The organism is Herbiconiux dendrobii, from assembly GCF_052048175.1.
Lineage (GTDB): Bacteria > Actinomycetota > Actinomycetes > Actinomycetales > Microbacteriaceae > Herbiconiux.
Map to the genome: position 1 here is coordinate 1 of NZ_JBLZQV010000003.1, position 55,586 is coordinate 55,586.

A 55,586-nucleotide genomic window follows, 5' to 3' on the forward strand; every position below is an offset into this window, starting at 1 on the left:
GCTTTGTTGTTTAAATGTATTCCAAAGGAATCCGTGATCAGCCGAAGCTAACCAACGGGTATTTGGCATTTGACATTGTGCACGCTGTTGAGTTCTCAAGGATCGGACGCACCGGCCCCACCCAGCACATGCTAGGCGGCCCTCCGGGCAACTTCTCAACCCTACCATTTTCCGGCCCGCTGTCAAATCGACGTTCGAACCGGATTCCCTCTCCCGAAGGAGATATCTCACTCTGACGAGGAGATGAAGTAGGGGGTTTGGTCTCCGCTTGAGGCCGGTAAGCTCTTCCGCTTTTCCGCACCTGTGGGGTGACGAGTTAGAAGATTACGCGGACGTTACAGGCCTCGCAAATCACGGTGCAGCCCGGGCGTGTCGCCCTGTGTTCCCGCGGAGTTCACGCTTTCGGGTGGCGCTTGTAGGGCGAGACCGTCGGGTCGCCTTCGAGAGCGAACCGCCAGGTGAACGGGGGACGCCCGCCATCGCCGCTCACCCCGGTGCGCAGGGTGGCGACCGGATCGGGAGCGGGACGCATCGGCGGCTCGAGACGGAACGGCGGCCGCGACAGGTCGGCGCCGTCCTGCGCCAGTGCGATGCCCAGGGCCAGGACGAGTCGCGCCGGTCCCCGCGCGAGGTCTCGGTCCACCCGCGCGGTCGGGCGTCGGCGGCGTGCGAGGTCGACCCCGTCGACGATCTCGCCGGCGCGCAACAGCACGGCTGACGCCTCCCCCTCCGGAGAACAGACAACATTCGCGCAGACGTGCATGCCGTACGTGAAGTACGCGTACAGGTGGCCCGGCTCTCCGAACATCGAGGCCGTGCGCGGGGTGCGTCCGCGGAACGCGTGCGATCCGGGGTCCTGCCCCTCCCCCAGGTAGGCCTCGACCTCGGTCAGCCGAACCGAGACCCGGCCCTCGGCCGAGTCGTGCGACAGGATCGCGCCGAGCAGCTGCGGTGCCACCTCGAGCGCGGAGGCCGAGAAGTCGATCAGAAGAGTTTCACTCCGAGGGAGAGCGACACGACGAGGGCGGCGATCACGACGACCGCGGCGAGCCCGATCAGACCCCAGACCGCCCAGGACGGAAGCGGGCGCCGCCAGAATCCGGGATCGGCGGGGTCGCGGTCCGCTTTGCCGGCCTTCGCCGGATCCGGCGTCTTGTCGGGTCCGGTCATGCGGCACCTCCGGGCAGAGCGGCGGTCGAGGAGACGAGGGCGCGCACCCGCTCGGTGAGAGCGGTCAGCTGTTCGCGCACGCGCACACCCGCCGTTCCGCCCGAGCCGTCACGGCTGGCGACCGATCCCTGGATGGTGAGCACACTGCGCACCTCGGGCGTGAGGTGTTCGGAGATCGAGGCGAACTGCTCGTCGGTGAGACCGTCGAGCTCGAGCTGGTGGTCTTCGGCGAACTTCACCAGGGTGCCGGTGATCTCGTGCGCGTCACGGAAGGTGACGTGCTGTTTGACCAGCCACTCGGCGACATCCGTGGCCAAGGAGAAGCCCTGCGGCGCGAGCTCGGCCATCCGTTCGGTGTGGAAGGTGAGCGTGGCGACCATGCCGGTGAAGGCGGGCAGCAGCACCTCGAGCGTCTTGATCGAGTCGAAGACGGGCTCCTTGTCTTCCTGCAGGTCGCGGTTGTACGCGAGCGGAAGCCCCTTGAGCGTCGCGAGCAGGCCGGTGAGATTGCCGATCAGGCGGCCGGACTTGCCGCGCGCGAGCTCGGCGATGTCGGGGTTCTTCTTCTGCGGCATGATCGATGAGCCGGTCGAATACGAGTCCGACAGGGTGACGAAGCCGAACTCCTTGGTGTTCCAGATGATGATCTCCTCCGCGAAACGCGAGAGGTCGATGCCGATCTGGGCGGTGACGTAGGCGAACTCGGCCACCACGTCGCGGGAGGCCGTTCCGTCGATGGAGTTCTCCACCCCGTGGGCGAAGCCGAGATCGTGCGCCACGAGTTCGGCGTCGAGGCCCAAGGTGTTGCCGGCCAGGGCACCGGATCCGTAGGGCGAGGCGTTCGCGCGCGCATCCCAGTCACGAAGGCGCTCGATGTCGCGCACCAGAGGCCAGGTGTGCGCCAGCAGCTGGTGCGCCAGCAGCACGGGTTGCGCGTGCTGCAGGTGCGTACGGCCGGGGAGGATCGCGTCGAAGTGGGCCTCGGCCTGCGAGGCCGTAGCGTCGATCAGGTCGACGAGCATCCGGGTGATGGTGGCCGCGTGGTCGCGGAGGAGCATCCGCACCAGAGTCGCGATCTGGTCGTTGCGGCTGCGTCCCGCGCGGAGCTTGCCGCCGAGTTCGACGCCGGAGAATTCGATCAGACCCCGCTCGAGCGCCGAGTGCACGTCTTCGTCGTCGGGCGTGGGGCGGAAGGTGCCGTCCTCCACCGCCGCCGACAGCTGGTCGAGCGCCGCGAGCATGCCCTCGAGCTCGGTGGCCGTGAGGTAGCCGGCGCGAGCCAGGGCCGCGGCATGGGCGCGCGACCCCGCGATGTCGTACTGCGCGAGCTGCCAGTCGAAGTGCGTCGAGCGGCTCAGCTCGGTGAGCTCGGGGGCGGGGCCGCCGGAGAAGCGGCCGCCCCACAGGGATCCGGCCTCGCCGGCCCGGGTCGAGAGGTCGTCGGTCATGCGGTCGCCCCTTCGACGTTCTGCTGGAACAGCCACACGAGCAGGGCCTTCTGGGCGTGCAGACGATTCTCCGCCTCGTCCCAGATGACGCTCTGCGGGCCGTCGATCACGTCGGCGGCGACCTCGTAGCCGCGGTCGGCCGGCAGGCAGTGCAGGAAGAGCGCGTCGGGCTTCGCCTTGGCCATCAGCGCCGTGTCGACCCGGAAGCCGGTGAAGGTCTCGACCCGGGCGGCCTTCTCGGCCTCCTTGCCCATCGAGACCCAGGTGTCGGTGACGATGACGTCGGCACCGTGGGCCGCGGCATCCGGATCGGTGAGCACGGTGACCGAGCCGCCGGTCTCTTCGGCGCGCTTCTTCGCATCGGCGACCACGGCATCCGTCGGCGCGTACTCCGCCGGGCTGGCGACGCGCACGTGCATGCCCGCGGTCGCGCCGGCGAGCAGGTACGACTGCGCCATGTTGCTCGCTCCGTCGCCGAGGAAGGAGACGGTGAGGCCCTTCAGCTCACCGCGGTGCTCGCGGATGGTGAGGAAGTCGGCCAGCAGCTGGCAGGGGTGGAAGTCGTCGGAGAGCGCGTTGACGACCGGCACCCGGGTGCCCGCCGCCATCTCTTCGAGCCCCGACTGCGCGTAGGTGCGCCAGACGATCGCCGCCACCTGCCGTTCCAGCACCCGCGCGGTGTCGGATGCGGTCTCCTTGCCGCCGAGCTGGCTCGAGGCGGTGGAGATGATCAACGGGATGCCGCCGAGGTCGGCGATGCCGACCGCGAAGGAGACGCGGGTGCGGGTGGAGGACTTGTCGAAGATCACCGCGACGGTCTGCGGGCCTTCGAGCGGTCGCGCCTGAAAACGGTCTTTCTTCAGCTGCTCGGCGAGATCGAGGATCTGCGCCTGCTCGGCGGAGGTGACGTCGTCGTCGCGAAGGAAGTGCCTGGTCATGGTGCGCCTCGGTCTCGGGTGTCGAAAGGATCAGGATAGCGGTGGGGCGACGTGGGCCGCTGCGGCCCGCCGGGTCGGGCGGCTCAGCGGGCGGCGACCGCGTCGAACGCGGCCCGCATCCGCAGGCCGAACTCGCGCACTTCGTCGTCGCCGATGATCAGCGGTGGCGCGATGCGCAGCGTGGAGTCGTTCGCCGCGTTCACGATCAGGCCGTTGGCCAGGGCCGCGTCGACGACGGCGCCGGCGACGGGCTCGCTGAGGCCGACGCCGAGCAGCAGGCCCTGACCGCGGAGCTCGTGCACGAGCGGTGATTCGAACGAGCGGATGACCTCGCGCAACTGCTCGCCGCGCACGGCTGCGTTCTGCACCAGGCCGGCCCGCTCGATCTCGCCGAGCACGGCGTTCGCGGTGGCCGTGGCGAGCGGATTGCCGCCGAAAGTGCTGCCGTGCTGGCCGCGGGAGAACAGATCCGAGGCCCAGCCGAAGGTGACGAGCGAGCCGATGGGGAAACCGCCGCCCATGCCCTTGGCCACGGTGACGGCATCCGGTCGCACCCCGTCGTGCATGTAGGAGAACCACTCGCCCGTGCGCCCGACGCCCGTCTGGATCTCGTCGACGATGAGCAGAACGCCGTGCTGCTCGGTGAGCTCGCGGGCCCGCACGAGGAAGCCCTCCGGCAGGCCGATGACTCCCGCCTCACCCTTGATCGGCTCGAGGATGAGCGCCGCGACCGAGTCGTCGATCGTGGCCTCGAGCGCCGCGATCGTGGTGTCGATGTGCTCGACGCCGCCCGGCATCGGCTCGAAGGGCTCGCGCATGGCGGGCTTGCCGGTGAGCGCGAGCGCACCCATCGTGCGGCCGTGGAAGCCGTTGGTCAGCGCCACGATCCGGCGGCGCGACGGCGAGGAATTGAGGCGCGCGAGTTTGAACGCGGCCTCGTTGGCCTCGGCGCCCGAGTTGCAGAAGTAGGCCCGACCGCCCTCGCCCGCGCCGGTGAGACGGATCAACCGTTCCGCCAGCTCGAGCTGGGGCGGGGTGGAGAAGTAGTTCGAGACGTGCGCGAGCGTGGAGGCCTGCTTCGTGACCGCCTCCACAAACACCGGATGCGCGTGGCCGAGTGAGTTGACGGCGATGCCGGCGAGGAAGTCGAGGTACTGCGTGCCCTGCTCGTCCCAGACGTAGGCGCCCTCCCCGCGCACGAGGAAGCGCAACGGCAGCCCCATGGTGCGCATCAGGGACGACTCGAAGCGAGTGGTCCACGGGGTTTCGGTCTCAGTGCCTGACACGAGGTCCTCCGGTAGTCCGATCTGGGTGATGAATGGGTGGTGGGGTGGGGCGGGCTGCGGAACGGATCGGGCTCAGCGCACCGGCGCCGGAACCACCTCGGTGCCGAACCCGCCCTGCGTGAACACCTCGAGCAGGACGGAGTGCGGCTCGCGGCCGTCGATGATCGCCGCCTTGGCCACTCCCCCGTCGACCGCCTCGAGGCAGGCCGCCATCTTCGGGATCATGCCCGACTCCAGCGACGGCACGAGGGATCGCAGCTCTTCACTCTCGATCACCGAGACGAGCGAGTCGCGGTTCGGCCAGTCGGCGTAGAGCCCGGCGACATCCGTGAGGATGACCAGTTTCGCGGCGCCGATGGCCACTGCCAGCGCCGCCGCCGCGGCATCCGCGTTGACGTTGAGCACCTGGCCGGGCTCGTCGATGTCGGGGGCGATCGAGGAGACGACGGGGATGCGCCCGGCCTCCAGCTGCGCGAGCACACCCTCGGGGTTGACCCCGATGACGTCTCCGACGAGACCGAGATCGACGACTTCGCCGTCGATCTCGACACCGCGCTTACGGCCTTCGAACAGACCGGCGTCTTCGCCCGAGAGCGCAGCGGCGAGCGGACCGTGCTCGTTGATGTGGCTGACGATGTCGCGGCTGATCTGGCCGGTGAGCACCATCCGCACCACGTCCATCGCCTCGGGACTGGTGACCCGGTAGCCTCCTCGGAACTCGCTCTGGATGCCGAGCCGGTCGAGCATGGCCGAGATCTGCGGGCCGCCGCCGTGCACCACGACCGGCTTGATGCCGGCGTAGCGCAGGTAGACGATGTCTTCGGCGAAGGTGCGCTGCAGCTCGGGGTCGACCATGGCGTTGCCGCCGAACTTCACCACGATGATCTGGCCGTGGAAGCGCTTGAGCCACGGCAGCGACTCGATCAGCGTGCGCGCCTTGACGTGCACCAGCTCGGAGTCGGCGGAGGAGGATGCGGCGTACTCGACCATCAGCTGGCGTACGCGCTGTTCTCGTGCACGTAGTCGTGCGTGAGGTCGTTGGTGTAGATCGTGGCGGTCTCGGAACCCGACTTCAGGTCGATCAGGATGTGGCAGGCGCGCGGTGCGAGGTCGACGAGGTCTCGGCTCTCACCGGGCTCGCCCTCGCGGCACACCATGACGCCGTTCATCGAGACGTCGATCTTGTACGGGTCGAAGACGGCATCCGTCGTTCCGAGGGCGGCGAGCACCCGGCCCCAGTTGGGGTCGTTGCCGAAGATCGCGGCCTTCAGCAGATTGCTGCGTGAGACGGCGCGGCCGACCACCACGGCGTCGTCTTCGGAGGCGGCGTTCACCACTTCGATGGCGATGTCGTGGCTGGCACCTTCGGCGTCGGCCTGCAACTGCAGCGCGAGGTCGTGGCAGAGCCCGGTGAGCGCCGCGGTGAACTCGGCCTCGTCGGCCTGCACCCCGGATGCCCCGGAGGCCATCAGGGCGACGGTGTCGTTGGTCGACATGCAGCCGTCGGAGTCGACGCGGTCGAAGGTGACGCGGGTGGCGGCCCGGAGCGCGCGGTCCAGCGCGGCGGGACCGAGCTCGGCATCGGTGGTGATGACCACCAGCATCGTCGCGAGGCCGGGTGCGAGCATCCCGGCGCCCTTCGCCATGCCACCGATCGACCAGCCGGCCGGGGAGACGGTCACGGCCTCCTTCGGCCTGGAGTCGGTGGTCATGATGGCGAGCGCCGCATCCGCCCCGCCCTCGTCGGAGAGCGTCTGCGCCGCGTGCGGCACGTTGTCGAGGATGGAGTCGCGGAAGCTCTGGTCGCCCACCCCGATCAGGCCGGTGGAGCAGACGAGCACATCGGATGCCGAGACGTCGAGCGCCGACGCGACCGCTTCGGCCGTGGCGTGGGTGGTCTGGAAACCGAAGGAGCCCGTGAAGCAATTGGCGCCGCCGGAGTTGAGCACGATCGCGGCGACCCGGCCGTCGCGGACGACCTGCTCCGACCAGATGACCGGATTCGCCTTGGCCCGGTTCGAGGTGAACACGGCGGCGGCGTGCAGGCTCGGGCCGCTGTTCACCACGAGCGCGAGGTCGCGCGCGCCGGTGGACTTGAGGCCGGCGACGACGCCGGAAGCGAGGAAGCCGGCAGGGGTGGTGACGCTCACGGCGCGACTCCGTTCACGGGGAGACCGGTGCGCTCGGGCAGACCGAGCGCGATGTTGGTGGACTGGATGGCGGCGCCCGCCGTGCCCTTGACCAGGTTGTCGAGGGCGGTGACGGTGACCACCCGCTCGGCCTCCTCGTCGACCGCGAGGCCGATCAGCGCCGTGTTCGCGCCGATCGTGTCGCTGACCCTGGGGAACGCGCCCTCCGGGAGCAGGTGCACGAACGGCTCGTCGGCGTAGGCGAGCTCCCAGGCCGAGCGCACGTCGGCGGCGCTGACTCCGGGCTGCAGCCGGGCCGTCGAGGTGGCGAGGATGCCCCGCGCCATCGGCACGAGCATCGGCGTGAACGACACGGTGACCTTCTCGCCGGAGGCGGCGCTGAGGTTCTGGATGATCTCGGGCACGTGGCGGTGCACACCGCCGACGCCGTACGCGTGCGCCGATCCGAGGATCTCGCTCGCCAGCAGGTCGGTGCGCAGGGCCTTGCCGGCGCCCGAGGGACCGACGGCCAGCACGGCGGAGACGTCGGCCGCCTGGATGACGCCCGCCCGCAGCCCGGGCGCGAGGGCGAGGCTGACCGCGGTCACATTGCATCCGGGCACCGCGATGCGGTTGACACCCGTGAGGTTGACGCGCTGCTTCTCGCCGTTCTCGAGCACCAGTTCGGGCAGGCCGTAGGGCCACGAGCCGTGGTATTCGGACTTGTAGAACTGCAGCCAGGCATCCGCACTGGTGAGCCGGTGATCGGCTCCGCAGTCGACCACGAGGCTGGAGTCGCCGAGCTCTTCGGCGAGCGCACCGGAGTGGCCGTGCGGCAGGGCGAGGAAGACCACGTCGTGCCCCGTGAGCGATTCGGGGCTGGTGTCTTTCAGCACGAGCCCCTCGTAGGAGCGCAGGTGGGGGTGCACGTCGATGAGTCGCTGGCCCGCGTTGGAGTGCGCGGTGACGGTTCGCACCTCGAACTCCGGATGCGCGCTCAGCAGCCTGAGCACCTCGCCTCCGGCGTATCCGCTCGCTCCCGCGACCGCGACTGTATAGACCATGACTCCAACTTACTAGCTCGGAGAGGGCACCCTACTCGCGGACGGCGGCCTCGAAGAGCTCGGTGGCGCGGGCGGCGCCGGCCAGCTTCGCCTCGCTCGCCTCGGCGGCGGTGAGGGTGCGGTCGGGCGCACGGAAGCGCAGGGCGAAGGTGAGGCTCTTCGACGACTCCGGGAGACCGGTGCCGCGGTAGTCGTCGACCAGACGGATGCTCTCCAGCAGCTCGCCCGCGCCGTCGGCGACCGCACGCTCGACGTCGCCGGCCGGCACCGAGGCGGCCACCACCAGCGAGAGGTCTTGCGTGGCCGCCGGGTAACCACTGATCGGCGCGACGTCGATCGTGCTGCCGGCCGCGGCCATCAGCGCGTCGAGGTCGAGTTCGGCCACCGCCACCACCCGCGGGAGGTCGAGCTCGTGGGTGAGCGACGGGAGCAGCTCGCCGGCGAAGCCGATGCCGACCTCGCCGTCGGCCGTGCCGACGAACAGTTCGGCCGTGCGGCCGGGGTGCATCGCCTTGTGCGTGCCGGTGGCGACCCGGATGCGGATCGCGAGCGCCGACTCGAGCAGGCGCACCACATCGAGCACGTCGGCGAGCCCCGCGGCCACGGCCAACTGGCCGGGCTGCTTGTCGACGGCGTTGCCCAGGGTGAGCACGCCCACGTGCCGGGGCTGCGGCGGGATGCCCGCGTGCAGTTCGCTCAGCTGCTCGGTGCTCGGGAGGGCCGCACCGAGCGGCAGCGCATCCTGACCGTAGGCCGTGCCCGCCTCGGGCGTGAAGACGAGCCCGATCTCGAACAGCGCCAGGTCGGTGAGACCGCGCGAGAGGTTGCGGCGCGCGATGTCGACCAGGCCCGGGATGAGGGACGTGCGCAGCAGCGCCGCCTCGGAGTCGAGCGGGTTGGCCACCCGGATCGCCGGCACCTCGACGTCGTCGGGGCTGCCGAAGAGCGCGTTCTGCGCCACGGAGAGGAAGGGGTAGGCGAGCACCTCGGTGAGACCGCCGGCCGCGAGCACGTCGGCGGTGCGGCGGCGGGTGACCTGCGACACCGTGAGCCCGCGCCCGGGAGGCGCGACGGGCAGGATCGACGGGATGCGGTCGTACCCGATGATGCGCGCCACCTCCTCGGCCAGGGAGGCCTTGTCGGTGATGTCGGGGCGCCACGACGGGGGCCGCACGACGAAGCCGGCCGCGGTCTCCTCGACCTCGGCACCGATCTCGACCAGCGAACGGGCCGTCTCGTCGCCGGTGAAGTCGACGCCGATCAGGCGCTGCACGTAGCCGAAGGGCAGCACGATGGAGCCGGCGTCGGGATGCTCGTGGTGCACCGATCCCAGATCGTCGGCGGTCCCGCCGGCCAGCTCGACCAGCAGCTCCACCACCCGGGCGGCCGCGGGCTGCGCCACCTTCGGGTCGACGCCGCGCTCGAAGCGGCGCGAGGCCTCGCTCGGCAGCTTGTGCCGGCGGGCGGTGCGCGCCACCGACACCGGGTCGAAGTTCGCGGCCTCGATCAGCACGTTCACGGTCGAGTCGCCGAACTCGGTCGAGGCGCCGCCCATCACTCCGGCGAGGCCGATGGCCCCGCTGTCGTCGGCGATCACCAGGTCTTCGGGGTGCAGCTTCCGGGTCTGCCCGTCGAGGGTCTCGAGGGTCTCCCCCTCCGCGGCCCGGCGCACCACGATGCCGCCCTGCAGCGCATCCAGGTCGTAGACGTGGGTGGGCTGGCCGAACTCGAGCATCACGTAGTTCGTGATGTCGACCGGCAGCGAGATCGAACGGATGCCCGCGAGCTTGAGGCGCGCGATCAGCCAGGCGGGGCTCGGCCGGCCGGGGTCGATGCCGCGCACCACGCGGGTGACGAACACCGTCGCGCCGACGCGGCCGCGGATGGGCGCCTCATCGTGGATCGACACCGGGAAGCCGGTTCCGGCGACCGGCGTGACGCGGTGCACGGGGTCGTGGAAGGAGGCGCCGGTGGAGTGCGAGTACTCTCGGGCGATGCCGCGGATCGAGAACGCGTAGCCGCGGTCGGGGGTGACGTTCACCTCGACGGCCGCGTCGTCCAGACTCAGGAGGGCCAGGGCATCCGTGCCCACCTCGGGGTCGAGGCCGAGCGTGCTCAATCGCAGGATGCCGTCGTGGTCTTCCCCGAGACCGAGCTCGCGCGCCGAGGCAATCATGCCGTCGGAGACGTGGCCGTAGGTCTTGCGGGCCGCGATGGCGAAGCCGCCGGGCAGCACCGCGCCGGGCAGCGTGACGACGACCTTGTCGCCGGGGAAGAAGTTGCCGGCGCCGCAGACGATGCCGCGCACATCCGCTCCTCCGTCGGCCGCCGGGACACCCTCGGGCGCGACGCGCACCTGGCACCAGCGGATGGTCTTGCCGTTGGACTGCGGCTCCTCGACGAATTCGAGCACCTGCCCGACCACGATCGGGCCGGTGAGGTCGAAGTCGTGCGAGCCCTCTTCTTCCAGCCCCACCTTCACCAAGGCGGCGTGGATGTCGGCGATCGACGCCCCCGCGGGCAGATCGACGTATTCGGCGAGCCAACTGATCGGCACCCGCATGACTAGACCACCATTCCGAATTGCTGCGAGAACCGCACGTCACCCTCGACCATGTCGCGCATGTCGTTGAGGTCGTTGCGGAACTGGAGAGTGCGCTCGATGCCCATGCCGAAGGCGAAGCCCGAGAACTCGTCGGGATCGATGCCCGCCGAGCGCAGAACGTTGGGGTTGACCATGCCGCAGCCGCCCCACTCCACCCAGCGCGCGCCGCCCTTGGCGTTCGGCTGCCAGACGTCCATCTCGGCGCTCGGCTCGGTGAACGGGAAGTAGTTCGGGCGCAGACGGATCTTCGCCCCCTCGCCGAACATCTGCCGGGCGAAGTGCTCGAGCGTGCCGCGCAGGTGCGCCATGGTGAGGCCCTTGTCGATGGCGATGCCCTCGACCTGGCTGAACACGGGGGTGTGCGTGGCGTCGAGCTCGTCGGTGCGGTAGACCCGGCCGGGCGCGATGACGTAGACCGGCAGGTCGCGCTCGAGCAGGCTCCGCACCTGCACCGGGCTGGTGTGCGTGCGCAGCACCAGGTGCGACTCGGGCGGGTCGATGAAGAAGGTGTCCTGCATCGCACGCGCCGGGTGGTCGGCGTCGAAGTTGAGGGCGTCGAAGTTGAACCACTCGCTCTCGACCTCGGGGCCTTCGGCCACCTCCCAGCCCATGCCCACGAAGATGTCGGCGATCCGGTCTTGCAGGAGGGAGAGCGGATGGCGCGCACCGATACGGCGGCGGCTGGCGAGGGCCGTCACGTCGACCGCCTCGGCGGCCAGGCGCTGCTGCTCCTCGAGCGCGACGACCTCGGTCTCGCGCGCGGCGATCGCCTGGTTGACCCGGGCGCGGGCCTGGCCGACGAGCTTGCCGGCGGCGGCCTTCTGGTCGCCCGGCAGACCCTTGATGGCGGCGTTGAAGGCGGCGAGGGCCGAGTTCTCGCCGGCGTGCTCGGCGCGCACGGCACGCAGGCTCACGGAGTCGGTGGCGGACTCGAGCGCGGCGAGCGCGGCGTCGACCGCGTCGGTCACCGCCTGCTCGGTGATGGCGATGGGTTCAGACACGAGGCACAAGTTTACGCGGTGCGCGGCCGGCCGGAAGCGCCTGAGCGCGCGCTCACTCGGTGGCGGCGTCGTTCGGGTCGGCCGGGCCGGCGATCTTCTTGGCGGCGCGGCCGCTCATGGTGCGGCGCGCCAGGTAACGGGCGAACCAGGAGAGGGTGAGGTTGACCGCCAGGTAGATCACGAGGGTGATGACGAAGAGGCTGAACAGGTATCGGTTGCCGTAGAAGCTCGACAGGTTGTTCATCGTGGTGCGGATCAGCTCGTTGTAGCCGACGATGTAGCCCAGGCTGGTGTCTTTCAGGAGCACCACGAGCTGGGCCACGATGATCGGCAGCATCTGCCGGAAGGCCTGCGGGAACTCGATCAGCATCTTGGTCTGCAGACGCGTCATCCCGAGGCTGAGACCGGCCTCGGCCTGGCCACGCGGCAGGGAGGCGATTCCGGCGCGGAGGGCCTCGCCGATCAGGGCGCCGTTGTAGATGCCCAGCGCGAGAACCACGGCCCAGAACGCGCCGGTGGCGAAGGCGAGCAGGATGAACAGCATCATCAGCAGCACGGGCATGCCGCGGAAGAACTCGAGCACGATCGTGGTGGGGACGCGCACGACCTTGTGCGGCGAGGTGCGCAACAGCGCGAACAACACGCCGACGACGAGCGCCATCACGGCCGCCAGCGCCGCCGCCTGCAGCGTGTTCACCAGGCCGCGGCCGACCGCACCCCAGAACTCGGGGTCGACGACCAGCTTCTCCCACCGGCTCCAGTCGAAGAAGCCGGGAAGCGTGATGCCGCCCGACTCACGCGGTTGGGCGAGGGTGTAGACGCCCCAGGCCAGCACGGCGAGCACCGCGACGACCACCACCACGGAGGCGATACGCGAACGCCGGCGGGCGCGGGGCCCGGGGGCGTCGAACAGCACAGAGGCACTCATCGTTGCACCGCGAATCTCTTCTCCAGCGCCCCGGCCAGGATGCCGAGGGGAATGGTGATGATCAGGTAGAAGGTTGCGACGGCCAGCAGCACCGCGACGACCGCGTTGCCGTTCTCGTTGGCCAGGGTGCGCCCCACGCCGAACAACTCCGCCACGAAGAGGCCGCCGGCCACCGAGGTGTTCTTGGTGAGCGCGATCAGCACGTTGATCAAGGGCGGGATGACCATGCGGACGGCCTGTGGCAGCACGACGAGCGAGACGGTCTGGCCGAAGCCGAACCCGAGGCTCCTGGCGGCTTCGGCCTGCCCGATCGGCACGCCGTTGATGCCCGAGCGCAGCGCCTCGGCGACGAACGGCGAGGTGTAGGCCGTGAGGCCCACGATCGCCGCCCAGAAGTACGGGAGCTCGGAGCCCAGGTACGGCAGGATGATGGCGCAGAAGATCAGCACCAGGGTGAGCGGAGTATTGCGCAACAGCTCGGTGTACACGGCGGCGACCCGGCTGAGGGCCGGGACCGGCGAGATGCGCATCGCCGCCACGATCGTGCCGAGCACGAGCGCCGCGAGGCCCGAGATCACCAGCAACGACAGGGTCTGCCCGAAGCCCTCGACATAGGCAGGCAGGTTGTCGATGACGACGTTCACTCAGGCCTCGCTTCACTCATCGGATACCGCAGGGATCGCAGATCGCAGGGATCGACCGCACGATCAGTAGCGGTCGACCGCCGGCGGCTCCACGAAGGGCAGCACCGCTCCGGCCGTCTTCTCCCAGGCGGCCTCGTAGCTGCCGTCGGAGTACGACTCCTCGAGCACGTCGTTGACGAAGTCGCGGAACTCGGTGTCGTCCAGCGCCAGGCCGATGCCGTAGGGCTCCTGCGTGAACGGCTCCCCCACGACCTTGAACTCGCCCTCGTTCTGGGCGGCGAGACCGGCGAGGATCACGTTGTCGGTCGAGACCGCGACGACCTGGCCCGTGCGCAGCGGCTCGAGGCAGTTCGTGTAGGTGTCGGTCAGCACCGTCTGGGCGCCGAGCGCCTCGAGGTTCGCGGCCGGCGTGGACCCGGTGACCGAGCAGACGGGCTTGCCCACCAGGTCGTCTTCGCTCGTGATGGTGTCGTCGTCGGCGAGGGTGAGGATGCTCTGACCGGCCTCGTAGTAGGGCCCGGCGAACGAGATGACCTCTTTGCGCTTGTCGTTGATCGTGTAGGTGGCGACGACCAGGTCGACCTCACCCTGCTGGATGAACGGCTCGCGGTTGGCCGAGACGGTCTCGACCCAGTTGATCTTGTCTTCGGCGATGCCGAGCTTGGCGGCGATGATCTTGCCGATCTCCACGTCGAAGCCCTCCGGCGTTCCGCTCGGGCCCATCAGGCCGAACAGCGGCTGGTCGAACTTGGTGCCGATCGTGATCTCACCGGCGGCGGCGAGGGTCTCCATCGTCGATCCGGCCGCGAAGGTGGGCGCCTCCTCCACGGGGACGGCGGCGTCGTCGCTCCCCGCGCATCCGCTCAGGACGATGGCCGTCGCCGCCGCGAGTGCGATGATCGATAGCTTCTTCTGGTGCCTCATCGGTCTACCTCTCGTGTTGTGCACTGGTGTTGTGTGTGCAATGGCCCGCCCCAAGGCTGTGCGGCGGGCTGGTACCCGCCTAGTGGGCGAGGATCTTGGAGAGGAAGTCCTTCGCTCTCGGTGACTGGGGGTCGTCGAAGAACGCCTCGGGGGCGGCCTCCTCTTCGATGCGGCCGTCGGCCATGAAGATCACCCGATCGGCGGCACGGCGGGCGAAGCCCATCTCGTGCGTGACCACGATCATGGTCATGCCGTCTTTCGCGAGGCCGACCATCACGTCGAGCACCTCGTTGATCATCTCGGGGTCGAGCGCGCTGGTGGGCTCGTCGAGCAGGATGAGCTTGGGATCCATCGCCAGCGAGCGGGCGATGGCCACGCGCTGCTGCTGACCGCCGGAGAGCTGGGCCGGCATCTTCTGCGCCTGGTTCGCCACCCCCACCCGCTCGAGCAGCTCCATGCCGCGCTTCTCGGCGTCTTTGCGCGAGAGGCCGCGCACCGTGATCGGCGCGAGGGTGACGTTCTCGAGCACCGTCTTGTGCGCGAACAGGTTGAACGACTGGAACACCATGCCTACGTCGGAGCGCAGCTTCGCGAGCTCACGCCCCTCGCTGGGCAGCGCCACGCCGTCGATCGAGATGGTGCCGGAGTCGACGGTCTCGAGGCGGTTGATGGCCCGGCAGAGGGTGGACTTGCCCGAGCCGCTGGGCCCGATGACCACCACGACCTCGCCGCGGGCGACGGTGGTGGTGATGTCTTTCAGGACGTGCAGGTCGCCGTAATGCTTGTCGATGTGATCGATGACGACGAGCGGACCGGCATCACCTGACCCTCGAACGGGGGTGCTGTCGGATGCCATGGGCTTTACCCAACCACACCCTTACGGGGGGTCGCAATGAGTAATGACTGCTCGTAACCGAAGCGAAACACCGCCCATAGGCGTTTCACACGAACGTCACACGGTCAGGAGCGCTGGGCGAACGCGCTCTCGTAGAGGCACACCGACGCGGCGGTGGCGAGGTTCAGCGACTCGGCCTGGCCGTAGATCGGCAGCGAGACGGCGCGATCCACGAGCGTCAGGTGTTCATCGGGCAGACCGCGGGCTTCGTTGCCGAACACCCAGGCCGTGCGGGCGCCGAGCAGGCCCGCGGTGCGCACGTCGAGCAGGTCGTCGCCCTTGATGTCGGCGGCGAGCGTCTGCAGCCCTTCGGCACGTGAGCGCGAGACCACGTCGTCGAGCGTGGCCTCGACCGCGACCGGGAGGTGGAACAGCGAGCCCGTGGTGGAGCGCACGACCTTGGGGTTGTAGAGGTCGACCGAGCGGCCGGTGAGGATGACCGCATCCGCCCCCGCCGCATCCGCTGCCCGGATGATGGTGCCGGCGTTGCCCGGATCGCGCACCTCTTCGAGCACGGCGATCAGGCGCGGCGCGGCGGCAAAGATGTCTTTCACCGCCGTGGGGAACTGGCGGCAGACCGCCACGAAGCCTTGCGGGGTGACCGTGTCGGCCATCGTGTCGAGCACCTGCTCGGTGACGAACTCGACCTCGAGGTCGGCCGCCTCGGCCCGCTCGGCGATGTCGGAGTACCGCTCGAGGGCCGTCGGGGTGGCGAAGAGGTCGACCACGAGCTCGGGGCGGAAGGTCAGGGCTTCGGTGACGGCCTGCGGCCCTTCCAAGAGAAAGAGCCCGGTCTCGGACCGGGCTCCTTTCTTGGCGAGTTTGGCCACGGCCCGGACGCGAGGTGATCGCGGATTGTCCAGCATGTGGCCCACTCTATCTATTCGATTGTCGCTGGCGATTATGGCCGGCGGTTGTCGCTGCCTGCTGCTTACGCGGCGGTCTTCGGCGCCGAGGTGTCGGCGGGAAGGGCGGCCTTGGCGCTCGCGACGATGGCCGCGAAGGTGGCGGGCTCGTTCACGGCCAGCTCGGCCAGGATGCGGCGGTCGACCTGGATGCCGGCCAGCGCGAGGCCCTGGATGAAGCGGTTGTAGGTGAGACCGTTGGCACGCGAGGCGGCGTTGATGCGCTGGATCCACAGACGGCGGAAGTCGCCCTTGCGCGCACGGCGGTCACGGTAGGAGTAGACGAGGGAGTGAGTGACCTGCTCCTTGGCCTTGCGGTAGAGGCGCGACCGCTGACCGCGGTAGCCCTCGGCGCGTTCGAGGATGACGCGACGCTTCTTGTGAGCGTTGACCGCCCTTTTGACTCTTGCCATTGTTCTGTTCCTTCTGGTGTCGGTCGGCTGCTGTAGTGGTGACTACAGGCCGAGAAGCTTCTTGGCGACCTTGGTGTCTGCCTTGGACAGCACCTGGTCCTTGTTCAGGCGAGCCTTGCGCCCCGGGGCCTTGACCTCCAGGTTGTGGCGCATACCGGCCTGCTGCTTCACGAGCTTGCCGGTTCCGGTGACCTTGAAACGCTTCTTGGCACCGGAGTGCGTCTTCATCTTGGGCATGGGGTTCTCCTATGTCTTGTTCGGGTGGATGACCCGGCCGACGAGGGCCGGGTGGCTGGTGGGGCTACGAGGCCGAAGGGGCTTCGGTAGCGGATGCGGGCGCGGCGGCCGCAGCGGGTGCGGCAGCCTCCGCCGCCTCGTCGCCGGCCGGGGCCGACTCGTGGTTGCGGGCCTTGGAGGCGTCGCGCTTGGCGTTCTGCTCGGCCTTGGCCTCGGACTTGTTCTTCAGCGGGCCGATGACCATGACCATGTTGCGGCCGTCGATCGTGGGGGTGGACTCCACGGTGCCGAACTCGGACACGTCTTCGGCGAAGCGCTGAAGGAGGCGGACACCCTGGTCGGGACGCGACTGCTCGCGGCCACGGAAGAGGATCATCGCCTTCACCTTGTCGCCGGCCTTCAGGAAGCCTTCGGCGCGCTTGCGCTTGGTCTCGTAGTCGTGCACGTCGATCTTCAGACGGAAACGCACCTCTTTGAGGATGGTGTTCGCCTGGTTGCGGCGGGCCTCCTTGGCCTTCTGCGCGGCTTCGTACTTGAACTTTCCGTAGTCCATGATCTTCGCGACCGGGGGCTTGGAGTTGGGTGCGACCTCGACGAGGTCGAGGTCTGCCTCCTGGGCAAGCCGAAGGGCGACGTCGATGCTGACGACGCCTACCTGCTCGCCGCCCGGACCCACGAGGCGGACCTCGGGGACTCGAATACGGTCGTTGGTACGGGGATCGCTGATGCGTTACTCCTTAGTTTCGTTCGTTGTCACGAACGCAGAGGAATCCCGACACATACGACCTACTGCTTGGCCCGAAGGGCCAGCCATAAATACTGCAGTGCAATGACCCGGTAACCTTGTGAAGCGGTATGCGCGGGTGGGAGTTTCTCCACTTTCGTGCTGAGACCAATGGCCTCAGAGCCGCACAGAGTCTATCAGAGACTTTGCCGAAACAGTAAGGATCTGTCGCGATGAGCGAATTCAGTGGGCCCGTCGACCGTGACGAGTACGAAGCCGGCGTCATCCGGGACATCGCCGAGGTATCGGCGGTCGAGGTGATCACCACCACCGCGGTGCACCTGATGAGCGCCGCGGCGGTGAAGTGCGGGCTGTCGGAGGACCCCGAGAACGAGACCGACCTCGACGAGGCGCGCAAGCTGATCATCGCCCTCGCGGGCCTGGTGACGGCATCCGCCTCGGAGATCGGCGACCAGCACGCCCGGAGCCTGCGCGACGGTCTGCGATCGCTCCAGCTGGCGTTCCGCGAAGCCTCGACCTACCCCGACCCGATCGGGCAGGGCCCGGGCGAGAAGTACACCGGGCCGGTCAGCTGAGGCAGCACCGACCCGGGTCGATCAGGCGATCGCGGTCAACCGCACGCTGAGCGAGTCGACGCGGTCGGCGATCACCGGATGCTCCGCCCAGCGACTCTGCAGGCGGCCCAACAGCGCCTGCAGGGCGGCCTGGTCCAGGCCTGGTGTCAGCGCGAGCACGACGACGAGTTCGGGAGCGTGCAGGCGGGCATCCGGATCGCCCTCCACCAGACGCAGGCCGCCGATGACCGTCTCGGTCGCGATCGAGAGCTCGAAGGCGTCCGTGACCTCCGGGTCGTGAACCGGAGGGTTCCACGGGAGGTCTTGCGCCACCGCCCACACCGCGGGGCGGCGCAGGGCGAACTCCGTGGGGGACCCCGGGTCGAGCACGATCAGCTCGGTGCCCTCGGAGGCCGCCGCCAAGGCGGCGCGACGGGAGGCCACCGGGATGGGGCGCGCCTTCGGGTTCCAGGCGGTGAGCGCATCCACCGAGGTGAACGCGGGCAGTACCGTGCGGCCGTCCGGGCCGGCGACGGTGACGAGGGAGAGTTCCTGCGTCTTGTCGACGCGGAGCCCCGCATCCGTCAGCCCCTCGTCGCCGGCGTGCGCGACCAGCGGCACCAGGAGGCGCACCGTGCGCAGCGCGTCGACGACTTCGGATGCGGCCGCCTCGCCCGCCCGGAACCGGCCGATCGCGTCGATCAGCTCGGGTGGGGCGGTTCCGTCGTCGGTCTCGCTGCCGTGCGACTCGAAGTGACGGCCCTTCCAGGGCTGGCCGGCCGAGTCGGCGAGCGAGGGATCGTGGGGAGCGCCTCCGTGCTCGTGGCCGTGGCCGTGGCCGTGATCAGTCAGAAGCCACGTCCAGCGCTTCGGCGAGCGTGAACGCGCCCGAGTAGAGGGCGCGGCCGACGATGGCGCCTTCCAGCCCCAGCGGCACGAGGGCGCGCAGCTCGGCGAGGTCGTCGAGGCTCGAGATGCCGCCGGAGGCGATCACGGGGCGGGAGGTGCGCTCCATCACCTGACGCAGCAGCTCGACGTTCGGGCCCTTGAGGGTGCCGTCCTTCGTGACGTCGGTGACCACGTAGCGCGCGCAGCCGGCCGCTTCGAGGCGCTCCATCACGTTCCAGATGTCCCCGCCGTCCTGCGTCCAGCCGCGGGCCGCCAGCGTCGTGCCGCGCACGTCGAGGCCGACGGCGATCGCCTCGCCGTACTGGGCGATGACGTGGGCGGCCCACTCGGGGTTCTCCAGGGCCGCGGTGCCGAGGTTGATGCGCTTGGCGCCGGATTCCAGCGCGGTCTCCAGGCTCGCATCGTCGCGGATGCCGCCCGATACCTCTACGTTCACGCCCTTGGCCTGACGGATGACCTTCTTGATCACGCTCAGATTGCTGCCCCGGCCGAAGGCGGCGTCGAGGTCGACGAGGTGGATCCACTCGGCGCCCTGCGAGATCCAATCCAGCGCCGCATCCACCGGGTCGCCGTGGAAGGTCTCGGTGCCGGCCTGACCCTGGGTCAGACGGACGGCCTTGCCGCCGGCCACGTCGACGGCGGGCAGCAGCACGAGGGCCGGTGCCTTGTTGAACTCACTCATTGCCTGTCCTTGCTGTGCGTGCTGCGGCGCGCGCCGCCATGGGCGCTTCGCGATCGTGGGGCCCGGGTGCCGGATGGCGAAGACCCTCCGCGATCGTAGCGACTCGCGCGGCCCACGTCGAAACGACCGGGCGTCCGCTCCGCAGCGGCCGATCAGCAGCACGCACGTGGCGGCATCCGATCAGCGCAGGGTGCCGATCCAGTTCTCGAGCAGACGGATGCCGGCCTCCCCCGACTTCTCGGGGTGGAACTGCGTCGCCGAGAGCGGGCCGTTCTCGACCGCGGCGACGAAGCGGGAGCCGTGCTCGGCCCAGGTCACCTTCGGCGGGCGGTGCGTGACCTCTTCGGTGAGCTCCCAGTTCTGTGCCGCGTAGGAGTGCACGAAGTAGAAGCGCTCGTCTTGGATGCCGTCGAACAGCACCGTGCCGGCGGGAGCCTCGACGGTGTTCCAGCCCATGTGCGGCACCACCTCCGCCTTCAGCAGCTCGACCGTGCCGGGCCATTCGCCGAGGCCCTCGGTGTCGACTCCGCGCTCGATGCCCTCGTCGAAGAGCACCTGCATGCCCACGCAGACGCCCAGCACGGGTCGGCCGCCGGCCAGGCGCCGGCCGATGAGCTCACCGCCGCGCACCGCGTTCAACTGGTTCATGACGGCGTCGAAGGCACCCACGCCGGGAACGAAGAGGCCATCCGCGTCGAGCACGGCCTGGCGCTTCGCGGTGATCTCGACGTCGGCGCCGGCACGCTCCAGGGCCTTCGCGGCCGAGTGGATGTTGCCGCTGCCGTAGTCGAGGACGACGACGCGAGGGCGGTCGGAGGCGCCGGTGCTCACAGCGCGCCCTTGGTGGAGGGGACGCCGCTCACCAGCGGGTCGAGCGCCTTGGCCTGGCGGAACGCACGGGCGAAGGCCTTGAACTCGGCCTCGGCGATGTGGTGCGGATCGCGGCCGCCGAGCACCGTGACGTGCACCGTGAGGCCGGCGTTGAAGGTGATGGCTTCGAAGACGTGACGCACCATCGAGCCGGTGAAGTGCCCGCCGATGAGGTGGAACTCGTAGCCCGCGGGCTCACCGGAGTGCACCAGGTAAGGGCGGCCGGAGATGTCGACCACGGCCTGCACCAGCGCCTCGTCGAGCGGCACGAGGGCGTCGCCGAAGCGCGAGATGCCCGACTTGTCGCCGAGCGCCTGCTTGATGGCCTGGCCGAGCACGATCCCGATGTCTTCGACCGTGTGGTGCACGTCGATCTCGATGTCGCCCTTGGCGCGCACCGTGAGGTCGGTCAGCGAGTGCTTCGCGAAGGCGGTGAGCAGGTGGTCGTAGAACGGCACGCTCGTCTGGATGTCGGAGACGCCGGTGCCGTCGAGGTCGAGGCTCAGCTCAATGGTCGACTCGCTGGTCGAGCGCTCGAGGCGAGCGGTGCGGGGTGCGGTCATGAGGGCAATCCTATCGAGCGGGGGTGAGACGCGGCCGGCGCCCGGGAGCACCGACGGGCGTCTCTCAGGAGCGGACGGGCGTGAGTTCGCGCATCGCGTCGAGGAACGCGGTGGTCTCGGCGCGGGTGCCGGCGCTCACCCGGAGGTGGTTCGGGATGCTGAGGTTGCGGATGATGATGCCGCGATCGATCAGCTGCTGCCACAGCTGCTCGGGGTTCTCGACCCCGCCGAAGAGCACGAAGTTCGCGGCGCTCGGCCACGGCGTGTAGCCGAGCTCGGTGAGACCGGAGACGATGCGGTCGCGCTGCTCCTTGATGTCGTCGACCATGGCCAGCATCTCGGGCGCGTGGGCCAGCGCGGCGACCGCCGCGGCCTGGGTGAGCGCGGAGAGGTGGTACGGAAGACGCACGAGTCGCAGCGCATCCGTGACCGCCGGATCGGCAGCGAGGTAGCCCAGTCGCGCCCCGGCGAAGGCGAAGGCCTTGCTCATCGTGCGCGAGACGATCAGACGCGGCCGGCCCTCGAGCAGGGTGAGCGCGCTGGGCTCGCCGCCGGGCATGAACTCGGCGTAGGCCTCGTCGACCAACACGATCCCGTCGAAGGCGTCGTAGGCCGCACGGACCGTGTCGAGGCCAAGCGCCGTTCCGGTGGGGTTGTTCGGGGCGCAGAAGAACACGATGTCGGGATCGGTGCGCTCGATCCAGGCGACGGCCGTCTCGGGCGAGATGAGGTAATCGGCGTCACGCTCCCCCGCGATCCACTCGGTTCCGGTGGAGGCCGCGATGATGGAGTGCATCGAGTAGGTGGGAGGGAAACCGAGCACCGAACGCCCCGGACCGCCGAAGGCCTGCAGGATGTGCTGCAGCACCTCGTTGGACCCGTTCGCCGCCCAGATGTTGTCGCGGGTGAACCCTTCGCCGAGGTAGGCGGCCAGGGAATCGCGCAGGGCCGTGAACTCGCGGTCGGGGTAGCGGTTGATCGAGAGCAGCTCGCGGGCGACCGACTCGATGATGTCGCGCGCCACGTCTTCGGGAATCGGATGCGTGTTCTCGTTGACGTTCAGTTCCACCGGCAGGTGCAGGTGCGGCGCGCCGTAGGGCTCGAGACCGCGGAGGTCGTCCCGGATGGGCAGATCGTCGAGAGAAGTCACCGCAGAATTCTACCGGGCCGCGTGAGGGCACCGGCCCGGCGCAGACGAAAGCGCCGCCCACCCCGCAGGGTGGACGGCGCTAACGATGGATGCCCGAGCAACGGAGGCGAGGTGCCCTACTCCGCGATGTCGGCCGGGATCGCGATGCGCTGGCCCGGCTGCACCGAGGAGGTGCTGAGCTGGTTGAGGCTGCGGATCTCGGCGATCACATCGCGCGGGTCGGCCTGCGGAGCGAGCGACTCGGCGATGCTCCACAGGCTCTGGCCGGCCTGCACCGTCAGGTAATCGAAATCGGCGGAGCCGGTGGCGCCCGTGGCCACGGCCGAGCCACCCCCGAACAGCGCGATCGACGCGAGCACGGCGACCACCGGCAGCGCCACGACCCCCGCGAGCACCTTGCGACCGCGCGCCGTGATACGAAGGCGGGTCGAGGCCACCGGAGCAGCGAGGCGCTCTGCGGGGGCGGTGCGGGCACGGACGGTGTAGCCGGGGGCGGTGAGGTGCTGTGCTGCGATGCTCATGATTCCTCCTGAGGTATTCGCACCGACGGTCGGCCGGGACCGCCGGTGCGAAGCTATGTTCCGAAGATATATTCGAATTAAAGGTTCGTCAAGTCGAAATCGAACGGGAAATGCGCGACACACTCGAAGACATGTGCGTATTCGAGCAGTTCTCGGATACAGTTTCGATCAACAGGTGAACTCAATCACCAACCACCGACATCGGGTCCCGAGCGGCATCCGGCCGCAGTAATCCGGGGCTCCGGATGTGAGCAGAAAGCAGGTCTCCGTGGCGAACGACTCCGGCCGCACCAGGCGCCGCAAGAGCCTGAGCGACAAGCAGCTCGCGATCCTCGACGTGATCCAGCGCTCGGTCACCTCCCGCGGCTACCCGCCGAGCATGCGCGAGATCGGCGACGCCGTCGGCCTCGCCTCGCTCTCCAGCGTGACCCACCAGCTCAACCAGCTCGAGCTGAGCGGCTACCTGCGCCGCGACCCCAACCGCCCCCGGGCGATGGAAGTGCTGATCGACATCCCGAGCATCGAGGAGGGGGCGGCCTCACCCGACGCCGATTCCGCACCCCCCGTGGGAGACGCCACCCTGGTGCCGCTGGTGGGCCGCATCGCCGCGGGCATCCCGATCACCGCCGAGCAGCAGGTCGACGAGGTGTTCCCACTCCCCCGTCAGCTGGTGGGCAACGGAGACCTCTTCATGCTGAAGGTGGTGGGCGAGTCGATGATCGACGCCGCCATCTGCGACGGCGACTGGGTGGTCATCCGGCAGCAGAACACGGCCGAGAACGGCGACATCGTGGCCGCCATGCTCGACGAGGAGGCCACCGTGAAGGTGTTCCGCCAGCGAGACGGCCACACCTGGCTGCTCCCCCGCAACAGCAACTTCGAGCCCATCCTCGGCGACTACGCCACCGTGCTCGGCAAGGTGGTCGCAGTCCTCCGAGCGGTGTGATCAGCTGCGGACGACGGCGAACGGACTCAGCCGCTCCTCGAACTCCGGGTTGATCAGGGCACGCACCCAGGTGCCGCCCTCCTCGTACTCGGTGGTGAGCACCGTGTTCTTCTCGTGCAGCAGGGTCACCAGGTCGCCGCGGTCGTAGGGCAGCAGCACCTCCACCTCCACGCTCGGCGTGGGGAGGATGGCGTCGATCGCCGCGAGCAGCTCGGGAATTCCCTCGCCCGACCGTGCCGAGACGAAGATCGCCGTCGGCTCGAGTCCGCGCAGCACCAGCCGGTCGTCGTCCGACACCAGGTCGCTCTTGTTGAAGACCACGATCTCGGGGATGCCCCGCGCGCCGGCCTCGCCCATCACGTCGCGCACCGTGGTGATCTGTCCGGCGGGATCCGGATGCGAGGCGTCGACGACGTGCACCACGACATCCGAGTCGGCCACCTCTTCGAGGGTCGAGCGGAAGGCCTCCACCAGCTGGTGCGGCAGGGCCCGCACGAAACCGACGGTGTCGGCGATCGTGTAGGGACGGCCGTCGGCCGTCACGTTCTTGCGCACCGTGGCGTCGAGGGTGGCGAACAGCGAGTTCTCCACCAGCACACCCGCGCTCGTGATGCGGTTCAGCAGCGACGACTTGCCCGCGTTGGTGTACCCGGCGATGGCGACGCTCGGCACGGCGTTGCGCTTGCGGTTGGCCCGCTTCGCATCCCGCGCCGGCTTCATCTCCTTGATCTGCTTGCGCAGCTTCGCCATCCGGGTGTGGATGCGGCGGCGGTCGAGCTCGATCTTCGTCTCACCCGGACCGCGCGACCCCATACCGGCACCCGCGCCACCCACCTGGCCACCGGCCTGGCGGGACATCGAGTCACCCCAGCCGCGGAGCCTCGGCAGCAGGTACTCGAGCTGAGCGAGCTCGACCTGCGCCTTGCCCTCGCGGCTCTTGGCGTGCTGGCTGAAGATGTCGAGGATGACGGCCGTGCGGTCGATCACCTTGACCTTCACCACGTCTTCGAGTGCACGCCGCTGGCTCGGGGCCAGCTCGGTGTCGGCGATCACGGTGTCGGCGCCGAGGCTCTGCACGATCGCGCGCAGCTCCTCCGCCTTGCCCTTGCCGAAGTAGGTGCTGGGGTCGGGAGTCGGCCGCCTCTGCAGCAGCCCGTCGAGCACCACGGCACCGGCCGTCTCGGCGAGGGCCGCGAGCTCCCGCAGGGAGTTCTCGGCGTCGGACAACGAGCCCTGCGAGTAGACGCCGATGATGACGACGTTCTCCAGCCGCAGCTGGCGGTATTCCACCTCGGTGACGTCTTCGAGCTCGGTCGAGAGCCCGGCCACCCGCCGGAGCGACTTGCGGTCTTCACGATCGAACTGATCGCCGTCGTAGCCGGATCCGTCGCGCACCTGGCCCGTGGTCTCGGGTCGCTGCAGCGCTTGCGCCGCACCCTGCTCGAAGAGCGAGTAGCCGCTCGAGCGCTTCTCGGCGCTGGCGAGCACCCGGGCGACGACGTCGTCGCTCGTTCCGCCGCTCCCGGCTCGGGCCTCGGTGCCGCTCGTTCTCTCGGTTACGTTCTCGGCCTCAGGGGTCGTGTGGTCTGACATTGCAGTCAAGACTAGCCTCCTTGTTTGCTAGATTCCCTCTATGGATGGCGAGCATTACTTCTCCGCACAGCCGGCCGGAGAGCTCTCGCTCCGCGAGCTGACGGTCACCCTGGCCGGTCAGCCGCACCACGTGGTGACGGCCTCGGGCATCTTCAGCCCCGAGCGGATCGACACCGGCACGCAGGTGCTGCTCGCGAATGTCCCGACTCCCCCGCCCGGCGGAAATCTGCTCGATCTCGGCTGCGGATGGGGACCGATCTCGCTGACGCTGGCCCTGGAATCACCGCGCGCGACGGTGTGGGCCGTCGATGTCAACGAACGGGCTCTGGATCTGGTTCGGCGGAATGCTCACATGATGGGTCTCGAAAACATCAACGCCTGCCGGCCCGAAGATGTTCCCGAGGGGCTCGAATTCACCACCATCTGGTCGAATCCGCCCATCCGGGTGGGCAAGGGCGTGCTGCATTCGATGCTGCAGCAGTGGCTGCCCCGCCTGGAACCCGGATCGGACGCGTGGCTCGTCGTGCAGAAGAACCTCGGCTCCGACTCGCTGCAGCGGTGGATGGAGGGCGGGTTCCCGGCCCTGTCGGTGACGCGGGCCAGCACGAACAAGGGCTACCGCATCCTCAGGGTGCGGAACCGCGCCTAGCCGGGCGCGCTTCGCCGACCGGCACTAGCCGAGCGCCAGGTCGCCCTCGTAGACGAGCTCGGCAGGGCCCGAGAGCGAGACGTGCTCGCCGTCTTCGGTGGGGAACATCCGCACACCCACCGTGCCGCCGGGCACCGCGACGCTCCAGCTGTTCGGCGCGCCCGCACCCGCCCAGTAGCGGGTGGCGAGGGCGGCCGCGACGGCGCCCGTGCCGCAGGACAGCGTCTCGCCGCTGCCGCGCTCGTGCACGCGCATCCGGATGTGGCCGACGCCGTCGCGCACCAGCGGCTCGGCCGGCACCACGAACTCGACGTTCGCACCGGCTTCGGGCTGCGGCTCGATGTGCGGGATGAAGCTCAGGTCGGCCTCGTCGAGCTCCTCGTCGTCGGCGAGGGCGACCACGACGTGCGGGTTGCCCACGTTGATGCCGAGGCCGGGACGGGCCACCTGCAGGTTCTTGGCCCGCACGAGGGGCTCGCCGCCGTCGAGTCGCCAGCGGCCGAGGTCGACCTGGAAGCCGAGCTTGTTCAGCTGCACGTCACGCACACCCGCGCGGGTGCCGATGACCAGGGTCTCACCGGGCTCGAGCGTGACGAGGCCGTTCTCGATCAGGTAGCGGGCGTAGACCCGGATGCCGTTTCCGCACATCTCGGAGACCGAGCCGTCGGCGTTGTGGTAGTCCATGAACCACTCGGCGGCAGGGTCTTCGGCCAGAGCCGCCGCGCCCGCGTCGAGGTTCGCCGAGCGGACCGCGCGGATGACGCCGTCGGCGCCGACCCCGAAGTGACGGTCGCAGATCGCGGCGATCTGGGTGGGGCTGAGCGCGATCTCGCCCTCCGGATCGGTGAAGAGCACGAAGTCGTTGCCCGTGCCGTGACCCTTGGTGAAGTGCAGATCCGCCGCCATGCCCCAAGTCTAGGGGCGCTCACCGAGGCCTGCGGCGCGCCGTGGCCGCCTTCCGACTGGCTGGAGCTACACGCCGGGAGCGGACTGAGGCTCCATCCGATCCACCCCGGGAGGACGGACTCCATCCGTTCGGATCGGGGGTCAGGAGAGGGACCGGGCGAGGTCTGCTGCGGTGCGGTGGAGGGTTTCGGGAGCGGCGGCGTCGAGGTCGTGGGCCTCGGGGTAGCGCTTGAACCAGCTGACCTGGCGGCGGGCGTAGCGACGGGTGAGCGCCTGGGCCTCGGCGACCGCCTCGGGCTCGGGGCTGGTGCCGTCGAGCTGGGCGAGCGCCTGGGCATAGCCGATGGCGCGCACGGCGGTGGTTCCGTCGCGGAGGCCGTGCGCGAGCAGGGATTCGACCTCGGCGACGAGACCGGATGCCCACATCCGCTCGACCCGTGCGTCCAGGCGCGGAACCAGCTGCTCGCGGTCGAGACGGAGGTGCAGGATCGCGGCGGGCTTCCAGAACACGGGCGCGTCGGGCAGCGTGCCCGAGACCGGGGCCCCGGTGAGCTCGACCACCTCGAGGGCGCGCACGATCCGCCGGCCGTTGTGAGGGCCGATGGATGCCGCGGAGGCGGGGTCGATCTCGGCGAGCCGGCGGTGCAGCATCCCGGGGCCGGTCTGCTCGAGCTCCCGTTCCAGGCGCGCCCGCACCGCGTCGTCGCGGCCGGGGAAACGGAAGTCGAAGAGCACCGACGACACGTACAGGCCCGATCCGCCGACCAGGATGGGGACGGCGCCGCGCTGCAGGATGCCCTCGATCGCTGCCCGGGCATCGCGCTGGTAGGCGGCCACCGAGGCTTCGTCGGTGACCCGCAGCACATCGAGCAGGTGGTGCGGGACGCCACGGCGTTCGGGCTCGCTGAGCTTCGCGGTCCCGATGTCCATACCCCGGTACAGTTGCATGGCATCGGCGTTCACGACCTCGGCGGTTCGGCCCTCCCTGGCCAGCTGCTCGGCCAAGTCGAGCGACAGATCGGACTTGCCCGTTCCGGTGGCGCCGACGACCGCGACGATCTGCGGCGCGTTCATCGGCCGCTACCCGCGGAGGTCGTCGGTGGGGCTGTAGATCGGCACGGTGAGGCCGTGCGCGACGCCGCGGGTCTCCGCGGCCGCGCTCGTGGCAGCGGGTACCGGCACCGGCGGACCGACCCGGAGCGAGGGCAGACCGAGCGACACCCGCCCGGGCACAGCGGATGCACCGGCCGCCCCCACCGGCGCCGGCACGCCGCAGGAGTCGGCCTGAGCGCGATCCCAGGCATCGCCGGCGCGCGTGCGGCGCACCTCGAGCGGCGCGCCATCGGTGTCGGCGATCAGGTGGAAGGGAGCAGCCTGGCTGATGGTGACCGAGACCACATCACCCGGACGCGGACGCTCCGTGCCCTCGGGAAGCTCGAAGTGCACGAGGCGGGAGTCTTCGGCGCGGCCGCTGAGCCGGCGCGTCTCGGTGTCTTTGCGGCCCTCGCCGTTGGCGACCAGCAGCTCGACGCGGCGGCCGATCAGCTTCTGGTTCTCCTCCCAGGAGATGCGGTCTTGCAGAGCAGCCAGGCGTTCGTAACGCTCCTGCACGACCGCGCGCGGAACCTGATCGGGCAGCGTGGCGGCCGGGGTGCCCGGACGGATGGAGTACTGGAACGTGAACGCCGAGGCGAAACGCGCCTCCTCGACCACTCGGAGCGTCTCGAGGAAGTCCTCCTCGGTCTCACCGGGGAAACCCACGATGATGTCGGTCGTGATGGCGGCGTTCGGGATCTTCGCACGCACCCGCTCGAGGATCCCGAGGAACTTCGCCGACCGGTACGAGCGCTTCATGGCACGCAGGATGCGATCGGAGCCGGACTGCAGCGGCATGTGCAGCTGCGGCATCACGGCGGGCGTCTCGGCCATCGCGTCGATCACGTCGTCGGTGAAGGCGGCCGGGTGGGGGCTGGTGAAGCGGATGCGCTCCAGCCCCCGGATCTGCCCGGCGGCACGCAGCAGCTTGCCGAAGGCGAGGCGGTCGCCGAACTCGACACCGTAGGAGTTCACGTTCTGGCCGAGAAGGGTGACCTCGATGGCGCCGTCGTCGACCAGCGACTGGATTTCGCTCAGAACCTCGCCCGGGCGGCGGTCCTTCTCCTTGCCGCGCAGCGACGGGACGATGCAGAACGTACAGGTGTTGTTGCAGCCGACGGAGATCGAGACCCAGCCGCTGTAGCTCGAATCGCGCTTGGTCGGCAACGTGGAGGGGAAGGTCTCGAGCGATTCGAGGATCTCGATCTGTGCCGCGTCGTTGTGCCGCGCACGCTCGAGCAGGCTGGGCAGCGACCCCATGTTGTGGGTGCCGAACACCACGTCGACCCAGGGCGCCTTGTCGAGGATGACGTTTTTGTCTTTCTGGGCGAGGCACCCGCCGACGGCGATCTGCATGCCCTCGTGCCGGCGCTTCACCGAAGCCAGATGCCCGAGGTTGCCGTAGAGCTTGTTGTCGGCGTTCTCGCGCACGGCGCAGGTGTTGATGACCACGACGTCGGCTTCGACGCCTTCGGCCTTGACATAGCCGGCCGCCTCGAGCGAGCCGCTCAGCCGCTCGGAGTCGTGCACGTTCATCTGGCAGCCGAACGTGCGCACCTCGTAGGTGCGCGCACGGCCCGCGGCGTCGAGCGACGCCGTCGACGGCTCGATGATCGTGGGGGCTTCGCTGACTGTGCTCATGGTGCCCCTAGTCTACGAACCCGCCGACCCCTCGGCGGAACCGTGGTTCAGAGGAACAATGGGTCGACGGAACCAGGGGTCAGCGGAACCGCGGCCCCTTGGACGACTTGCGTGTGGCCATGGCGCGCTGTGTGACGTCACGCACCAGCCCCGAATTGAAGCCGCGACGGGCGAGGAACGCCTGCAGCCGCCGTTCGGTGGTGGTGTCGTCGTAGGAGGAGAGCTGACCGACCCTCTTCATCGCAGCGTCGAGGGCGAGCGTGAACTCTTGGTCGTCGCCGAGTTGATCGAGCGCGTCTTCGATGATCGAGACCGGGAGCTTGCGCGCGATCAACTCGCGGAAGACGACCTGACGGCTCTTGTGCTGACGCCCGCTCAGGCGCTCGACCAGAGACTCCGCCAGGGCGACGTCGTCGAGGTAACCGAGCTCCCTGTACCGGGAGACGAGTACGACCGCCTCCGCGTCGGATGCCCCTTGCGCCATCAGCAACGCGTGCGTCTCGTCGGCCGACAACTGGCGGCGCCCCAGCGCCCGCACGACCGTGTCGCTGACGCGCTCGAGACGCTCTTCATCCGAGACCTCGTCGACCATCGTCTGCTCGTCGTCGTCGAAGTCCTCGTCGGAGGAACCTGCGGCGAACCGCGACGAGGGGTGAGCCTCGATGCCGCGGGGCGCGGAGCGACGCCCCCGCCGCACGGCATCGAGACTCACGATGTCGTTCATGCGGGGCTACGCACCCTTTCGTGCGGCGAGCTTGGTCTCGATCGAGTCGACCTTGCCGGCACCCGCAGCGGCGGTCGCCGCGGCCAGAGCCGCCGCACCGACCTCGCCGATACCGAGCTTGGCGAGGATCTTGTTCTCGATCTCGAGCGCGATGTCGGGGTTCTCGGTGAGGAAGCGACGCGAGTTCTCTTTGCCCTGGCCCAGCTGATCGCCCTCGTAGGTGTACCAGGCGCCCGACTTACGCACGATCTCGTGCTCGACACCGAAGTCGATCAGGCTGCCCTCGCGGGAGATGCCGATGCCGTACAGGATGTCGAATTCGGCCTGCTTGAAGGGCGGCGCCATCTTGTTCTTGACGACCTTGACGCGCGTGCGGTTACCGACGGCGTCGGTGCCCTCTTTCAGCGTCTCGATACGGCGGATGTCGAGCCGCACCGAGGCGTAGAACTTCAGCGCCTTACCACCGGCGGTGGTCTCGGGGCTGCCGAAGAAGACACCGATCTTCTCGCGCAGCTGGTTGATGAAGATCATCGTGGTGTTGGTCTGGCTGAGACCACCGGTGAGCTTGCGGAGGGCCTGCGACATCAGGCGGGCCTGCAGACCGACGTGCGAGTCGCCCATCTCGCCCTCGATCTCGGCGCGGGGCACGAGCGCGGCGACCGAGTCGATGACGATCAGATCGATGGACCCCGACCGCACGAGCATGTCGGCGATCTCGAGCGCCTGCTCACCGGTGTCGGGCTGGGACACCAGGAGGGAGTCGATGTCGACACCCAGCTTCTTGGCGTACTCCGGGTCGAGCGCGTGCTCGGCGTCGATGAAGGCGGCGATGCCGCCCGCTCGCTGCGCGTTCGCGATGGCGTGCAGCGTGAGCGTGGTCTTACCCGAGGACTCCGGACCGTAGATCTCCACGATGCGGCCGCGGGGAAGCCCTCCGATGCCCAGCGCGACATCCAGAGCGATGGAGCCCGTGGGAACGACCTCGACGGGAGCCCGCTCGTCGCTTCCGAGGCGCATCACCGAGCCCTTGCCGAACTGGCGGTCGATCTGCGCGAGGGCGGTCTCGAGGGACTTCTCGCGGCTGGCGTCTGACGGCATGTCATTCTCCTTCTGGTGTGCGCCTTTCGGCGGCGTCGGTGTGCCCACAGGCTGTCGTGTGCGTTCGAATCGTCTGAACGGCAACGACAGGGCGTTTACAAGATGTCTCGAACAAGCACCACGCTAGGGACAGCCACCGACACTGGGTCGATCGGAGCCTCATCTGTGGAGAACTGGAACGATTCTCTCGATGTGCAGAACTCTACCCGCGACCGAAGATATGTTCGACTCAATCGCGGCGTGTCGCATCCGATGTTCGAATGCCGCCGGGCCGCCGCCGTGAGGTTCCCCGGCATGACGAAAGCCCCCGACCGGAGTCGGGGGCTTTGCACGTCTTCAGCTGCGGGGCTGGGCCGGGAGGCCTGCTCCGTGCCGGCGTTCGGGCGGCACATCCGCCGCCCGGCAGACCGCGAGCCACACCTCTCGCGGGGAGATCCCTGCCTTCAGCGCCTGCTGTGGGGTGCGATCACTGAGATCCACCAGCACCAGGTCGTTCGTGACGACCTGACCGTAGGCCAGACCGAACTCGTCGGTTATGGCCTGACGGAATTCACTGAGTCTCAATTAGCGGGCGACGAGATCGACGTCGAAGTCGGCGACGAACTCATCGGGCACCGTGTCGGGGATCGGGTCGATGCCCTCGACGATCGCGAGCCGGTCTCCGACCTCGCGCATGATGACCGAGATGGGCGTGTCGAGCGCCTCGGCGACCGAGGCGAGGATCTCGCTGGACGCCTCCTTCTGGCCCCGTTCGACCTCACTCAGGTAGCCGAGCGCGACGCTGGCTTTACTTGCCACTTGACGAAGGGTGCGCCCCTTCTGCAGGCGGAAGTCCCGAAGCACGTCGCCGATTTCCTGACGAACTAGAATCATTGGACCCTCCTTGCGTTCCCGTCACGGTCTTTCGAGTGGCACTCGAACCGGTGTTGCCAAGTGGTTCGTAGCAGAAACTCTAAAGGACTGGGACTGGACATATCTTGTGAATGACGTCAGATGTAACGAGATCGAAACGCGTGCCATTCCCGGTGACCGGGCCTAGAGGGATTCTCGCAGGAATGCCAGTGCACGCCGCGTGACCTCGGCTCGCACGGCGTTCCGGTCGCCGTCCAGGTGCAGCTCCAGGCTGCGCACGTCCCCGCCGATCGCGAGCCCCACGTAGGCCGTTCCCGGCGGATGCCCGTCTTGCGGATCCGGGCCCGCGACACCGGTGGTGGCCACCCCGATCTCAGTCGCGTACCCGCCGACCGCCAGCGCCGTGCGTACGCCGACCGCCATCTGCATCGCGACATCCGGATGCACCGGCCCGTGCGCGGCGAGAACCTCGGCATCCACACCCAGCACGGTGTGCTTCACGGCCGTGTCGTAGGCCACCACTCCCCCGCGCAGCACGGCGGACGCCCCCGGGATCTCGACCAGTGCGGCCGTGAGCAGGCCACCGGTGAGCGACTCGGCGATCGCGATCGAGGAGTGCCGCGCGGTCAGCGTCGCGATGATCGCGGCGGCATCCGTCGTCATTTCGAGGCTGCCGGCGTGCGGTTCAGGCGCCAGGCCTGCACGAGGTAGTCGATCCCCGTGACGACCGTGAGGATGAGGGCGAGCGCCATGAAGACGGTGTTCACCCAGTTCACCCAGTCGCCGAACAGCTCGGGGAAGGGCAGCAGGGCGAGCGAGATGGCGATCGACTGCACGAGCGTCTTGAGCTTGCCGCCGCGTGAGGCCGGGATGACCCGGTCGCTCAGCTGCACGAAGCGCCACACGGTGATGCCGACCTCGCGCAGCAGGATGAGGCCGGTGACCCACCACGGCAGCTCGCCGAGGATGGAGAGGCCGACCAGTGCCGCCCCGGTGAGCACCTTGTCGGCGATCGGGTCGAGCAGCTTCCCGAGATCGGTGACGAGGTTGCGGCTGCGCGCGATGTGCCCGTCGATGCCGTCGGTGGCGATGGCCAGGATGAACAGGATGGCGGCCGCCCACCGCAACCATCCGTCGTCGCCGCCGTCGACCAGCAGCATGACGAAGAACACCGGGGCGAGCAGGATGCGCACCACCGTGATGGCGTTCGGGAGGTTCCAGTTGCTCGGCTTGGACACCGCGCCATCGCCGTGGTCGGTGCTCGTCACGTGCTACTCCCTGCCGGTCAGACCCCAGGCGTCGTCGTCGGACTCGCCCTCCACCTCAGGGTACTGGTCGAGATCGGCCGACGGGAACGGGTTCTCCCCCGGTGCCGGCTTGGGGATGGACGCGAAGGTGTAGGTCGAGGGCCCGGCGTCGTCGGGGAACGGGTTCCCCTCGGGCGCGGCGGCGTAGGAGGCGGCGCTGTGCGAGGCCTGAGGAGCCACCGGTCCCGCAGTCGACCTCGGCGCAGCAGCGGGCGCCGAGCCGCCGCCGGTCTCGCCGCGCAGCATGGCCAGCACCTCGGGCAGCTGCTCGGCCGTCACCAGCACGTCACGGGCCTTGGACCCCTCGGAGGGGCCGACGATCTCGCGCGACTCCAGCAGGTCCATCAGGCGGCCGGCCTTGGCGAAGCCGACCTTGAGCTTGCGCTGCAGCATCGAGGTCGATCCGAACTGCGTGTTGACCACGAGCTCGGCTGCCTGCAGCAGCACCTCGAGGTCGTCGCCGATGTCCGAGTCGATGTTCTTCTTCTCGGCCGTGACCGCCACGTCGTCGCGATACTCCGGACGGGCCTGCCGGGTGACGTGCTCGACCACCTTGGCGATCTCGCTCTCGGGCACCCAGGCCCCCTGCACGCGGATCGACTTCGAGGAGCCCATCGGCAGGAACAGGGCGTCGCCCTGACCGATCAGCTTGTCGGCGCCGGGCTGGTCGAGGATGACGCGGGAGTCGGTGACGCTGGTCACCGCGAAGGCGAGACGCGAAGGCACGTTGGCCTTGATGAGGCCGGTCACCACGTCGACCGAGGGGCGCTGGGTGGCGAGCACGAGGTGGATTCCGGATGCCCGCGCGAGCTGCGTGATCCGCACGATCGAGTCTTCGACGTCGCGCGGGGCCACCATCATCAGGTCGGCGAGCTCGTCGACGACCACGAGCAGGTACGGGTAGGGCTTCAGGACACGCTGCGAGGCCGGCGGCAGCTGGATCTCGTCGTTGATCACGGCGCGGTTGAAGTCGTCGATGTGGCGGAAGCCGAAGCTCTCCAGGTCGTCGTACCGCATGTCCATCTCCTTCACGACCCAGGAGAGGGCTTCGGCCGCCTTCTTCGGGTTCGTGATGATGGGCGTGATCAGGTGCGGCACGCCCTGGTAGGCGGTGAGCTCGACGCGCTTCGGGTCGATCAGCACCATCCGCACCTCGCTGGGCTTGGCGCGCATGAGCACGCTCGTCACCATCGAGTTGATGAAGCTGGACTTTCCGGAACCGGTGGAACCGGCCACCAGGAGGTGGGGCATCTTGGCGAGGTTGGCGAGCACGAACTTGCCCTCGACGTCTTTGCCCACGCCGATGGTCATCGGGTGCGGGTCGTTCATCGCCTTCTGCGACCGCAGCACGTCGCCGAGCGAGACCGTCTCGCGATCCGTGTTGGGGATCTCGATGCCGATGGCGCTGCGGCCCGGAATCGGCGACAGGATGCGCACCTCGTTCGAGGCGACCGCATAGGCGAGGTTCTTCGACAGCGCGGTGACGCGCTCGACCTTCACCCCCGGGCCGAGCTCGATCTCGTAGCGCGTGACGGTGGGGCCGCGGGAGAAGCCGGTGACCGTGGCGTCGACCGAGAACTGGGTGAGCACATCCGTGATGGCGCGCACGACCTCGTCGTTGACCGCCGAGCGGGCCTTCGAGGGCTCCCCGACGCCGAGGTTGGTGACCGAGGGCAGACGGTAGTTGGCGGGGTCGGATGCCGGCGCCGGCGGGGCCATGCCCTCGATCGGGCCGGTGGCGGTGGGGTCGGGCAGGGGGGTCGCGAAGGCGGGGAGCGCTTCGGTGCCCTCGTCGTCGAGCAGGCCGGTGGCCTGGAGCTTGCCCGGGAAGACCTCGCCGGTGATGCGTTTGATCGCCTCTTCTGCGGCCTCCATGTCGTGGAGGAGGCCGTTGCCGAAGCTCTCGGTGGTCTCGATGTCGGCCGCGCTCTGGAACGGGACGACCTCTTCGGCCGGGGGCGTGCGGTCTTCGATCCGGGGTGCGATGAGAGGCGTGTCGAACGCGGGGTCGACCTCGCGCTGGCTCTTGTTGCGGCGCCACCACGGGAGCGCGCCGCTGTCGTCGCCGTCTTCGTCGTCGTCGGACGAACGGTCGGCGTCGAAGTCGAGCATGTCGTCGACGGCCTTGTCGGAGGAGTTGCCCTTGCCCTTCTCGGCCTTGACCTTGGGCTCCTCCTCGGCCGGCGCGGGGGCGCCGAACAGGTAGGCGTAGAGCTCGTGCATCCGCCGGCCGATCTTGTTCGGCGGCGTCTTGGTGATGATGAACAGCGACAGCGCCACGAACACCACCATCACGATCGTGGCGCCGATCGGGGTGATCAGGGCCACCAGCGGGGCCGCCACGATCCAGCCCAGGATGCCGCCGGCCACCGCCAGCTTGTCCATCCCGGCGGACGGGTCGGGCGTCGATCCGAAGATGTGGCAGAGACCGGAGACGGAGACCAGGAAGACGGAGAGGCCGATCCCGATGCGCCCGTTGTCGTGCACGGAGTTCGGATGCCGGAACAGCCAGAGCGCGAGCAGCAGCAGGATGACCGGAAGAGCGTAGGAGACGCGGCCGAACAGGCCGCCGAACGTCCACGCGTTGATCGCGATGGCCACCGCGTTCGAGGCGAGGAACCACTCGGTGACGGCACCCGCGACCGCGAGCAGGAAGAACAGGAACGGCAGTCCGTCGCGCCGCTCCTCTTTGGCCAGCTTCTCCGGCCCGAAAGCCCGAGCAGCCCCGCCCACCACATGGGCCAGCCCCAGCCACGCGGTCACCAGAGGATTCGGCGTGTCGCTCTCGACGACCGCCGGATACTTCACCGTCTTCTGAGCGGCGGTACCTCGCGGGGTCGCAGGCTTGCGGGCGCTCGACGCCCCTCCGCGTGGGGTGGAAGCCGCCTTGGCGCGGGGCGTAGATCTACTGCTGGTGGCCATGCGCTCACGCTACCCGCCACCTCCGACTTCCCCTGGCCACGCCAAAGGGTGTCCGAGAATCCGCCCGGGTAAATGCATCGCGACCCGTCGATTCCGGCCCGAAAACGCGTGTTACAGGGCCAGAATCGACGGGTCGCGAGGAGGGGTCACGCTTCGATGACCACCGGGACGATCATGGGGCGGCGGCGGAACGTGGTGTTCACCCAGCGGCCGGTGGTGCGGCGCACGACCTGCTGCAGGGCGTACGACTCGCGCACGCCGTTGCCGGCGGCCTCCGCCAGGGCGGCGCTGATCTTCGGCTTGAGGGCGTCGAAGACCTTGCCGTCTTCGGCGAAGCCCTTGGCGTGGATCTCGGGGCCCGAGACGATGCGGCCGGTCTGCGCCTCCACCACGACGATGATCGAGATGAAGCCCTCTTCGCCGAGGATGCGGCGGTCTTTCAGGTCGGCATCCGTGATCTCGCCCACCGAGGAACCGTCGACGTACACGAAGCCGAGGTCGTACTGCCCCACGACCTTCGCCACGCCGGCCTTCAGGTCGATGACGGTGCCGTCTTCGGCGATGATCGTGTTCTGCTCGGGCACTCCGCTCGCGATGGCGAGCTTCTGGTTGGCGACCAGATGGCGGTATTCGCCGTGCACCGGGAGCACGTTCTTCGGCTTCAGGATGTTGTAGCAGTAGAGCAGCTCGCCGGCGGCCGCGTGACCGGAGACGTGCACCTTCGCGTTGGCCTTGTGCACCACGTTGGCGCCGAGCTTGGTGAGCCCGTTGATGATGCGGTAGACCGCGTTCTCGTTGCCGGGGATGAGGCTGGACGCCAGGATGACGGTGTCGCCCGGGCCCACCTCGATCTGGTGCTCGAGGTTCACCATGCGGGACAGCACGGCCATCGGCTCGCCCTGCGACCCGGTGGACATGTAGACGATCTTGTCGTCGGGGATGTCGCCGGCCTTCTTGAAGTCGACCAGCACGCCCTCGGGCACCTTGAGGTAGCCGAGCTCGGCGGCGATGGTCATGTTGCGCACCATCGATCGGCCGAGCAGGGCGACCCGGCGGCCGTTCGCGTGGGCGGCATCCAGAACCTGCTGCACGCGGTGCACGTGGCTGGAGAAGCTCGCGACGACCACGCGGCGGGGAGCGCGGGCGATGACCGACTCGAGCACCGGGCCGATCTCGCGCTCGGTGGGCGTGAAGCCCGGCACGTCGGCGTTCGTGGAGTCGACCAGGAACAGGTCGACACCCGCCTCGCCGAGCCGCGCGAAGGCGCGCAGGTCGGTGAGCCGGTCGTCCAAGGGCAGCTGGTCCATCTTGAAGTCGCCCGTGTGCAGCACCACGCCGGCGGGCGTCTTGATGGCCACGGCCAGCGCATCCGGAATCGAGTGGTTCACGGCCACGAACTCGCACTCGAAGGGGCCGAGGTTCTCGGTCTGCCCCTCGGTCACGTCGAAGGTGTACGGCTTGATGCGGTGCTCTTTGAGCTTCGCCTCCACCAGCGCCAGCGTGAGGGCCGAGCCGATCAGCGGGATGTCGTTGCGCAGGCGCAGCAGATAGGGCACCGCGCCGATGTGGTCTTCGTGGCCGTGCGTCAGCACGATGCCGACGATGTCGGAGAGCCGGTCGCGCACGACGCTGAAGTCGGGCAGGATCAGGTCGACACCGGGCTGGTGCTCTTCCGGGAACAGCACGCCGCAGTCGACGATGAGCAGCTTGCCCTCGTATTCGAACACGGTCATGTTGCGGCCGATCTCACCCAGGCCGCCGACCGGGGTGATTCGGAGTGTGCCGGCCTCCAGGGCGGGCGGATTCGCTATCGGGCTCTGCATGGGCCCTCCTCATTCATCGTGCAGGTGCGCGGCTTCGTGCTCGCGCTGTGGCTTGGTGCCCCGGATGCCCCGCTCGCGCCGGACGAGACCCTCAGCGGGTCGTCCCCGCGATCTGGGGAAGGGCGCCGCCCGCGGCCGCGTTGCGGTCGGGGCGGAAGTTCTTGAAGTCGAGACCCGGGATGTCGCGCACGAGGTCGATCTCGCTCTCGATCTGCGCGGCCTCCCACTCTTCCGGTCCGACCAGGGGCAGGCGCACGCGAGGGCTCCCGATGCGGCCGAGGCCGTGCAGGATGTACTTCGCGGCCACCGTGCCGGGGACGTGGGTCATGACCGCCCGCACCAGCGGCTCGAGCGACTTGTGGGCGGCCGTCGCGGTGGCGAGGTCGCCGGCGTTCACGGCGTCGACGATCACGCGGTAGGGCGCCGGGGCGATGTTGGCGGTGACGCCGATCAGGCCCGAGGCGCCGATCGCCATGTGCGGCAGCACGTTCGCGTCGTCGCCCGAGAAGTAGAGCAGGTCGGTCTGGTTGATCACCCGGCTGACCTCGCTGAAGTCGCCCTTGGCGTCTTTCACGGCGAGGATGTTCGGGTGCTTGGCCAGCCGCAGCATCGTCTCGTACTTGATCGGCACGCCGGTGCGGCCGGGGATGTCGTAGAGGATGACGGGCAGGTCGGTCGCATCCGCGATCATCCGGAAGTGCGTCAGGATGCCGGCCTGGGTGGGCTTGTTGTAGTACGGGGTGACGACGAGGTTGCCGTCGGCGCCGGCCTTCTCGCTCTGCCGGGCGAGCTGCATGGCGTGCGCGGTCTCGTTCGAACCGCCGCCGGTGATGATCTTCGCGCGACCGGACGACACGGCCTTGCCCACCTCGACCAGGCGCAGCTTCTCGGCGTCGGTGAGGGTGGAGGTCTCCCCCGTGGTGCCGGTCACGACAATGCCGTCGGCACCGCCGGTGATCAGTTCGTCGATGAGCTTTTCGACCCCGGGCCAGTCGACTTCGCCGTCGGCGGTGAACGGGGTGACCATGGCGACCAGGACCTGGCCGAACGGGTTCGTAGCGGTAGACACGATTACAGGGTATCGGGTTCGGGTGAACAGGTTCCGCCCGCTCCCGCCACGACGCTCAGAACCCGAGCCGCCCGAGCAGCTTCGGGTCGCGCTGCCAGTCCTTCGCCACCTTCACCCGGATGTTCAGGTAGACCTGCTGGCCGAGCAGCGGCTCGATCTGGGCCCGCGCCCGGGCGCCCACCTCGCCGAGCCGCGATCCCTTCGGCCCGATGATGATGCCCTTCTGGCTGTCGCGCTCCACGAACAGGTTGGCGTGGATCTCCACCAGCTCCCGGTCTTCGCGCTGATTCATCTCGTCGATCGTGACCGCGATCGAGTGCGGCAGCTCGTCGCGCACACCCTCCAGCGCCGCCTCGCGGATGAGCTCGGAGATGCGCGACTCGAGGCCCTCGTCGGTGTACTGGTCTTCGGGGTAGAGCTTCTCGGAGCGCGGCAGCATCCGGATGAGCTCGCTCACCAGAACGTCGAGCTGGATGGCGCTGGTGGCCGACACCGGGATGACGGTCTCCCAGTCGCGGAGCTCGGAGACGGCGAGCAGCTGCTCCCCCACCTGCTGCTTCGAGGCGGAGTCGATCTTCGTGACGATCGCGATCTTCTTCGCGCCCGGGAACTGATCGAGCTGGTCGTTGATGTAGCGGTCGCCCGGGCCGAGCTTCTCGTCGGCGGGCAGGCAGAAGCCGATCACGTCGACGTCGCCCAGGGTGGACTGCACGAGCGAGTTGAGCCGCTCGCCGAGCAGCGTGCGCGGGCGGTGCATCCCCGGGGTGTCGACCACGATGACCTGGCCGGCCGGGTCGTGAACGATGCCCCGGATGGTCTGCCGCGTGGTCTGCGGCTTGGAGCTCGTGATGGCCACCTTCTCGCCCACCAGGGCGTTGGTGAGCGTGGACTTGCCCACGTTGGGGCGCCCGACGAAGGTCACGAAGCCCGCCCGGAAGTCGTCGGGATCGACGGCGGTGGCGCCGGGATCGACGGTGTCGTGCTCGCTCATGCGTGCTCCTTGGTGCTGCTGGTCGTGGTGAGGACGGGGCCGGTCGACGTCTTCAGGGAGTCGGCCGGGGCATCCGGATCGCGGCGCACGATCACGGTGATGATGCGCTTGCGCCGCCCGTCGGTGCGGTCGGCGGTGAGGATCAGCCCCGAGGTGCGTGCCTCGGACCCGGGTTCGGGCAGCCGGCCGAGCGACTTCGAGAGCAGGCCGCCGACCGAGTCGACGTCGTCGTCGTCGAGCTCGAGATCGAACAGCTCGCCCAGCTCGTCGACCGGCAGACGGGCGCTGACGCGGAAGGCGCCGTCGGGCAGCTCCTCCACCTCCACGACGTCGCGGTCGTACTCGTCGGAGATGTCGCCGACCAGCTCTTCGATCAGGTCTTCGAGCGTGACCAGCCCGGCGATGCCGCCGTACTCGTCGACCACCATCGCGAGATGGTTCGACTCGAGCTGCATCTGCCGCAGCGTGTCGTCGACCTTCTTCGACTCGGGGATGAACAGCGGCTCGCGCGCCAGCTCGCCGACGGGCATGGTGTCGAGCACCGTGGGCCGCTCGTAGCTGAGCCGGGCCGCATCGCGCAGATAGAGCACGCCGGAGATCTCGTCGACGTTCTCGCCCTTCACCACCGGGATGCGCGAGACGCCCTTACTGAGGAACAGGCCAAGACCGTGCCCCACCGTCTCGTCGTCGCCGATCGTGACCATGTCGGTGCGCGGGATCATCACCTCGCGCACGACGGTGTCGTTGAACTCGATGATGGAGTGGATGAGCTCGCGGTCGTCTTCTTCGAGCACGTCGAGCTCGGTGGCCTCGTCGACCATGCTGAGCAGCTGCTCCTCGGAGGAGAAGGTGCCCGAGCGCGGGCGCCCGGGCGTGACCCGGTTGCCGATGGCCACCAGCGCCGTGGCGATCGGGCCGAGCACCACGCGCACCGCGTGCACCGGCAGCGCGCCGAGGCGCACGACCGTCTTGGCGTGCACCCGTCCGACGCTGCGCGGGCTCGAGCCGACGAGCACGAACGACACCGCGGTCATCACCACGGCCGACAGCACGAGTGCCAGCCAGAGCTGGTCGATGGTGAAGGCGAACGAGATGGTGACCAGCACCGCGGCCGTGGTCTCGAACACGACGCGCGCGAAGTTCACGGCGTTCAGGTGGGCCCCGGGGTCGGCGGCGATCGCGCGGAGGGAGCGCTTGGCCCGGTAGCGCTCGGCGAGCTCCTGCATGTCGGATCGCGACAGCGAGAGGATCGCCGAGTCGACGGCCGCGAACAGGCCGCCGAACGCCACGAGCACGATGGCCACGAGCAGGAACAGGATGATGGTCATTACCGGCGGCGGCGCTCGCTCATCGCGAATCCGACCAGGATGTCGCGCTGGATGCCGAACATCTCGCGCTCCTCCTCGGGCTCGGCGTGGTCGAAGCCCAGCAGGTGCAGGATGCCGTGCGTGGTGAGCAGCAGAAGCTCTTCGAGGGTGGAGTGGTTCGCCGCTTCGGCCTGCGTCTCGGCCACCTGCGGGCAGAGCACCACGTCGCCGAGCAGGCCCGCCGGGGTGGGCGCATCTTCGGTGCCGGGGCGCAGCTCGTCCATCGGGAAGCTCAGCACATCCGTGGGGCCGGGCTCGTCCATCCACTGCACGTGCAGCTGCTCCATGGCCGCCTCGTCGACCAGCACGATCGCGAGCTCGGCATCCGGATGCACGTGCATCTGATCGAGCGCGTAGCTCGCCAGGCGCAGCAGAGCGGTCTCGTCGACCGGGATCTGCGACTCGTTGTTGACTTCGATTGACACGCTGGTCCCTATCGTTTTCTCGCGGTGTAGCGGCGGTCGCGGTCGTTCTGGTACCCGGATCCGGACGAACCCGAGCCGTTCCCCGACTCACGCCGGGCCATCTGCACCTGGTCGTACTTCGTGTAGGCGTCGACGATCAGGCCCACCAGGGTGTGCCGCACCACGTCGGCGCTGGTGAGCGTGGCGAAGTGGATGTCGTCGAGGTGATCCAGGATGCGCGTCACGACCTGCAGGCCGCTGGTGCCGGTGGGCAGGTCGACCTGGGTGATGTCGCCCGTGACGACCATCTTCGATCCGAAGCCCAGGCGGGTGAGGAACATCTTCATCTGCTCGGGCGTGGTGTTCTGCGCCTCGTCGAGCACGATGAAGGAGTTGTTCAGCGTGCGACCGCGCATGTAGGCCAGCGGAGCCACCTCGATGGTGCCGGCTGCCAGCAGCTTGGGCACGATCTCCGGGTCCATCATCTCGTTCAGCGCGTCGTAGAGCGGCCGTAGGTAGGGGTCGATCTTGTCGGTGAGCGTGCCGGGCAGGTAGCCCAGGCGCTCGCCGGCCTCCACCGCGGGGCGGGTGAGGATGATGCGCTCGACCTCTTTGCGCTGCAGTGCCTGAACGGCCTTCGCCATGGCGAGGTACGTCTTGCCGGTACCGGCGGGGCCGATGCCGAACACGATCGTGTTCTCGTCGATCGCGTCGACGTAGCTCTTCTGGCCCATCGTCTTGGGGCGCACGCTCTTGCCGCGCGCGGTGACGATCGACTGGCTCAGCAGTTCGGCCGGGCTCGAGCCGCGATCCTTCTCGAGGATGCGCGCCGAGGAGTTCACCTCGGTGGGCGTGAGATCGTGCCCCTGCCGCACCATCTGCAGCAGTTCTTCGACCAGTCGGCGGGCAGCCTCGACCTGCTCGGCATCGCCGGCGATCGTGATGTCGTTGCCGCGCACCAAGACGCTGACCAACGGGAACTGCCGCTCGACGGTGGTGAGCAGCCGGTCTTGCGGACCGAGCAGGCGCACCATCTCGATGCCGTCGATGTGCAGGCGGGCCTCAGCAGTGGGGCCCTGGGGTGGGGTGGTGGGAGTTGCGTCAGCCCTTTCCAAGGGTTCCTTCCTTCAGTCCTCCACCGAGCACGTGGGCGTGCACGTGGAAGACGGTCTGCCCGGCGTTCTCGCCGGTGTTGAAGATCAAACGGAAGTCGCCGTCGGTCAATTCCGCGGCGAGGGAATTCGCGACCTCGACGAGCTCGGCGAGGAGCCCCGGGTCGCCCGCGGCCAGTTCGACCACGTTGCGGTACTGCTCGGTCTTCGGCACGACGAGCACGTGCACCGGCGCCTGCGGCGCGATGTCGGGGAACGCGATGACGTTCTCGGTCTCGGCGAGGATCGTGGCCGGGATCTCCCGGGCGATGATGCGGCTGAAGATCGAGGGCGAGTCGGTTTCGGTGGACATGAGGTCCATCCTACTTTCGATGGCTCACCACCGGCCGAGAGCCGCATTGATCACCGCGAGCGCCGCCGGGCCCGCCGTGGAGGTGCGCAGCACTTCGTCGCCCAGCTTCACCGGGCGGGCGCCGGCCTCGGCGAGCGCCTCGAGCTCGCGGGGCGAGACGCCGCCCTCGGGGCCGACGACCAGCAGGATCGGCGTCTCGTCCGATCCGACGGGTTCGAGCACGACCTGGGTGAGGCGCTCGGTGGCGGTCGGCTCGAGCACGAGCATCCGGTTCTCCCCCGCGAGCCGCTTCAGGGCGGCCAGGTCGGCGAGCGCCCCCACCGAGGGGACGAACGGGCGGATCGACTGCTTGGCCGCCTCGCGCACGATGCTCGCCCAGCGGTCGAGCCCCTTCTCGACCTTGGGCCCGCTCCAGCGCGAGATCGAGCGCTCGGCCTGCCAGGGCACGACCGCCGAGACGCCGAGTTCGGTGGCCGCCTGGATCGCCAACTCGTCGCGGTCGCCCTTGGCGAGCGCCTGCACCAGCACGAGCGGGGGCGTGGGCTCCGGATGCCGCACGGCGGTCTCGACCGCGACATCCAGTTCCCTCGGCTCCACCCGCGTCACCACGCCCGAGACCACGAGGCCCCGGCCGTCGGAGATCGCCGTGTGCTCGCCGACCCGCATCCGGTTGACCGTCGCCGCGTGGCGCGCCTCGTCGCCCGAGAGCACGACGACGTCGCCCACCTCGTGCGGCACCGAGGCCAGGTCTTCGTGCAGGAACAGCGAACTCATCGACCGTTCTTCCCGATCAGACGTTCAGGAAGCGGTCGCGCAGCTTGGCGAACAGCCCCTGCTGGAACTGCCCGAGGCTCGGCGCCGGATACTTGTGCGCGTTCGCCAGCTGCTTCATCAGCTCGCGCTGCTTGTGGTCGAGCTTGGTGGGTGTGACCACCTGCACCCCCACCCGCAGGTCGCCACGGCCGTTGCCGCGCAGATGCGAGACGCCGCGGCCCTTGACCGTGAGCACCTCGGCGCTCTGGGTGCCGGGCTTGATCTCGATCTCGATGTCGCCGTCCAGCGCCTGGATGGTGGTGGTGGTGCCGAGCACCGCATCCCACATCTGCACCTCGAGGGTGCAGAGCAGGTCGTCTTCGTTGCGCGAGAAGATGTCGTGGTGCTTCACCTTCATCTCGAGGTACACGTCGCCCTGGGGGCCGCCGGCGGGGCCGACCTCGCCCTGACCGGGCATCTGCAGGCGCAGACCGGTCTCGACGCCGGCCGGGATGTCGACGGGGATCGTGCGGCGGGCGCGCACGCGGCCCTGGCCCTGGCAGGTGGAGCACGGGTTCGGGATGACCGTGCCGTAACCGCGGCAGGTGCCGCAGGGCGCACTGGTGACCACGTTGCCGAGCAGCGAGCGGACGGTGCGCTGGATGGAGCCGGAGCCGCGGCAGATGTCGCAGGTGACCGGTGAGGTGCCGGGCTGGCAGCACGAGCCGTTGCAGGTCTCGCAGAGCACGGCCGTGTCGACCTCGAGGTCGCGGTGGGTGCCGAAGATGACCTCGCCGAGGTCGACCTCCACGCGCAGCAGAGCGTCCTGGCCCCGCTCGGCGCGGGACTTCGGGCCGCGCGATCCGCCGGCCTGGCCTCCGAAGAAGGTCTCGAAGATGTCGCCGAAGCCGCCGAAGCCCTGGCCTCCCGCGCCGCCGAAGCCCTGCTGCGGTCCGCGGTCGTAGTCGCGGCGCTGCCCGGGGTCGCTCAGCACGTCGTAGGCGTGGGTGACCTGCTTGAACTTCTCCTGCGCATCCGGGCTCGGATTGACGTCGGGGTGCAGTTCGCGGGCCAGGCGCCGGTACGCCTTCTTGATCTCTTCGGGTGTCGATTCGCGCGAGACGCCGAGCACGTCGTAATGGTCAGCCACCGGGGGCTACTCCTTCGTTGGGTGTGGTTCGCAGTCGTCGATCGGCGGGGGCGCCGATCAGGGCGGTCGGTTCGGCCTGTCCGATCAGGGCGGGCCGATCAGGCCGGGCCGCCGGGTTCGCCGAGGGTGCGGGAGAGGTAGCGCGCCACCGCGCGCACCGCCGAGATGTTGCTCGAGTAGTCCATCCGGGTGGGGCCGAGCACCCCGAGGCGCGACACCGCAGTGCCCACGCCGCTGTAGCCGGAGGCGAGGATCGAGGTCTCGCCGAGGCCGAACGATTCGTTCTCGCGGCCGATCGAGACGGTGATGCCGCGCTGGTCGGCCTCCATCTCGCTGAACAGGCGCAACAGCACCACCTGCTCCTCGACCGCCTCCAGCACCGGCAGGATGCTGCCGTGGAAGTCGTCTTCGGTGCGCACCAGGTTCGCGGCCCCGGCGATCAGCAGCTTCTCCTGCCGGTTGGCCGAGACCTGCTCGCGCACGGTCTGCGCCACGGCGGCGGCGTTCGCCGCCTGCCCGGGTGAGCAGCGCACCGCGATCCCGTCGAGCGCGATGACGGCCTCGGTGAGCCCGAGCCCGCCGATCGCCTCGTTGAAGCGGGTGCGCAGCTCGGCCACCGCGAGGTCGTCGAGGTCGTTCGGCACGTCGACGATCCGCTGGTCGACATGGCCTCCGTCGGTGATGATCACGGTCATCAGTTTGCGGGGTGCCAACGACACCAGCTCGAGATGCCGGATGCGCGCGAGCGAGCGCACCGGGTACTGCACGAGCGCCACCTGATGGGTGAGCTGGGAGAGCAGGCGCACGGTGCGCGCGAGCACGTCGTCGACGTCGACCGAGGAGTCGAGGAAGGTCTCGATCGCGTGCCGCTGCGCGCTGGTGAGCGGGCGCAGGTCGGAGAGGTGGTCGACGAAGAGGCGGTAGCCCTTGTCGGTGGGCACCCGGCCGCTTGAGGTGTGCGGAGCGGTGATCAGCTCCTCTTCCTCCAACAGCGCCATGTCGTTGCGGATCGTGGCGGCCGAGACACCGAAGGAGTGCCGCTCGGCGATGCTCTTCGAGCCCACCGGCTCGCGGGAGGCCACGTAGTCCTGCACGATCACGCGGAGCACTTCGAGACTGCGTTCGGAGACCATCTGAACACCATCCTCTCTCCGCCGCCGGGAGCCGGATCGCCGGCCCGTCGCCGGCGCCTGGCACTCGCGCCGCCGGAGTGCCAATTATATCCCGCATCCGCCCGGCACGCCCGCGCGGAGGACGTTCCGGGTCGTGGTGCGCTTGATGAGCCATGTTCGACTTGCGGCGTGATAATCATTGCCGCCGGGCGGAGGTGGCACTATCTTGTCTCCTGTACACGACCGCCGTCCGCGATCGCCGTACCCATCGACCCCGGTCCGAAAGGCACGAGACATGACTGACCCCAACGCAACCCCGCCGTACGACCCGGCTGCAGGGCAGCCGACTCCTCCCCCCGGGCAGACCCCTCCTCCCGGCTACCAGGCTCCCCCGCCCGGGTACCAGGCCCCGCCGCCCGGCTACCAGGGAGCACCGGCCGCGGCCGCACCGCTGTCGCCCGCCGAAGACAAGCAGTGGGCCTTCCTCGGCCAGCTCGGCGGCATCCTGGGCTGGATCCCGCCGCTGATCATCTGGCTGGTCTTCAAAGACCGCGGCCCGCTGACCAACCAGGAGGCCAAGGAGTCCCTCAACTTCCAGATCACGGTGGCGATCTTCGTGGTGGGGCTCTACATCCTCGGCACCATCACGGCCTTCATCTTCATCGGCTTCCTGTTCTACTTCCTCGCCTGGGCGGTGCAGATCGTCGGCCTGATCTTCGCGATCATCGCCGGTCTGCGCGTCAACGCGGGCGGTACCTACCGCTACTTCTTCAACTTCCGCTTCATCAAGTAAGCGGTCGTCAACGACGAACGGGTTCTCTCTCCGTCTTCGACTGAGCTTCGCCCAGAGGCGACGGAGAGAGAACCCGTTTGTCGTTTCCTGGGGAGGGTGTGGGGGGGAGGTCAGGTGAGACGGCGGACTACGGCGTCGGCCAGGAGGCGGCCCTTGAGGGTGAGCGTGAGGGTGCCGGCGAGGGCGTCGGGGCCGGAGACGAGACCGTCGGCGATGAGGCCCGCGACCTCGCGGCGCGCATCCGGGGCCAGGGTGGGGATGCGCAGGGCACCGCGCACGCGGGTGAGGAGCAGGATACGCTCGAGCTCGCGGGTGTCGAGGTCGATGGTCTCGCGGCCGGCCGCGGGCGATTCACCGGCGGCGATGCGCTGGGCGTAGGCCGCAGGGTGCTTGACGTTCCACCAGCGGGTGTCTCCGACGTAGCTGTGCGAACCCGGGCCGATGCCCCACCAGTCGTTGCCCACCCAGTAGCCGAGGTTGTGCCGCGAGGGCGCGCCGGTGTCGCGATGCGCCCAGTTGCTCACCTCGTACCAGTCGTAGCCCGCGGCCGCGAGCGTCGCATCCGCCCGCTCGTACATGTCGGCCTGCAGGTCGTCGGAGGGTTCGGGCACGACGCCGGAGCGGATCTGGCGGGCGAGCTTCGTCCCGTCCTCCACGATCAGCGCGTAGGCCGAGACGTGGTCGGGCTGCTCGGCCACGACCGCGTCGAGCGAGCGCTGCCAGTCGTCGATCGTCTCCCCGGGCGTTCCGTAGATGAGGTCGAGGCTCACCTGCAGACCGGCCTCTCGGGCCCAGCGCACCACGAGCGGGACGCGGGCCGGATCGTGCGTGCGCTCGAGCGTGGCGAGCACGCTCGGCACCGCCGACTGCATCCCGAAGCTGACGCGGGTGAAGCCGGCCTGCGCGAGCGTCTGCAGGTAGGCGGCGTCGACCGAGTCGGGGTTCGCCTCGGTGGTGATCTCGGCATCCGGTGCGAAGCCCCAGGTGTCATGGGCGGCGCCCAGCATGGCGACGAGCTGCGACGAGGGCAGCAGCGTGGGCGTGCCGCCGCCGAAGAAGACGGTGGAGAGCGGGCGCTCGGCGACTCCGGATGCGCGGAGCACCCCCTGCGCGAAGTGCATCTCGGCGATCGCCTGGGCAGCGTAGTCGGACTGCTTCACGCCGCGCAGCTCGGTGGCCGTGTAGGTGTTGAAGTCGCAGTAGCCGCAGCGCACCCGGCAGAACGGCACGTGCACGTAGAGGCCGAAGTCGCGCTCGTGCGACGAGTCGCGGCCGGTGTCGGCGCCGGAAGCGGCGTCGGCGCCCGCGCCCGCGCGCGGCAGCAGGCCGTCCGCCGGAGCGGGGTCGCCCACCGGGAGGATGGAGGGCACGACGGCGCCTACACCCCCGCGCCGGAGCGGGCGGGGGTTCCGGATGAGGCGGAGGAGGTGACCGCGGGGGCCGAGGCGGCGCCGGCCGCACCGCCCGCGGCGGTCGCCATGCTCGGCAGCAGCGACCGCAGGTAGCGCTTCGTGGCGCGCGCCTGGAAGAGGCGCAGCACGGGCGAGCCGAGACGGTAGTACCAGGTGCTCGGCCGCGAGAACGCGCGCACCACGATCCAGACCGAGTCGTCGGAGAGGTGCTCCACCACGAAGCTCTCCTCCCCCGAGGCGGGGTGGCCGGGAAGGGTGCCGTAGGCGAAGCCGATCCGCCCCGGCTCGTTCACGACGTAGACGACGCGGACGGGGGCGTACATCCGGAACCAGAGAACGCTGATGGCGAGCATCGCGGTGGTGCCGGCCGAGACCAGCGGGGTGCCGTCTTCGCCGTAGGCCTGCTCGGGCGCGGCCGTGCGCGCGGCCAGCGGGGTGCCGAAGTCGTCGTAGACGAGTCCGGCGTAGTCGGTCTCGGAGGGGGCCGGGGGGCGGATGTCGCCCACGCCGATGCCGGCTCCGCGCTGCACGCCCCAGGCCAGCAGCCGCGCGGAGGCGTTCTCGAAGCGCTCGACACCGCTGCCCAGGCGTGCCCGGCGCTCGATCGGGCGGAAGCCCTTCGGCGGGTAGTACATCAGGTCGTCGGCCTGCGTGGCGCCGATCGCCGCGTAGCTCAGCGAGGCGGCCGCGCGCGGGTCGTCGCTCTGCTCGGCGGCGGCACGCGTCGAGCGCACCGGTCCGCCGGCACCACCGGTGCGCACCACGCCGGCGGCCACTACTTCTTGTCCTTCTTCTCGACGTCGCCCGAGAGCGCGGCGATGAACGCCTCCTGCGGAACCTCCACGCGGCCCACCATCTTCATGCGCTTCTTGCCCTCTTTCTGCTTCTCGAGCAGCTTGCGCTTGCGGGTGATGTCACCGCCGTAGCACTTGGCCAGGACGTCTTTGCGCATGGCACGGATCGACTCGCGCGCGATGATGCGGGCGCCGATCGCGGCCTGGATCGGCACCTCGAACTGCTGGCGCGGGATGAGCTCGCGGAGCCGGCCCGTCATCAGCACGCCGTAGGCGTAGGCCTTGTCGCGGTGCACGATGGCGCTGAACGCATCCACCTGCTCGCCCTGCAGCAGGATGTCGACCTTCACGAGGTCGGCCGACTGCTCGCCGGCGGGCTCGTAGTCCAGGCTCGCGTAGCCCGCGGTCTTCGACTTCAGGTTGTCGAAGAAGTCGAACACGATCTCGCCGAGCGGCATCGTGTACTTGATCTCGACCCGGTCTTCGCCGAGGTAGTCCATGCCCTGCAGGATGCCGCGGCGGCTCTGGCAGAGCTCCATGATGGTGCCCACGTAATCCTTGGGCGCCAGGATGGCCGCGTTCACCACGGGCTCCTGCACGCTCACGATCTTGCCGCCCGGGAACTCGCTCGGGTTCGTGACCGTGACCGTCTTCTTGTCTTCGGTGGTGACCTCGTAGATCACGCTCGGCGCCGTGGCGATGAGGTCGAGGTTGAACTCGCGCTCGAGCCGCTCGGTGATGATCTCGAGGTGCAGCAGACCGAGGAACCCGCAGCGGAACCCGAAACCGAGGGCGACGGATGTCTCGGGCTCGTAGACGAGGGCCGCGTCGCTGAGCTTCAGCTTGTCGAGCGCCTCGCGGAGCACCGGGTAGTCGCTGCCGTCGATCGGGTACAGGCCCGAGAACACCATCGGCAGCGGTTCGGTGTACCCGGGCAGCGCCTGCGTGGCGGGCTTCATCGCCGTGGTGACGGTGTCGCCGACCTTGGACTGGCGCACGTCTTTCACGCCCGTGATGAGGTAGCCGACCTCGCCGACGCCGAGCCCCTTCGAGGGCGTGGGCTCGGGGCTGGACACGCCGATCTCGAGGATCTCGTGCGTGGCCCGGGTCGACATCATCTGGATGCGCTCGCGCGGGCTGAGGTGCCCGTCGATCATGCGCACGTAGGTGACCACGCCGCGGTAGGCGTCGTAGACGGAGTCGAAGATCATGGCGCGCGCCGCGGCATCCGGATCTCCGACGGGGGCGGGGATGCGCTCGACGACCCGGTCGAGCAGGTCTTCGACGCCCATGCCGGTCTTGCCGCTGACGCGCAGCACGTCGTCCGGGTCGCCGCCGATGAGGCTCGCGAGCTCTTTGGCGTACTTGTCGGGGTCAGCCGCCGGGAGGTCGATCTTGTTCAGCACGGGGATGATCGTGAGGTCGTTCTCAAGTGCCAGGTAGAGGTTCGCGAGGGTCTGGGCCTCGATGCCCTGGGCCGCGTCGACGAGCAGGATGGCGCCCTCGCAGGCGGCGAGGGAGCGGCTCACCTCGTAGGAGAAGTCGACGTGACCGGGGGTGTCGATCATGTTGAGGGCGAAGGTGTCGAGGCCCCGCGACCACGGCATCCGCACCGCCTGGCTCTTGATGGTGATGCCGCGCTCGCGCTCGATGTCCATCCGGTCGAGGTACTGGGCGCGCATGTCGCGGTCGCTGACGACGCCGGTGATGCCGAGCATCCGGTCGGCCAGGGTCGACTTGCCGTGGTCGATGTGCGCGATGATGCAGAAGTTGCGGATGAATGCGGGGTCGGTGGAGGCCGGTTCAAGGGCCTTCAGTGATTGGGGGCTCACGCATTCCTCTGGGTCGGCGGACGTTCCATTCTGCCATGCGCGGCCGGCAGCGACGCCTCGCGGTCCGGGGGCCGCCGCCGTCGTCTCATCTCGTCACGCACCTGGCCGAGGATGCGCCCGGTGGGTTGAATAGGGGCATGGCTATCTTCCTCACCGGCGCGACCGGTTACATCGGATCCGCAGTCCTCCGTCAGCTCCGGGCTCAGGGGCGCGACGTCGTCGCCCTCGTGCGCAGCGAGGAGAAGGCCGCGGAGATCCAGCAGACGGGCGCGAGCACCGTGCTCGGCTCGATCACCGACCGCGAGCTCGTCACGAAGCTCGCGCTGGACAGCGACGGCGTCATCCACACCGCCTCCCCCGGCGACGACTCCAGCGCGGCGACCGACGACACCTTCGTCTCGGCCGTGTTCGCGGGGCTCGAGGGCAGCGACAAGCCCTACGTGCACACCGGCGGCATCTGGATCTTCGGCAGCGGCACCGACCTCACCGAGCGCACCCCGTTCGACCCGCCGGCGCTCACCTCGTGGCGGGTGCCGATCGAGGCGCGCGTGCGCAGCGCCGCGGGCGTGAAGACCACCATCATCGCCCCCGGCATCGTGTTCGGTCACGGCGCGGGCATCCCGGCGCTGGTGGCCGGCGCACCGCGGGGGTCGGATGCCTCGGGAGAGCCCGCGCTGCAGATCGTGGGGTCGGGCGCCGAGCACTGGACGACCGTGTTCGTGGAGGATCTCGCCGAGCTGTACATCCTCGCCTTCGACCTGGCCGACGCGGGCTCGTACTACATCGGCGCCAGCGGCGAGAACCCGACGGTGCGCGAGATCGGCGAGGCGGCGTCGGCGGGCGTCGGGCTCGACGGGCGGGTGGCGCCCACCTCGGTCGAGCAGGTGCACGCCTGGCTCGGTGAGGGGTTCGGCGACGCGCTGCTGCTCGACCAGCAGGCCACCGGATCGGCCGCCCGCATCGACCTCGGCTGGGAGCCGAACGGCCCCACCCTGCTCGACGAGCTGCGCTCGGGCTCGTACGTGCGCTGAGGCGCGAACCGCGGGTCAGGGGGCGAGGACGGCGCGGGCCACGTCGGCGGGGGCGACGAAGGCGCCCTGCGCCTCGACACGGTGGACCAGGGCCACGAGAGCCGCGTTGACGGGGGCGTCACGGCCGGCGGCGTGCGCCTCGGCCACGACCGCGCCGTTGAGGTGGTCGATCTCGGTGAGCTGACCGCGCCGGATGCTCTGCAGCGTCGATCCCGGATTCGGCGTCGCGCCGATGCGCCGGGACATCAGCCGCGGCAGCAGCTGCGCGATCGGCCGCGGCGCGTGCGCGAAAGCGCTGAGCAGCCCGTCGCTCAGGCCGAGCAGCGTCTCGAACCGCACGCCGCGGGCGCGGGCGACACCGACCGCCTCGCGCATGCTCGCCGTGAGCACCGCCCGGAGCCCCCGGTCGGCGATCGTCTGCTGCACCGAGAGGCCGGTGATCGCCGGGAGCGCGTTGACCTGGTTGACGATCAGCTTCGTCCACTGCGCCCCGGTGAAGTTCGGCGTGGTCTCGACGGGCAGGAAGTCGCTCAGGGTCGCGCGGGCGAGCTCGAACGCCGGCTCCGGCGTCGAGTCGAGGCGGCCGAGGTAGGTGGAGGCGGGTGTGGTGATCGCCACCTCGCCCGGCGAGAGGAACGAAGCCGCGAACAACGCCAGCGCGCCGATGACCGGTGTGCCGGGGAGCTGTGCGGCCGCGGCCTCCGAGCCCCCGAGGCCGTTCTGCACGACGACCAGCGGCACCCCCTCGAGCACCGCCGCGTTGTCGGCCAGGGCCTGGCGGGCATCCTGAGCCTTGACGCAGACCAGCGCCAGCTCGGGGGTGTCGCCCGCGTCGAGGGTCGCGGACGCCCGCACTCGCGCGGTGTGCTCGCCCCAGTGGCCGGTGAGGTGCACCCCCCGGTCGCGAATCGCATCGAGCTGCGCTCCGCGGGCGGTGACCGTCACCTCGTGGCCGTGCCGGTCGGCCAGCGCGGCGATCACGCCGCCGACGGCACCGGCGCCGATCACGGCGAGTCTCATCGCGGGGAGATGAGGTCGGCCCCGGGTGACCCCGGGTCGGGCAGGCGGCGGATGCCCTCGAGCAGATCGGTGGACGACGCGGCGACGCACAGCCGGATCCAGCCCTCGCCCGTCCGCCCGAAGGCGCTGCCGGGTGCGACGGCGACGCGTCGCTGGAGCAGCAGCCGCTCGGCCCAGGCGGCCACGTCACCGCCGCTCGCGGAGGACACGTCCACCCACAGATAGAACGCACCCGAGGGCTCGAGGTACCGGATGCCGCGCTCGCGCAGCGCGGTCGTGGCCAGTCGCAGGTTCTCGCCGTAGTGCTCGGCGGCGCGCTGAACCGACTCCTGCGAGCCGGTGAGGGCCACCACAGCGGCGCGCTGGGCCGGGGTGTTCACGCAGCTGATCATCGCCTCCTGCGAGGCTCCCAGGAGGGTCGAGAACCCGGGCGGCGTCAGCAGCCAGCCCACTCGCGCGCCGGTGAGCGCATAGGTCTTCGACGCGGAGAAGACGGTCAGAACGCGCTCGAGGTCGCGCCCGTCGCCCTCGGCGGCGAGAGCGGCGACACTCACGTGCGGCGCGCCGTAGGTGAAGCGCTCGTACACCTCGTCGCTGATCAGCCAGAGATCGTGCCGCCGGGCGAACGCGAGCAGTGCGCGCAGCGTGGGCTCGTCGAAGACCGCGCCGAGCGGGTTGGACGGGGAGTTGACGATCAGCACCCGGGTGCGGTCGGTGACGAGCCGCTCGAGCTCGTCGAGGTCGGGGGTGAAGCCGGCCGCCGGGCGGAGCGGATACGGCACCGGCACGGCGGAGAGCAGGTGCGCGTTCATCGTGAAGGTCGTGTAGCCCGGATCGGGCACGAGCACCTCGTCGCCCGCATCCAGCAGCAACGTCATCGCCAGGTACAGGCCCTGGGTGGCGCCGACGGTCACCCACACCTGCTCGGGGTCGATGCGGATCCCGTTGCGTTCGGCGACCGTCTTCACGATGGCGTTCCGCAGCTCGGGGATGCCCCCGTTCGGCGTGTAGTCGGTGTCGTCGGCCTGCCAGGCGGCCGCACCCGCGGCCAGCACCTCCGGCGCGACCGGAACGTCGGGCTCGCCCACGGCGAGGAAGACCACGTCGTCGAGCGACAGCGCGAGCTCGAAGATGCGGCGGATGCCCGAGGGCGGGACCGTGTCGGTGTGCGAGGCGAGACGTGGCATAGGCTTCTACGGTACCGCGTGGGCTTCGACTCCAGCCGGAGTTCGGATTGTCCAGACGGCACAGAACTGGTAATGTTGCCTGTTGGCTTACGCATTCACGCTCTCGGCGGGATGCGAACAGCGAGTGGCTTCTTCCGCGGCCCGGCCGCAGCGGAGCATCGCACCGCATTCATCCGAACAGATACAGAGGTTATTTCCGTGGCAAACATCAAGTCGCAGATCAAGCGCATCGGCACCAACAAGAAGGCTCAGGAGCGCAACAAGGCGGTCAAGAGCGGGCTCAAGACCGCCATCCGCGCCACTCGCGAGGCCGTCGTCGCCGGCGACAAGAGCAAGGCCGAGACCGCACTGGTGCTCGCCGGCAAGAAGCTCGACAAGGCCGTGTCGAAGGGCGTCATCCACAAGAACCAGGCCGCGAACCGCAAGTCGGCCATCGCGAAGCAGGTCGCCGCTCTCTGAGCCGCGTCCCCCTCGAATCAGGCTCCGCTCCGGCGGGGCCTTTTTCGTGCGCCCGGGCAGAGGGAGCCTCCTTTGTCGCTGGGACTCAGAGGTTTCCGCGGGCCGAGACGATGCCGATCATGTGTTCGAGGGCGAACACCGGGTCGCGCCCGGCGCCCTTCACGCTCTCGTCGGTCTCGGCGAGCACCTGGATGCTGCGACCCAAACCCTCGCCCGTCCAGCCGGAGAGATCGCGGCGCGCACGGTCGATCTGCCACGGCGCCATGCCGAGCTGACCGGCGAGCTGCCCCGACCCCCCGCGCGTGCCGATGACCTTCGCCATCGTGCGCAGCTTCATGGCGAACGCGGCCACGATCGGCACCGGATCGGCCCCGGACGCGAGAGCGTGCCGCAGCAGACCGAGCGACTCGCCGTAGTTGCCGGCCAGTGCCGAGTCGGCCACCGCGAAGGCGTTCGTCTCGACCCGACCGGCGTAGTACCGCTGGACGGTGACCTCGGTGATCTCCTCGGCGGAATCGGACGCGAGCTGGGCGCACGCGGCCGAGAGCTCGGCCAGATCGTCGGAGAACGCCGACACCAGGGCGCGGATCGCGCCGGGCGAGACCCGCTTG

General features: G+C 69.3%; 57 protein-coding genes (1 of these 57 running past the window's edge). 6 read left to right on the top strand and 51 right to left on the bottom strand.

Annotated elements, in window-relative coordinates:
- Positions 1-394: 394 nt before the first annotated feature.
- From ACN4JJ_RS08940 to infC, 18 genes are all read right to left on the bottom strand, one after another.
- Positions 395-988, bottom strand: coding sequence for a DNA-3-methyladenine glycosylase (locus ACN4JJ_RS08940; RefSeq protein WP_440710286.1), 594 nt, complete (start codon positions 986-988; stop codon positions 395-397).
- Positions 985-1,170, bottom strand: coding sequence for a hypothetical protein (locus ACN4JJ_RS08945; RefSeq protein ID WP_440710308.1), 186 nt, complete (start codon positions 1,168-1,170; stop codon positions 985-987). Before ACN4JJ_RS08945 ends, ACN4JJ_RS08940 begins: the two co-directional genes overlap by 4 nt.
- Positions 1,167-2,618: an argininosuccinate lyase gene (gene argH / locus ACN4JJ_RS08950; protein WP_440709574.1), complete on the bottom strand. Its 1,452-nt coding sequence runs from the start codon at positions 2,616-2,618 to the stop codon at positions 1,167-1,169. The genes ACN4JJ_RS08945 and argH overlap by 4 nt, the downstream gene beginning before the upstream one ends.
- Positions 2,615-3,556 carry an ornithine carbamoyltransferase gene (gene argF / locus ACN4JJ_RS08955; RefSeq protein ID WP_440709575.1) on the bottom strand — a complete coding sequence of 314 codons (942 nt, stop codon included), beginning with the start codon at positions 3,554-3,556 and terminating at the stop codon, positions 2,615-2,617. The genes argH and argF overlap by 4 nt, the downstream gene beginning before the upstream one ends.
- An 83-nt stretch (positions 3,557-3,639) precedes the next feature.
- Positions 3,640-4,842: an acetylornithine transaminase gene (locus tag ACN4JJ_RS08960; protein ID WP_440709576.1), complete on the bottom strand. Its 1,203-nt coding sequence runs from the start codon at positions 4,840-4,842 to the stop codon at positions 3,640-3,642.
- Positions 4,843-4,914: 72 nt separating this feature from the next.
- Positions 4,915-5,832: an acetylglutamate kinase gene (gene argB, locus ACN4JJ_RS08965; protein ID WP_440709577.1), complete on the bottom strand. Its 918-nt coding sequence runs from the start codon at positions 5,830-5,832 to the stop codon at positions 4,915-4,917.
- A complete protein-coding gene (gene argJ, locus ACN4JJ_RS08970) occupies positions 5,832-6,992 on the bottom strand; it encodes a bifunctional glutamate N-acetyltransferase/amino-acid acetyltransferase ArgJ (RefSeq protein WP_440709578.1) in 1,161 nt (386 codons plus the stop codon). Before argJ ends, argB begins: the two co-directional genes overlap by 1 nt.
- Positions 6,989-8,035 carry an N-acetyl-gamma-glutamyl-phosphate reductase gene (argC, locus tag ACN4JJ_RS08975; RefSeq protein WP_440709579.1) on the bottom strand — a complete coding sequence of 349 codons (1,047 nt, stop codon included), beginning with the start codon at positions 8,033-8,035 and terminating at the stop codon, positions 6,989-6,991. Before argC ends, argJ begins: the two co-directional genes overlap by 4 nt.
- Positions 8,036-8,066: 31 nt before the next feature.
- Positions 8,067-10,598: a phenylalanine--tRNA ligase subunit beta gene (gene pheT, locus ACN4JJ_RS08980; RefSeq protein ID WP_440709580.1), complete on the bottom strand. Its 2,532-nt coding sequence runs from the start codon at positions 10,596-10,598 to the stop codon at positions 8,067-8,069.
- A 2-nt stretch (positions 10,599-10,600) separates the two neighbouring features.
- Entirely contained in the window at positions 10,601-11,641 is a 1,041-nt protein-coding gene (gene pheS / locus ACN4JJ_RS08985) for a phenylalanine--tRNA ligase subunit alpha (RefSeq protein WP_440709581.1), read from the bottom strand.
- Between the two features lie 52 nt (positions 11,642-11,693).
- Positions 11,694-12,569 carry an amino acid ABC transporter permease gene (locus ACN4JJ_RS08990; protein ID WP_440709582.1) on the bottom strand — a complete coding sequence of 292 codons (876 nt, stop codon included), beginning with the start codon at positions 12,567-12,569 and terminating at the stop codon, positions 11,694-11,696.
- Positions 12,566-13,213 (bottom strand): amino acid ABC transporter permease, encoded by a 648-nt coding sequence (locus ACN4JJ_RS08995; RefSeq protein WP_440709583.1) that lies wholly within the window; start codon positions 13,211-13,213, stop codon positions 12,566-12,568. The genes ACN4JJ_RS08990 and ACN4JJ_RS08995 overlap by 4 nt, the downstream gene beginning before the upstream one ends.
- 63 nt (positions 13,214-13,276) lie before the next feature.
- A complete protein-coding gene (locus ACN4JJ_RS09000) occupies positions 13,277-14,137 on the bottom strand; it encodes a glutamate ABC transporter substrate-binding protein (RefSeq protein ID WP_440709584.1) in 861 nt (286 codons plus the stop codon).
- Positions 14,138-14,216: 79 nt separating this feature from the next.
- Positions 14,217-14,993, bottom strand: a complete 777-nt coding sequence (locus ACN4JJ_RS09005) for an amino acid ABC transporter ATP-binding protein (RefSeq protein WP_440709585.1) — start codon at positions 14,991-14,993, stop codon at positions 14,217-14,219.
- A gap of 104 nt (positions 14,994-15,097) precedes the next feature.
- Positions 15,098-15,898, bottom strand: a complete 801-nt coding sequence (locus tag ACN4JJ_RS09010) for a TrmH family RNA methyltransferase (RefSeq protein WP_440709586.1) — start codon at positions 15,896-15,898, stop codon at positions 15,098-15,100.
- Positions 15,899-15,963: 65 nt separating this feature from the next.
- A complete protein-coding gene (rplT, locus tag ACN4JJ_RS09015; RefSeq protein ID WP_440709587.1) occupies positions 15,964-16,350 on the bottom strand; it encodes a 50S ribosomal protein L20 in 387 nt (128 codons plus the stop codon).
- Positions 16,351-16,392: 42 nt separating this feature from the next.
- Positions 16,393-16,587, bottom strand: coding sequence for a 50S ribosomal protein L35 (gene rpmI / locus ACN4JJ_RS09020; protein WP_066042944.1), 195 nt, complete (start codon positions 16,585-16,587; stop codon positions 16,393-16,395).
- Between the two features lie 64 nt (positions 16,588-16,651).
- Complete coding sequence (gene infC, locus ACN4JJ_RS09025) at positions 16,652-17,263, bottom strand: translation initiation factor IF-3 (RefSeq protein ID WP_440709588.1); 612 nt, start codon at positions 17,261-17,263, stop codon at positions 16,652-16,654.
- Positions 17,264-17,544: 281 nt separating this feature from the next.
- Between infC and ACN4JJ_RS09030 the strand changes: the two genes are divergently transcribed.
- Complete coding sequence (locus ACN4JJ_RS09030; protein WP_440709589.1) at positions 17,545-17,907, top strand: DUF1844 domain-containing protein; 363 nt, start codon at positions 17,545-17,547, stop codon at positions 17,905-17,907.
- Positions 17,908-17,928: 21 nt separating this feature from the next.
- On the opposite strand, the gene ACN4JJ_RS09035 is transcribed toward ACN4JJ_RS09030, so the two are convergent.
- The 6 genes from ACN4JJ_RS09035 to ACN4JJ_RS09060 form a co-directional block, all read right to left on the bottom strand.
- Positions 17,929-18,738, bottom strand: a complete 810-nt coding sequence (locus tag ACN4JJ_RS09035) for an SseB family protein (RefSeq protein WP_440710287.1) — start codon at positions 18,736-18,738, stop codon at positions 17,929-17,931.
- Entirely contained in the window at positions 18,731-19,477 is a 747-nt protein-coding gene (gene priA, locus ACN4JJ_RS09040) for a bifunctional 1-(5-phosphoribosyl)-5-((5-phosphoribosylamino)methylideneamino)imidazole-4-carboxamide isomerase/phosphoribosylanthranilate isomerase PriA (RefSeq protein WP_440709590.1), read from the bottom strand. The genes ACN4JJ_RS09035 and priA overlap by 8 nt, the downstream gene beginning before the upstream one ends.
- 180 nt (positions 19,478-19,657) lie before the next feature.
- Positions 19,658-20,308 (bottom strand): imidazole glycerol phosphate synthase subunit HisH, encoded by a 651-nt coding sequence (gene hisH / locus ACN4JJ_RS09045; RefSeq protein WP_440709591.1) that lies wholly within the window; start codon positions 20,306-20,308, stop codon positions 19,658-19,660.
- Positions 20,305-20,910, bottom strand: coding sequence for an imidazoleglycerol-phosphate dehydratase HisB (hisB, locus tag ACN4JJ_RS09050; RefSeq protein WP_291053508.1), 606 nt, complete (start codon positions 20,908-20,910; stop codon positions 20,305-20,307). Before hisB ends, hisH begins: the two co-directional genes overlap by 4 nt.
- Positions 20,911-20,974: 64 nt before the next feature.
- Positions 20,975-22,060, bottom strand: coding sequence for a histidinol-phosphate transaminase (locus ACN4JJ_RS09055; RefSeq protein ID WP_440709592.1), 1,086 nt, complete (start codon positions 22,058-22,060; stop codon positions 20,975-20,977).
- Between the two features lie 116 nt (positions 22,061-22,176).
- Positions 22,177-22,581 carry a LysM peptidoglycan-binding domain-containing protein gene (locus ACN4JJ_RS09060; RefSeq protein ID WP_440709593.1) on the bottom strand — a complete coding sequence of 135 codons (405 nt, stop codon included), beginning with the start codon at positions 22,579-22,581 and terminating at the stop codon, positions 22,177-22,179.
- Positions 22,582-22,828: 247 nt separating this feature from the next.
- Between ACN4JJ_RS09060 and lexA the strand changes: the two genes are divergently transcribed.
- Positions 22,829-23,527 carry a transcriptional repressor LexA gene (lexA, locus tag ACN4JJ_RS09065; RefSeq protein WP_440709594.1) on the top strand — a complete coding sequence of 233 codons (699 nt, stop codon included), beginning with the start codon at positions 22,829-22,831 and terminating at the stop codon, positions 23,525-23,527.
- On the opposite strand, the gene hflX is transcribed toward lexA, so the two are convergent.
- Positions 23,528-25,120, bottom strand: coding sequence for a GTPase HflX (gene hflX / locus ACN4JJ_RS09070; RefSeq protein WP_440709595.1), 1,593 nt, complete (start codon positions 25,118-25,120; stop codon positions 23,528-23,530).
- Between the two features lie 40 nt (positions 25,121-25,160).
- On the opposite strand from hflX, the gene ACN4JJ_RS09075 reads away from it, so the two are divergent.
- On the top strand, positions 25,161-25,769 hold the full coding sequence (locus ACN4JJ_RS09075) for a class I SAM-dependent methyltransferase (RefSeq protein ID WP_440709596.1): 609 nt from the start codon (positions 25,161-25,163) through the stop codon (positions 25,767-25,769).
- 24 nt (positions 25,770-25,793) lie between these two features.
- On the opposite strand, the gene dapF is transcribed toward ACN4JJ_RS09075, so the two are convergent.
- The 20 genes from dapF to hrcA all read right to left on the bottom strand — a co-directional run bounded on the left by dapF (position 25,794) and on the right by hrcA (position 46,468).
- Complete coding sequence (gene dapF / locus ACN4JJ_RS09080) at positions 25,794-26,675, bottom strand: diaminopimelate epimerase (RefSeq protein ID WP_440709597.1); 882 nt, start codon at positions 26,673-26,675, stop codon at positions 25,794-25,796.
- 141 nt (positions 26,676-26,816) lie between these two features.
- Positions 26,817-27,749, bottom strand: a complete 933-nt coding sequence (gene miaA / locus ACN4JJ_RS09085; RefSeq protein WP_440709598.1) for a tRNA (adenosine(37)-N6)-dimethylallyltransferase MiaA — start codon at positions 27,747-27,749, stop codon at positions 26,817-26,819.
- Between the two features lie 6 nt (positions 27,750-27,755).
- Positions 27,756-29,411, bottom strand: coding sequence for a tRNA (N6-isopentenyl adenosine(37)-C2)-methylthiotransferase MiaB (gene miaB, locus ACN4JJ_RS09090; protein ID WP_440709599.1), 1,656 nt, complete (start codon positions 29,409-29,411; stop codon positions 27,756-27,758).
- A gap of 79 nt (positions 29,412-29,490) precedes the next feature.
- Positions 29,491-30,135: a regulatory protein RecX gene (locus ACN4JJ_RS09095; protein WP_440709600.1), complete on the bottom strand. Its 645-nt coding sequence runs from the start codon at positions 30,133-30,135 to the stop codon at positions 29,491-29,493.
- A gap of 6 nt (positions 30,136-30,141) precedes the next feature.
- Positions 30,142-31,233 (bottom strand): recombinase RecA, encoded by a 1,092-nt coding sequence (recA, locus tag ACN4JJ_RS09100; protein ID WP_440709601.1) that lies wholly within the window; start codon positions 31,231-31,233, stop codon positions 30,142-30,144.
- Positions 31,234-31,569: 336 nt separating this feature from the next.
- On the bottom strand, positions 31,570-31,797 hold the full coding sequence (locus tag ACN4JJ_RS09105) for a DUF3046 domain-containing protein (protein WP_440709602.1): 228 nt from the start codon (positions 31,795-31,797) through the stop codon (positions 31,570-31,572).
- On the bottom strand, positions 31,798-32,106 hold the full coding sequence (locus tag ACN4JJ_RS09110) for a helix-turn-helix domain-containing protein (RefSeq protein WP_290803134.1): 309 nt from the start codon (positions 32,104-32,106) through the stop codon (positions 31,798-31,800).
- Positions 32,107-32,268: 162 nt separating this feature from the next.
- Complete coding sequence (locus ACN4JJ_RS09115) at positions 32,269-32,748, bottom strand: CinA family protein (RefSeq protein WP_440709603.1); 480 nt, start codon at positions 32,746-32,748, stop codon at positions 32,269-32,271.
- Complete coding sequence (gene pgsA / locus ACN4JJ_RS09120; RefSeq protein WP_440709604.1) at positions 32,745-33,353, bottom strand: CDP-diacylglycerol--glycerol-3-phosphate 3-phosphatidyltransferase; 609 nt, start codon at positions 33,351-33,353, stop codon at positions 32,745-32,747. The genes ACN4JJ_RS09115 and pgsA overlap by 4 nt, the downstream gene beginning before the upstream one ends.
- Before the next feature lie 3 nt (positions 33,354-33,356).
- On the bottom strand, positions 33,357-36,314 hold the full coding sequence (locus ACN4JJ_RS09125; RefSeq protein WP_440709605.1) for an FtsK/SpoIIIE family DNA translocase: 2,958 nt from the start codon (positions 36,312-36,314) through the stop codon (positions 33,357-33,359).
- A gap of 146 nt (positions 36,315-36,460) precedes the next feature.
- The gene (locus tag ACN4JJ_RS09130) at positions 36,461-38,137 is read right to left on the bottom strand and encodes a ribonuclease J (RefSeq protein WP_440709606.1); all 1,677 of its coding nucleotides are present in this window, start codon (positions 38,135-38,137) and stop codon (positions 36,461-36,463) included.
- Positions 38,138-38,228: 91 nt separating this feature from the next.
- Positions 38,229-39,206, bottom strand: coding sequence for a 4-hydroxy-tetrahydrodipicolinate synthase (dapA, locus tag ACN4JJ_RS09135; protein WP_291053549.1), 978 nt, complete (start codon positions 39,204-39,206; stop codon positions 38,229-38,231).
- 55 nt (positions 39,207-39,261) lie between these two features.
- Positions 39,262-40,197, bottom strand: coding sequence for a GTPase Era (gene era / locus ACN4JJ_RS09140; protein WP_440709607.1), 936 nt, complete (start codon positions 40,195-40,197; stop codon positions 39,262-39,264).
- Positions 40,194-41,525 carry a hemolysin family protein gene (locus tag ACN4JJ_RS09145; RefSeq protein WP_440709608.1) on the bottom strand — a complete coding sequence of 444 codons (1,332 nt, stop codon included), beginning with the start codon at positions 41,523-41,525 and terminating at the stop codon, positions 40,194-40,196. Before ACN4JJ_RS09145 ends, era begins: the two co-directional genes overlap by 4 nt.
- Positions 41,525-41,989, bottom strand: a complete 465-nt coding sequence (ybeY, locus tag ACN4JJ_RS09150) for an rRNA maturation RNase YbeY (RefSeq protein ID WP_440709609.1) — start codon at positions 41,987-41,989, stop codon at positions 41,525-41,527. Before ybeY ends, ACN4JJ_RS09145 begins: the two co-directional genes overlap by 1 nt.
- Positions 41,990-41,997: 8 nt before the next feature.
- Complete coding sequence (locus ACN4JJ_RS09155) at positions 41,998-43,002, bottom strand: PhoH family protein (RefSeq protein ID WP_440710288.1); 1,005 nt, start codon at positions 43,000-43,002, stop codon at positions 41,998-42,000.
- 67 nt (positions 43,003-43,069) lie between these two features.
- Positions 43,070-43,432 carry a histidine triad nucleotide-binding protein gene (locus tag ACN4JJ_RS09160; RefSeq protein WP_291053562.1) on the bottom strand — a complete coding sequence of 121 codons (363 nt, stop codon included), beginning with the start codon at positions 43,430-43,432 and terminating at the stop codon, positions 43,070-43,072.
- 24 nt (positions 43,433-43,456) lie between these two features.
- Positions 43,457-44,206, bottom strand: a complete 750-nt coding sequence (locus ACN4JJ_RS09165) for a 16S rRNA (uracil(1498)-N(3))-methyltransferase (RefSeq protein ID WP_440709610.1) — start codon at positions 44,204-44,206, stop codon at positions 43,457-43,459.
- Between the two features lie 16 nt (positions 44,207-44,222).
- Positions 44,223-45,335, bottom strand: coding sequence for a molecular chaperone DnaJ (dnaJ, locus tag ACN4JJ_RS09170; protein WP_440709611.1), 1,113 nt, complete (start codon positions 45,333-45,335; stop codon positions 44,223-44,225).
- A 98-nt stretch (positions 45,336-45,433) separates the two neighbouring features.
- Positions 45,434-46,468 carry a heat-inducible transcriptional repressor HrcA gene (gene hrcA, locus ACN4JJ_RS09175; RefSeq protein WP_440709612.1) on the bottom strand — a complete coding sequence of 345 codons (1,035 nt, stop codon included), beginning with the start codon at positions 46,466-46,468 and terminating at the stop codon, positions 45,434-45,436.
- Between the two features lie 274 nt (positions 46,469-46,742).
- Here hrcA and ACN4JJ_RS09180 point away from each other — a divergent pair, with 274 nt between their 5' ends.
- Positions 46,743-47,240, top strand: a complete 498-nt coding sequence (locus tag ACN4JJ_RS09180) for a DUF4870 domain-containing protein (RefSeq protein ID WP_291053572.1) — start codon at positions 46,743-46,745, stop codon at positions 47,238-47,240.
- A 110-nt stretch (positions 47,241-47,350) separates the two neighbouring features.
- On the opposite strand, the gene hemW is transcribed toward ACN4JJ_RS09180, so the two are convergent.
- The 3 genes from hemW to lepA are packed head-to-tail and all read right to left on the bottom strand — an operon-like array spanning position 47,351 to position 51,278.
- Entirely contained in the window at positions 47,351-48,610 is a 1,260-nt protein-coding gene (gene hemW / locus ACN4JJ_RS09185; RefSeq protein ID WP_440709613.1) for a radical SAM family heme chaperone HemW, read from the bottom strand.
- A gap of 8 nt (positions 48,611-48,618) precedes the next feature.
- Entirely contained in the window at positions 48,619-49,428 is an 810-nt protein-coding gene (locus ACN4JJ_RS09190) for a DUF1990 domain-containing protein (protein ID WP_440709614.1), read from the bottom strand.
- A complete protein-coding gene (lepA, locus tag ACN4JJ_RS09195; protein ID WP_440709615.1) occupies positions 49,428-51,278 on the bottom strand; it encodes a translation elongation factor 4 in 1,851 nt (616 codons plus the stop codon). The genes ACN4JJ_RS09190 and lepA overlap by 1 nt, the downstream gene beginning before the upstream one ends.
- Before the next feature lie 137 nt (positions 51,279-51,415).
- Between lepA and ACN4JJ_RS09200 the strand changes: the two genes are divergently transcribed.
- Entirely contained in the window at positions 51,416-52,309 is an 894-nt protein-coding gene (locus ACN4JJ_RS09200; RefSeq protein ID WP_440709616.1) for an NAD-dependent epimerase/dehydratase family protein, read from the top strand.
- A gap of 15 nt (positions 52,310-52,324) precedes the next feature.
- Here the strand turns inward: ACN4JJ_RS09200 and ACN4JJ_RS09205 are convergent, their stop codons facing one another.
- Positions 52,325-53,329: a ketopantoate reductase family protein gene (locus tag ACN4JJ_RS09205; protein ID WP_440709617.1), complete on the bottom strand. Its 1,005-nt coding sequence runs from the start codon at positions 53,327-53,329 to the stop codon at positions 52,325-52,327.
- Positions 53,326-54,516, bottom strand: coding sequence for a pyridoxal phosphate-dependent aminotransferase (locus ACN4JJ_RS09210; protein WP_440709618.1), 1,191 nt, complete (start codon positions 54,514-54,516; stop codon positions 53,326-53,328). The genes ACN4JJ_RS09205 and ACN4JJ_RS09210 overlap by 4 nt, the downstream gene beginning before the upstream one ends.
- Positions 54,517-54,714: 198 nt before the next feature.
- On the opposite strand from ACN4JJ_RS09210, the gene rpsT reads away from it, so the two are divergent.
- Positions 54,715-54,975 carry a 30S ribosomal protein S20 gene (rpsT, locus tag ACN4JJ_RS09215; RefSeq protein WP_291053592.1) on the top strand — a complete coding sequence of 87 codons (261 nt, stop codon included), beginning with the start codon at positions 54,715-54,717 and terminating at the stop codon, positions 54,973-54,975.
- 85 nt (positions 54,976-55,060) lie between these two features.
- Here rpsT and holA read toward each other — a convergent pair whose 3' ends face one another.
- Positions 55,061-55,586, bottom strand: partial view of a DNA polymerase III subunit delta gene (gene holA, locus ACN4JJ_RS09220; RefSeq protein WP_440709619.1) — the 3' portion only. Its footprint extends 515 nt past the window's final position; 526 of the gene's 1,041 nt are visible here — the last part of the coding sequence; its start codon lies off the right edge, out of view — the gene reads right to left on this strand; it ends in the stop codon at positions 55,061-55,063.

Excerpts from the sequence above, each read along its gene's own strand:
- ACN4JJ_RS08945 (WP_440710308.1), bottom strand. The coding sequence starts at position 1,170 with ATGACCGGACCCGACAAGACGCCGGATCCGGCGAAGGCCGGCAAAGCG.
- argH (WP_440709574.1), bottom strand. The coding sequence starts at position 2,618 with ATGACCGACGACCTCTCGACCCGGGCCGGCGAGGCCGGATCCCTGTGG.
- argF (WP_440709575.1), bottom strand. The coding sequence starts at position 3,556 with ATGACCAGGCACTTCCTTCGCGACGACGACGTCACCTCCGCCGAGCAG.
- argB (WP_440709577.1), bottom strand. The coding sequence starts at position 5,832 with ATGGTCGAGTACGCCGCATCCTCCTCCGCCGACTCCGAGCTGGTGCAC.
- argC (WP_440709579.1), bottom strand. The coding sequence starts at position 8,035 with ATGGTCTATACAGTCGCGGTCGCGGGAGCGAGCGGATACGCCGGAGGC.
- pheT (WP_440709580.1), bottom strand. The coding sequence starts at position 10,598 with ATGCGGGTGCCGATCAGTTGGCTCGCCGAATACGTCGATCTGCCCGCG.
- ACN4JJ_RS08990 (WP_440709582.1), bottom strand. The coding sequence starts at position 12,569 with ATGAGTGCCTCTGTGCTGTTCGACGCCCCCGGGCCCCGCGCCCGCCGG.
- ACN4JJ_RS09000 (WP_440709584.1), bottom strand. The coding sequence starts at position 14,137 with ATGAGGCACCAGAAGAAGCTATCGATCATCGCACTCGCGGCGGCGACG.
- ACN4JJ_RS09005 (WP_440709585.1), bottom strand. The coding sequence starts at position 14,993 with ATGGCATCCGACAGCACCCCCGTTCGAGGGTCAGGTGATGCCGGTCCG.
- ACN4JJ_RS09010 (WP_440709586.1), bottom strand. The coding sequence starts at position 15,898 with ATGCTGGACAATCCGCGATCACCTCGCGTCCGGGCCGTGGCCAAACTC.
- rplT (WP_440709587.1), bottom strand. The coding sequence starts at position 16,350 with ATGGCAAGAGTCAAAAGGGCGGTCAACGCTCACAAGAAGCGTCGCGTC.
- rpmI (WP_066042944.1), bottom strand. The coding sequence starts at position 16,587 with ATGCCCAAGATGAAGACGCACTCCGGTGCCAAGAAGCGTTTCAAGGTC.
- ACN4JJ_RS09030 (WP_440709589.1), top strand. The coding sequence starts at position 17,545 with ATGAGCGAATTCAGTGGGCCCGTCGACCGTGACGAGTACGAAGCCGGC.
- priA (WP_440709590.1), bottom strand. The coding sequence starts at position 19,477 with ATGAGTGAGTTCAACAAGGCACCGGCCCTCGTGCTGCTGCCCGCCGTC.
- hisB (WP_291053508.1), bottom strand. The coding sequence starts at position 20,910 with ATGACCGCACCCCGCACCGCTCGCCTCGAGCGCTCGACCAGCGAGTCG.
- ACN4JJ_RS09060 (WP_440709593.1), bottom strand. The coding sequence starts at position 22,581 with ATGAGCATCGCAGCACAGCACCTCACCGCCCCCGGCTACACCGTCCGT.
- hflX (WP_440709595.1), bottom strand. The coding sequence starts at position 25,120 with ATGTCAGACCACACGACCCCTGAGGCCGAGAACGTAACCGAGAGAACG.
- ACN4JJ_RS09075 (WP_440709596.1), top strand. The coding sequence starts at position 25,161 with ATGGATGGCGAGCATTACTTCTCCGCACAGCCGGCCGGAGAGCTCTCG.
- dapF (WP_440709597.1), bottom strand. The coding sequence starts at position 26,675 with ATGGCGGCGGATCTGCACTTCACCAAGGGTCACGGCACGGGCAACGAC.
- miaA (WP_440709598.1), bottom strand. The coding sequence starts at position 27,749 with ATGAACGCGCCGCAGATCGTCGCGGTCGTCGGCGCCACCGGAACGGGC.
- miaB (WP_440709599.1), bottom strand. The coding sequence starts at position 29,411 with ATGAGCACAGTCAGCGAAGCCCCCACGATCATCGAGCCGTCGACGGCG.
- ACN4JJ_RS09095 (WP_440709600.1), bottom strand. The coding sequence starts at position 30,135 with ATGAACGACATCGTGAGTCTCGATGCCGTGCGGCGGGGGCGTCGCTCC.
- recA (WP_440709601.1), bottom strand. The coding sequence starts at position 31,233 with ATGCCGTCAGACGCCAGCCGCGAGAAGTCCCTCGAGACCGCCCTCGCG.
- ACN4JJ_RS09110 (WP_290803134.1), bottom strand. The coding sequence starts at position 32,106 with ATGATTCTAGTTCGTCAGGAAATCGGCGACGTGCTTCGGGACTTCCGC.
- ACN4JJ_RS09115 (WP_440709603.1), bottom strand. The coding sequence starts at position 32,748 with ATGACGACGGATGCCGCCGCGATCATCGCGACGCTGACCGCGCGGCAC.
- ACN4JJ_RS09125 (WP_440709605.1), bottom strand. The coding sequence starts at position 36,314 with ATGGCCACCAGCAGTAGATCTACGCCCCGCGCCAAGGCGGCTTCCACC.
- ACN4JJ_RS09130 (WP_440709606.1), bottom strand. The coding sequence starts at position 38,137 with ATGCAGAGCCCGATAGCGAATCCGCCCGCCCTGGAGGCCGGCACACTC.
- era (WP_440709607.1), bottom strand. The coding sequence starts at position 40,197 with ATGAGCGAGCACGACACCGTCGATCCCGGCGCCACCGCCGTCGATCCC.
- ACN4JJ_RS09145 (WP_440709608.1), bottom strand. The coding sequence starts at position 41,525 with ATGACCATCATCCTGTTCCTGCTCGTGGCCATCGTGCTCGTGGCGTTC.
- ACN4JJ_RS09155 (WP_440710288.1), bottom strand. The coding sequence starts at position 43,002 with ATGGTGCGCCTGCTCGGTCCGCAAGACCGGCTGCTCACCACCGTCGAG.
- ACN4JJ_RS09160 (WP_291053562.1), bottom strand. The coding sequence starts at position 43,432 with ATGTCCACCGAAACCGACTCGCCCTCGATCTTCAGCCGCATCATCGCC.
- ACN4JJ_RS09165 (WP_440709610.1), bottom strand. The coding sequence starts at position 44,206 with ATGAGTTCGCTGTTCCTGCACGAAGACCTGGCCTCGGTGCCGCACGAG.
- hrcA (WP_440709612.1), bottom strand. The coding sequence starts at position 46,468 with ATGGTCTCCGAACGCAGTCTCGAAGTGCTCCGCGTGATCGTGCAGGAC.
- ACN4JJ_RS09180 (WP_291053572.1), top strand. The coding sequence starts at position 46,743 with ATGACTGACCCCAACGCAACCCCGCCGTACGACCCGGCTGCAGGGCAG.
- ACN4JJ_RS09200 (WP_440709616.1), top strand. The coding sequence starts at position 51,416 with ATGGCTATCTTCCTCACCGGCGCGACCGGTTACATCGGATCCGCAGTC.
- ACN4JJ_RS09205 (WP_440709617.1), bottom strand. The coding sequence starts at position 53,329 with ATGAGACTCGCCGTGATCGGCGCCGGTGCCGTCGGCGGCGTGATCGCC.
- ACN4JJ_RS09210 (WP_440709618.1), bottom strand. The coding sequence starts at position 54,516 with ATGCCACGTCTCGCCTCGCACACCGACACGGTCCCGCCCTCGGGCATC.